The organism is Pirellulales bacterium (assembly GCA_019694435.1).
Classification (GTDB): Bacteria; Planctomycetota; Planctomycetia; order Pirellulales; family JAEUIK01; genus JAIBBZ01.
This window is the reverse complement of sequence record JAIBBZ010000003.1, coordinates 173,015-230,685: the sequence shown is the minus strand read 5'-3', so window position 1 is coordinate 230,685 and position 57,671 is coordinate 173,015. Positions and strand designations below refer to the sequence as shown.

Here is a 57,671-nt window from a genome sequence, read left to right as displayed (position 1 = left end):
AACGACGTGGCGTTGCCGGGGCAAACCGTGAAGATCGTCGTGGTTGGCGCCGGCGTGGCGGGCGCCGAGATCGCAATGGGGATGCCCGCCTACCTGCGGCGGCACTTCGCCGGCCGCGAATCGACGTTGACGGTGATCGACCGGCACGCGGCACCGGTTCGCGATCTTTCGCCGGGTGCCGCTGCCCGCCTCGCGCGCCGGCTGCAGCGCAGCGGGGCGCAAATAATCCTCGGTCGCCAGGTCGTAGCGATCGATCCCGACGCGCTGCGGCTCGACGACGGCACGCGCGTGCCGGCCGATGTGGTGCTCTGGGCCACGAGTGCGGCCGCTCCGCCATTGTTGAAGTGTTTGAGCCTGCCGACCGACGAACGCGGTTTCTTGCTGACACGGCCTACGTTGCAAACCGTGGCCGAAGCCCCCATCTTCGCCGTCGGCGATTGCGGCACGTTGGCCGCGGGGCCAGCGCCGAAGGCCGGGGTTTACGCCGTGCGGCAAGGTCCCGTGCTGTGGGAGAATCTGGGCCGTCTGTCCGGCGGCTTGCCCCTGGCGGCGTATCGCCCGCAGCGCGGGTTTCTGAAGCTGGTCTCGACCGGCGACGGCGAGGCGATTCTCGACTACCGCGGTTGGTCGGCCGAGGGCCGCTGGTGTTGGCGGCTCAAGGACCGGATCGATCGCCGCTTCATGTCGATGCATCAGGACTACCAGTCGCCCTCGATGCAAGACGAAGCCTTGGTCGCGCGCGGCGCGCAACCACGTTGCACCGGTTGCGGGGGCAAGGTTGCCGGTCGTGTACTGGCGCGCACGCTTGCGCGGCTCGAAGTACCGGTGCGTCCCGACGTCTTGGTGGGGCTGGACCGCCCCGACGATGCGGCCGTCTTGCAGGTCGAGCCGGGCCCGTTGCTCGTCACGGCGGATTTCTTTGCCGCGTTTGTCGACGATCCTTACCTGGTCGGCCGCGTGGCGGCACAACATGCGGCCAGCGACGTGTTCGCCTCGGGCGGACAGCCGCTGGCAGCATTGGCGCTGGCCACGATTCCGCCCGGCCCCGAAGCACGTCAGGAACAATTGCTCTACGAACTGCTGGCCGGAGGGCTGGCTGAGCTGCGCGGCATGGGGGCCACGCTTGTCGGCGGACACACCATCGAGGGTCCGCAGACCACGCTCGGCTTTACGGTGCTCGCTCGCGCCGCGTCCCATCCGCGGTTGAAAGGTCACCTGCGTGCCGGTGATCGGCTGGTGTTGACCAAACCGTTGGGGACCGGCGTCTTGCTCGCGGCGCACATGCAGGCCCGCTGCCGGGCCGCCTGGTATGCGGCGCTGGTCGAGATGCTGGTCGCCAGCAACCAACCCCCCAGCGGAATCTTCGAACGCTGCGATGTCGCCGGGATGACCGATGTAACGGGGTTCGGCCTCGCGGGGCACTTGCTCGAGATGCTGCGGTCCAGTCGGCTGGCGGCCGAGATCTACCTGGACGAAGTGCCCGTGCTTCCGGGCGCAGAAGAGCTCTCGGCCGCCGGAGTGGCCAGCACGCTGTTGCCTGCCAACCGTGCGGTCGAGGCCGAAATGCAGGTCTCCCCGGACCGGCTTGCCCTGCCGCGCTATGCCTTATTATTCGACCCACAAACCTCAGGTGGATTGCTGCTGGGGGTGCCCGAGACTCGGGTCGACGAGGTCGTCCGCGCGTTCACCGCGCAGACGGGCATGCGGGCCGCGGAGATCGGACGCGTCGTTTCCCGGGCCGGGGACGCCCCCTCGTCCACGCCGCTGCTGACCGTCCAGTAGAATCGAGGCATGGGCATCGATCTCATTCTTGGCACGGCCGGACACGTCGATCACGGCAAAACGGCGCTCATCCGGGCGTTGACCGGCGTCGACACCGATCGCCTGCCGGAAGAGAAGCGGCGCGGCATCACGATCGAACTCGGTTTCGCGCGGCTCGAGCTCGGCGAGTATTGTCTGGGAGTTGTCGATGTGCCGGGCCATGAGCGGTTCATCCGCAACATGCTCACCGGCGCGACGGGCATCGATCTGGCCCTGTTGGTCGTCGGCGCCGACGAATCGGTCAAGGCACAAACGCGCGAGCATGTCGACATCCTGCGCCTGCTCGACACGCGGGCCGGGGTGATCGCGCTGACTAAGTGCGATCTGGTTGAGCCCGCTTGGATCGAGCTGGTCGAAGCCGAGGTGCGCGCGTTGGTCGCCAATAGTTTCCTGCGCGCAGCTCCCATCGTCCGCGTTAGCAGCGCGACCGGCGCGGGCCTCGATGCTCTGCGCATCGCGCTGGCCGAGGCAGCCGCGTCGGCGGCGCGCAGCGTTGTGCCGGACGCGACCGCTCCCTTCCGGATGGCGATCGATCGCGCGTTTACCGTGGCCGGACACGGCACGGTGGTCACCGGGAGCGTAGCCAGCGGCGTCTGCCGTTTGGGCGACGAGCTGGTGATCGAACCGGGCGGCGTCGCCGTGCGCGTGCGCGGCTTGCAGAATCACGACCGGCCGGTGGCCGAAGTCCATCGCGGCCAGCGGGCCGCCGTCAACCTGGCTGGCGTTCATCACGATCAGATCCGGCGCGGGCAGGAGCTCGCCACACCGGGACACCTGGTGCCCAGCCGGCTGCTGAGCGTCGAGGCGCAAGTGTTGCGGCACGCCGCACGCGGGCTGCAACATCGCGAACGTTTGCGGGTGCACGTGGGAACCGCCGAGGTGTCGGCCACGGTGAGTTTGCCCCAGGTCAGTGTGTTGGCCCCAGGCGAGCGAGGGTTGATCCAACTGCTGCTTGCCGAACCGGTCGTGGCGACCTGGCGGCAGCCGCTGGTGCTGCGGCGCGAAAGCCCGGCCGAGACGCTCGGCGGTGGTCACGTGCTCGACCCCGGGGCCGAGCGAATTCCGCGTAATGTCCCCGCGGTTTGTGCGCAGCTCGCCGCGCTGGGCGACAGCGATCCCCTGAAACGCGCGGCGGCGGCGATTTATTTTCGCGGTTTGCGCTGCTGGGCCGACGCGGACCTGATCCGCCTGGTCGGGATTGCGCGGCCCGGCGAAATCGTCGCGCGCCTGATCGAGTCGGGCGAGGTGCTCATACTCGCCCTGTCGCCAACGCGCAATCTGCGCGTGCATCGCGAGGTGGTCGAGACGTATTTGCAGCGCATCGAGGGGGCGCTGATGCACCTGCATGCCGCCGAGCCGTTGGCCGTGGCGGTCGAGCGCAGCCGGCTGGTGGCGCGGTTTGCCGGCTTGGGCGATCGCGCGATCGTCGAGGCGCTGGTCGACCTGCTCGTCGCGCGACATCGTGTCCGTGTGCTTCCCAAGGGGATTGCGCTGGCCTCGCATGGTCCGCGGTTGACGAGCAACGAGCAGAAGCTGCTCGCCGAGTTGGTCGCAGCGATACGCCAGGCCGGACTGCAACCGCCGACGGTCGCCGAGCTGCAGGCTGGCGCCAAGCGCAATCGCGACGCCGTACCGCAACTGCTGCAATTGGCCGCAGGGCAGGGGCACCTGGTCGATCTGGGGGGAGAGCTGTTCGTGCATGCCGAACACGAGGCCCGGGCGCGCGAACTGCTCCTGCCGGATCTGGCCGGCGCCGGGTTGACGGTCAGCCAGATCAAGGATCGCTTGGGCATCAGCCGCAAGCATGCGGTACCCTTGTGTGAGTACTTCGACCGCGTGGGATTCACGCGGCGCGAGGGTGACCTGCGGCGGCTGGCCGCGACTCCCGCGGCCGTGTGATGCTGCCTCGAATCGGAACTGGCCATGCAGCGCGAGCATGAACTCGATCCGCGTCGTGCCGAAAAGTTGCGGGCGCTACCGAGCGTCGGCGAACTGCTGGCCAACGCTGCGCTGCAGCCGCTCGTTGCACGGCTCGGGCATCCGGCCGTGGTCGCCGCCGCGCGGGGCGTACTCGAGGAACTGCGCCGATCGATCCTTACGGCGCCCGGCGGCACCCTCGATCCGGCGGCCGTGCCGCAGCTCGTCGCCGCACGACTGGCGGACGCCGAGTTGCCCCGGTTGCGGCCGGTGATCAATGCGACCGGCATTTTGCTGCATACTGGCCTGGGACGCGCGCCCTTGGCTGAAGTTGCCGCGGAAGCGCTCGTGCAGGCGGCCCGCGACTACTCCAGCGTCGAGCTCGATCTGTTCAGCGGCGAGCGTTCGCAGCGCGTCGCGGCCGTCGCGGGGCTGCTGGCCGAGCTGACGGGGGCCGAAGCGGCGCTGGTCGTCAACAACAACGCCGCGGCCACGATGCTCGCACTGGCTGCCCTGGCCGCGGGGCGCGAGGTGATCGTCTCGCGCGGCGAGTTGATCGAGATCGGGGGCAGTTACCGGCTGCCCGACGTGATGGCCGCGAGCGGCGCGGTGCTGCGCGAGGTTGGCACCACCAACAAGACGCGACTGGCCGACTATCGCGACGCAATTGGCGAGTGCACTGCCGCGTTGTTGGCGGTGCATACGAGCAACTATTCGGTGGTGGGTTTCACCGAGAGCGTGCCGCTGCGCGAGCTGGCCGCGCTGGCGCGCGAGCGCCGGCTACCGCTGCTGCACGATCTCGGTTCCGGGGCCCTGATCGACTTTGCCCGATTTGGCCTGCACGACGAACCGCTTGTCACGCGCAGTCTGCGCGAAGGCGCCGATTTGGTGTTGTTCAGCGGCGACAAACTGCTCGGCGGGCCGCAAAGCGGCGTTCTCGCCGGACGCGGCGAACTGATCGCCCGTATCGCGCGGCATCCAATGGCGCGAGCGGTGCGCGTCGACAAGCTGACGCTGGCCGCGTTGGAAGCCACCCTGCGGCTGTACCGCAATCCGGCGCGGGCCCTGAGCGAGATCCCGCTGTTCCAGCTCCTCGGCGAGCCCCTGGATCAACTCCGCTGCCGCGCCGCCCAGATTGCCGACACGCTGCGCCGAGCTGACCTGGCCCGCGAAGTCACGACGGTGGACGAGGCGACCTACCTCGGCGGGGGTTCGATTCCGGGCCAGCAGGTCCCTACTTGTTGCGTGGCCGTGGTGCCGCGCGACGGGCACGTCGATGCGTTGGCCCAACGTCTGCGCACGGGCACTCCGGCCGTCGTGGGGCGCATCAACCAGGGCCGATTGCTGCTCGACCTTCGCACGGTCTTCCCGCCGCAAGACGAGGCCCTGGCCGCGGCGGTCGCCAGCGGCCTGGCTCCGGCGACGTCGAACGGCGCCGAACGCGACCGGCCCTAAGCGCGTGGTCGGTCGTGCCGCTCGAAGTCGATTGAGAGTTGCTCGAATTCCGGCTAGCATCGTCGCATTCCAATTCTCTCGTTGCAGGAATTCCCCATGCCGCGGATCAAACATGCCGTGTTCATGCGGCTCAAGTCGGATACGCCGCCGGCCAAGATCGAGCAGATGTTCGCCGTGTTGCGCGGGCTCCAGGCCCAGATTCCTGGCATCGAGGATTTTTCCGGCGGCGCCGGCTGCAGCGTCGAGGGCCTCGAGCGCGGCCACACGCATGCCTTCGTGATCACGTTTGCCGACCTCGCGGCGCGCGATCGCTATCTCCCGCACCCGGCGCATGAAGTGGCCAAAGCCGCCATCATCGAGCTGCTTGACGGCGGCATCGACGGCGTGACCGTGATGGACTGGGAAGACCGCGGTTGACGCCGGGCCGTGTCGCACGGCACTTGATGCAAAGCCGCTAACGCCCCTCGCAGACGGAGCTTAGGCCGCCTGCGTCGCGGTCATTTACAGCCTGCGCGCCAAGCCGGCATAATACGGGATTATCGCCACCCCGGCCGGAAAGCGAGGCTGCCACCATGGACGATCATCTCGGCGAAAAGTTTCTAGGCTCCGCGATCACGTTCGACGACGTGCTGTTGCAGCCGCGCTACAGCACGGTCGTCCCGGCCGAGGTCGACGTCGCCACACGGTTCACCCGGCGGATCACGCTCAACATTCCCTTGGTGAGCTCGCCAATGGACACCGTCACCGAGGCCGAGATGGCCATCGCCTTGGCCCAAGAGGGAGGTCTCGGCGTGATCCACAAGAACATGTCGATCGCCGAGCAGACGGGCGAGGTCGACAAGGTCAAACGCAGCGCCAACGGCATCATCTTCGATCCGGTCTCGCTGCCGCCCGACGCGACCGTTGGTAAGGCCCGCGAAGTGATGGACCAGAAGAACGTCTCGGGCATTCCCATCACTGCGGCCGACGGGCGGCTCGAAGGCATTCTCACGCGGCGCGACCTGAGGTTTCTCGAGACCAACGACCTGCGCGTCGGTGAAGTCATGACGCGCCAGCAGCTCGTGACAGCAACGGGGACTGTAACGCTTGAGGAAGCTGAAAAGATTCTGATGGCAAATAAGGTCGAGAAACTGCTACTGGTGGACGAAAAATACAGACTGATCGGACTGATCACGATCAAAGACATCGACAAGATGCGCCGCTACCCGCTGGCCTGCAAAGACCGGCAAGGACGGCTGCGCGTCGGAGCCGCCGTCGGTGTGCACGATTACGAACGCGTGGAGAGCCTGATCAGCAAGGATGTCGACGTGCTGGTGGTCGACAGTGCTCACGGGCACTCGGCCAACGTCATCGAGACCGTCCGCACCATCAAGCAACGCTGGGATATTGACGTCGTCGCGGGCAACGTGGCGACTTACGAAGGCTGCAAAGACCTGATCGAAGCCGGGGCCGATGCTGTCAAAGTAGGCATCGGGCCGGGGTCGATCTGTACGACCCGAGTCATTTCAGGAGTAGGCGTTCCGCAGATTACCGCGATCTTCCAGGCCGCGAAAGCCGCCGGGCCAACCGACACGCCGATCATCGCCGATGGCGGGATCCGCTACTCGGGCGACCTGACGAAGGCCATCGCCGCCGGGGCGCACGCGGTCATGATCGGAGGGTTGTTCGCCGGACTGGCCGAAAGCCCCGGCGAGATGATCCTCTACCAGGGACGAACGTTCAAACGCTATCGCGGCATGGGTTCGCTCGGCGCCATGGTCAAAGGCTCCAGCGAACGCTACCGACAGACGACGCAGGGGAACGGAAAGCTCGTGCCCGAAGGGGTCGAAGGCCGCGTGCCCTTCAAAGGACCGCTGGGACCGTTCGCCTATCAACTGGTGGGCGGGATGCGGGCCGGGATGGGCTATTGCGGCTGTCGCAACATCGAAGAGCTCCGGACCAAGACCCAGTTCATCCAGGTTTCACCGGCCAGCATGCGGGAGAGTCACCCTCATGACATTGCGATCACGCAGGAAGCGCCCAACTACACGATGGAGTTCGCCAGCGGCGACGGAGGCTAACGCCTCGGGTGGCCGCCCAGGGGCGCTCGTCGCGGTCGCTTGGACACTGATCTTCGCCCACACCTGCTGGTTCGCCGGCAGCTCGGCTCGGGCCGGAGAGGCCGGCTGGTCGGGCAATCGCCCGACGGCCGCCGCCGTGAAATCTTCCGGGCAGAATTCTGCCGGCCATGCGAAGAAGTCGTCCGGCAAATCGACACTGCGCTGGAAGCGGCCCAGCATCGCCAAGCAAGCCGCCGCGAAGCACGAGGCCGAGATTGTGCCCGTGGCCTTCGAAGAACCTGTCTCGGTCAAGAAGAAGTCGGTCTCGCGCGTGATCCGCGCCCAGGCCTTGCAAGACCCACAAGCCACGACCGCGGCACGCCAGCAGCCGACGTTGAACGACGAGCCGCCGGCCGAGTTGCCGGGCGAATCGACGCTCGATCTTCCGGAAGAGGAAGCGATGCCCGATCTGCCGCCGCTCGAAGAGACACCGACCGAAGAGCCGGCGATGCCCGAGGAGAACCCGACCGACGTGCCGGAGCCCGGCTTCACGCCGGTCGAACCTTCGCCGCTGGAGCCGGAGCTGCCCGAACCGAGCGGCCAGGACGAAGACCTCGACCGTGAATTGGCCCGCGCGCCGCAAGCCAACGACGGCGAATGCCCCAGCCCGCGCGATTTGAAGCCGATCTCGCAGATCACCAATAGCATCGCGGCTGAAGGCGACCGCTTTCCGCCGGAATGCACGTTGGGCAACGAGACGTTCATCCCCCGGTGCTGGTCGATGACGACCTATACGTGGAAGGCTTCGGGCCTGTGCCACAAGCCGCTGTACTTCGAGGAAGTCGCGCTGGAGCGCTATGGCCACAGTTGCCACCCGTGCTTGCAGCCGTTCATCTCGGGTGCGCACTTCTTCGGTACGCTGCCGATCCTGCCCTACAAGATGGGCATCGAGACGCCTTGCGAGTGCATCTACCCGTTGGGCTACTACCGCCCGGGCAGTTGTGCGCCGCACCTGCTCTATCCGTTCCCGCTCAGCCTGCGAGGAGCGCTGGTCGAGGGTGCCACGGCCACGGGCCTGGTGTTCTTGATCCCCTGATCGCCGCCGCCCCACCCCGGGCGACGAGCAACGAGCGTAACGATCCAAGCCCCGGAGGTGTTCTCACCCCGGGGCTTTTTTTAATGTGCCGGCGGTTGCTCCAACTCGCGAAGCAGTCGCCCGCGCAACGAAATCTGGCGCCCATGTGGCTTGCGCTTTGGCGACTGAACTTGGCTCGACCTCGATAGCAAACGACTTGCCAACCGCCATCGGCGCTCGTTGGGATTGAACTGGCCCGCAATCGCTGGTTTGCGCGGCGTTGCTGAGATCTCGCGCGCCGTAGGCCCAGTTGCACTAACGCGTGCCGTTACTGCGGAAGGGATCGAAAGCCCCGTGATCGCGGCGGCCGACCAGGCGATGTCAGCCAGGCTCCGGGCGGCGCGCGACCAAGGCTACATTCCGCCGCAGCCGCCGGTTCCACACCACGGCGCGCCGCAGCCGCCGGCCGGGCGCGGGGCGCCCGAGGTGCCGCAGACCGGCAACGAGGCGCTGCCCGTCACGGGCGCCGCGGTGACGCTCAACAGCTTTTCGAGCCGCTGGCTCTGGCAATTCGGGCAGAGAGGCCGTTCGGAGCCGCGCACCAGGAGTTCGCAGGCGTTGTGGCAGTCCTGACAGACGTATTCGTAGAGCGGCATCGCAACGTCCCTTGAGCCGAACGGCAGCGGCACTCGGCGGCGCTGCCAGGATGACGATGCGCTATTTTAGTTCGCTTTCTCGCGAGCGAAAAGTCGGCCCGCCGCCCGCCAAAATGCCTCGAAGCTCGACGGCGGCTGGGTTTGTTCGCTCGTTGGCGGCGCTTCGGGTGCCTGGGGCGGCATCGGCGCAACGGGCGTTTGTGGAGGCGCAGGCGGCGTGGGCGCCGCAGGCTCGGCAGGGGCCGTCGGACTGGCCGGCGGAGACGGTGCTGCGGGCGGCGCCGGTGTGATTGGCTGTATCGTATCGATCGAAGTCTCGAGGTGGCGCTCGATCTCTTCGACCCGGGCCTCGACCGCGTCGGCCGCGCGTTCGACTTGCTCGGCGACACGTTCGACGACCGCTTCGACCGTGTCTTCAACGCTCTGCACGTCCGGAACCGATGCGCCTTGGCCGGTCGCTGGTTTCGGCAAGGCATCGTCGATCGCGGGCTCGTCCAGCTCCTTGTCCGATTCGTCGAGCGTGATCGAGCCGTTGTGCGTGGTGATCGATAGCTCGCTGCCGCCGCCATGGACGCGACCCGTCAGCGATCGGTTCTTGCGCTTCTTGCCTTCGAGTTCGAGGTCGTCGTCGATGGCGCCGTTATGAGTCTGGCACTGTACGTCGCAAGCGGTCTGCGGCCCGAATCCGACTTCAACCGCCCCGTTGTGGGTGTTGATTTCTCCCTGCACGGGCCCTGGGGCCAAAAGGACCACATCGAGCGTGCCGTTTTGGCTTTCGATATGGACGTCGGGCGCCGCGGTAACGACGTTAATCTGGCCGTTTTGCGTCGAGGCGTCGAGTCGCTGGCGGACGCCGCGCACATTGATCTCGCCGTTCTGCGAAGACAGCTTGGCCGGGGCCAGCATGTCGTTCACTTCGAGCTGCCCGTTGACGGTTTGCAGATGCACGGCCACCAGTGCCGGCAGCTCGACGTGGTAATCGACCCACACGCTCACCGAGCGTTGATGGCCGTCGCGCCAGCGCCAATCAAGACGCAGCATGCGACCGTCGTCCGAGATGGGCGTAATCACCTCGACCGCGTCGAGGGCTTCCTGGACGGCCTCTTGCGAAGATGCTTGCGCATGGACCGTGGCCATCACACGGACGGCCGCATGGGGCGCCGTATCGCCCTCGATGCGAATCTCGCCGTGCAGGCTCTTGACCTCCAGGTTGGTCAGCCCGCTGGCCGAAAGCTCGATGGTATCGTAGCGCTCGTTATGGAAGGGCCGCAGGGCGCAGCCCTTGACGACCCACACGGCGAGTCCGACGAACAGGAGCAGGCGAAACAGGCCACCGCCGTGCCGGCGGCTTCGCGAACAGGCATGGTGCTTGGTACGGCACATCGATCGCTCCTTCGTTGGCCCGGCCTGGAGACTCGACTCAGCAGACCTATTCGTCTGCCAGCCCCGATTCTTGCCCCGCCGCCGGCGGCTCCTGCGCGGCCCCGCCCGGCGGTATTCTAGCAATCGTCGTTAAACGGTTCCGTAGCAAAGGAATATCGCCGTCATGCAAGTGCTCAATCGGCATTGGTCGGGCGAGATCGACCGCCGCGCGGTGGCCGAATTCGGCGTTTCCGGGCTCGTGCTCATGGAGAACGCCGGACGCGGCGTGGTCGACCGGCTCGAGCCGCGACTGCTCTCCCAGCCGGCGGAGCCCGTGGTGGTTTGTTGCGGCCGCGGCAACAACGGCGGCGACGGGCTGGTGATCGCCCGGCACCTCGATCTGCGAGGCTGGCCGGTCGAAGTGCTCTTGTTTGCCGAGCCAGCGCAGCTATCGCCCGACGCGGCGGCCAATTGGGCGATCGTCCAGCGTGCCGGCATCCAGGCGGCCGTGCTCGGGAAGGGGTTCGAAATGTCCGGGGTGGCCGAACGTCTGGCCCGGGCGAGCTGGATTGTCGATTCTTTGCTGGGCACCGGCGCGCGTGGCGAACCGCGTGCGCCGGCGGGGGAGGCCATTGCCGCGATAAATGCGGCTGGCCGGCCCGTCGTGGCGGTCGATCTGCCCAGTGGACTGGATTGCGACGCCGGCTTCGTCTCGCCGCGGACGATCCGCGCGCAACTGACGTGCACGTTCGTGGCGCTGAAGCCGGCGCTCGTTGCGCCCGGTGCCGCGGATTTCACCGGCGAGATTGCCGTGCTCGATATCGGCGCGCCCCGACGGTTGCTCGAAACAATCTTCGCCGAGGCCGAAGCAGCGGCGCAAGCGGGCGCACCGCAGCGCTAGCCGTGTTTACGGCAGCGCGGGACCGCCGCTGGGGTCGGTCTCCCGCTGCTGCGGCGAAAGTGAGCGCAGCATCTCTTCAATCCGCGCTAGCCGGGCTTCGAGCTCGGTCACCCGGCGTTGCAGCGCCGCCATATCAGCCGGAGCTTGTTCCGGCATCGATGGCTCGGGCAGGGTTTCTTGCATCGCTCCGGCCGGCGCGCTTGCTGCCGGGCGCTCGATCTCGACGAGCTGGATCTGCGAGCGCTGCATGGCGCCGTCGTAGTAATACTCGATCGTTTGGGGCTTGCTGAGATCGGCGGCTTGAACCAGCGCGCTCAGCGTGGCCGGGCCATCGACCACCTGGCCGCCCAGCGCGACGATCACCGAGTCGACGCGAATGCCCGCGCGCGCGGCGGGCGAATCGGCGACGACTTCGGTCACGTGCGCGCCGGCTTCGACAGGTGCCCGCAGAGCATCTCGGGCCTCGGGCGAAAGCGGTTTGGCGCGGATGCCCAGCCACGGCCGCCGCGCGGTACTGGGCGCGGTGCCCGCCTGCTCATCGGGGATCTGCCCGAACTGTTCGAAGCGGCGTTCGCCGGGCGGCGGGCGCTTGCCGAGCGTGAGCATCTTGATGAGTTTTTCGTTGCCGCGCACCAGCGCGACCTCGAGCTTCTGACCGGCGCTCGATGCGCCGATGATTTTTGCCAGGTCGGTCATGTCGCGAACGGTCTGGCCCCCCATCGCCGTGATCAAGTCTTTGACGGCGATGCCGGCCAGCGCAGCGGGCCCCGAGGGGACAATTTCGAGCACCCGGACGCCTTGGCCTTGTTCGTTCCGATCGTCGGCGATCAGGCCCAGGTAGCCGGGCTCGGCGTTGGCGGCGGGGGCCTGCGCCAGCAACGGGCCGGCTGGCGCGGTCAGGTAAACGACGAGGCAAAGACGACCGAGCAGACGCGGATGCATGGCGCGGTACTCCATCGGCACAGGGACAAGGCCGGCTCCATTATACGCGTGCTGGCACGCGGCATGTCGCGCGCAGACCCGGCATGGCATTTTGCAGTATGTTGACGCCTATCATGCTGCGATTCGACGACACGCTGGCGATCGACCGCGTTCCGCCCTCGAGGCAACTGGACGCCCTCGGCCGGCTGTTCGACGGGCTGAATTCGGCCGCACGTTCCGCGCAGGTCCAGGCCATCCTGGATTATGTCGCCGCCGGGCGGGGAAGCCTGGCTGGCTTGTTCGAGGCCCGGCAGGACGGCGCCACGCAAGGCGTTGTCTTGGCCATGTTGCAGCCCGGCAGGACGGCCGTGCTCTGGCCGCCGCGCGCCGAACCGGGCCTCGAAGCGCAGCTCGACACCCAGATCCGCGACGACCTGCTCCGTGTGGCGACGGCGTTCATGGCCCAGGGACGCTGCCGAATTGCACAGGCGCAGCTCGACGCCGAGCCCGGCGAGGACGATTTGTTTCTCCGCCGTGCGGGTTACCAGTGGCTGGCCGACTTGCTGTACATGATGGTTGGGGAGTCTGGGTTGCCCCTGTGGCCGCCTACCTCGACGCTCGTGTTCGAGCCCTATTCGGCCACGAATCATGCGCGGCTGGCACGGCTCATCGAGCGCACGTACGAAGACACACTCGACTGTCCACAGTTGAACGGCGTGCGCGATCTGAGCGATGTCTTGGCTGGCTACCGGGCCACGGGCCAGTTCACGCCAAAATGGTGGCTGCTCGTGCGCGAGGGCAGCCAGGACGTCGGTTGCCTGCTCTGTGCCGATCATCCCTCGCAACAGGCCCTGGAGCTGGTCTACATGGGATTGGTGCCCGAGGCCCGTGGCCGCGGCTGGGGGAAGCAGGTGGTGGAGCATTGCCTGTGGCTGGCCCGTGAGGCTTCGCGCCGACAGGTGCTCGTTGCCGTCGATACGGCCAATCTCCCGGCGACCAGGGTGTATGGCGAGGCTGGCTTCACGGTTTGGGATCGGCGCAGTACTTACTTGCGCATCTTTCCTGAATGAACCAGTCCGATTTTTGCCGCCGCTCGAAAATCTTTTGCCCGGGGCGGCGGTGCGACGCCGTTCCCGACGAATCGTCGCTAGTTGTTGTTCTCAATAGGTTTAGTTTCGGTCTTCCAACCGGGCTGCAGGTTCGTGCTGGATTTGGACGACACGTTTTCCACGCGGCGAGTCGGTGTCGAGGATCGCCGATTCCGAACACGATCCTCATCGTATCGCCCTGGAATTGCCTCGGTTCGGGCACGTCCAAGCGCGGCGTTGCTCGAGGGTGGTCAGACGTCTTTTGACAAGGTAGCTAGCAGGTCTACAATCGCCGCTCCGGGTGACAGTCAATCGCATCGCCGCTGGGGGCCATCGGGTCGCGGCTGTGGTGCCGGGTCTTTCTAGGATGGTCCGCCCCCGCGGCCTTGCGCTGTGGGCGGCTACGCGTTCGCCGTCGAATCAGTAGGGTTTTCGGGCGCTCGCGCTGCGCGCTGGAGCAGACAGGACGTGAGTTTCAACGATAAGGATATCGTCTCGGCGCTTGTGGCCGCATTGTCGGCTCATCTGGGCGCCCAGCGGTACACCGCCTGGTTCGGACGCAACGTCGAATTCCAATTTGACGGTAGCGCCCTCAAAGTGCTCACGCCGGACGCGTTCTACGTCGATTGGCTGCGGACCAACTATCGCGAATTGATCGCCGAGATTTGTCAGCAGATCGGGTTGGCAGACGTAGCGGTGCAGTTCGCGCTTTGCGAAGTTGTGAAGCCGCCGGCAGCCGAAGAGTGCGCCCAGCCGCTCACCGTCGTGACACCGCCGGCAGACGCCGACGAAAGCGCCTCGGGCACGGCCGTGCTCGAACCACCGAAGGCGCGCGCCGAAGCGAACTCGGGACGTCGCCGCTTTGCCCAGTTCGCCACGTTCGTCGTCGGCGAGTCGAACCGCGTGGGCTACACCGCGGCGCAGATCGTGGCCCGCGAACCCGGGCGTGTTACGCCCTTGGTGTTGTACGGCCCACCGGGCACCGGCAAGACACATCTGCTCGAGGCGCTCTGGTCGGAATTGCGGATCAGCCGCCCGCAGGCGCACTTGATCTACCAGCGGGCTGAGCAGTTCACCAGCCAGTTTGTCGAGGCCTTGCGCGGTTCGGGCATGCCGGCGTTTCGCCGCAAATATCGGCACGCCCAGTTGTTGATCCTCGACGACCTGCAGTTCTTCAGCAACAAGCGGGCCACGCTCGACGAGTTGCTCTACACGATCGACCAGCTTCAAGACAGCGGCGGACAAGTGGTGCTGGCGGCGGACCGCTCGCCGAGCGAGTTGACGTGCCTGGGACCCGAGCTGGCGAGCCGGCTGCAGGGCAGCATGGTCTGCCGGATCGATCCGGCGGACGAAGCCACGCGTCGAGCCATCATGCGGCGGGTGGCCGATCGGCAGGGGCTCGAGTTGGGCGACGAAGTCGAGGCCTTTATCGCAGCCCGGCTGCGCGGCGATGGCCGCGAGCTGATCGGCGCGATCCACCGGCTGCGGGTCGAAGTCGAGGCCACGGGCCGCGCGATCGACGTCGAGATGGCCCGTACGACGCTGGCCGAATTGTTCGTGGCCGCGCAGCGCCCGGTGCAACTCCCCGAGATCGAGCAGGCGATTTGCGAGGTGTGCGGCGTGCGTCCGGCCGACTTGCAGTCGAGCAGCCGCGCGAAAGAGGCCACTTATCCAAGAATGCTGGCCATGTACCTGGCTCGCAAGCTCACGACGGCCGCTTTCAGCGAGATTGGGGCCTATTTTGGCCAGCGCAAACACACCACCGTGATCTCGGCGACCAACAAGGTGGCGCTGTGGCGCGAGACCAACGAAATCGTACGGCTCGGCGGCGCCTCGCTGCCAGTCGATGAACTCGTGCGCAGGGTCGAAGCGCGGCTCCGGGCCGGCTAGAATGCGGTCGCCGCGCGCGGGACCGTCTGCGCATCGGCGTATTTCGATCGTCGATTGATTGCATCGAGCCGAGACACTCAGGAGCCATGCGATGGATACCAAGGCGGCGCTGCGCACCGCGATTGATCAGGGCGAATTCATTGTCCAGGGGTACTTGGGCGATTTGACCGATGCCGACCTCTTGGTCCGCGCCGCGCCGGGCACGAACCACATCGCCTGGCAGTTGGGCCATTTGATCGTCGCCGAAAACATGATGGTCGACGGGGCCTACCCGGGCTCGATGCCCAAGCTGCCCCCAGGGTTCGTCGAACAGCACAGCAAAGAGACGGCCGGCTCCGACGACGCGCAGAAATTCTGCAAGAAGAGCGAGTATCTGAGCCTGATGCAGGCCCAGCGGGCCGGCACACTCAAGGCGTTGGCTGCAACCAGCGATGCCGACTTCGACAAGCCGGCGCCCGAGGCGTTTCGCAGCTTCTTGTCGTCGATCGGGGCGCTGTTCGCGATGCAGGGCACGCACTGGGTGATGCACGCCGGCCAATGGGCCATCATCCGCCGCAAGTTGGGCAAGCCGCCCTTGTTCTAAAGGGCGGACCGGCGCGCACGTCGGCACCGAGTGCCCGCTGGCCAAATCCATCGCGGGGCAATCGATGGACGCACAATCGACAGTCACAACACCTGTACCGCAGTCGTCGCAGCGGCGGCGGCCACGGCGCTGGCTTGCCAGGCACGCGTGGTGGTTCGCCCCGCTCGTGTTGCTGGCCGCGATGGTGCTCGTCTTATGGATTCAATTGCTCCGCATCGATGCGCAATACCGGGCCGTCTTGGTACGGTTGCATGCCGCCGGCATGCCAACGAATGGCGCCGAGTTGAACGATTTCTATCGCCGGCCGCCCGCCGAGCAAGACGCAACACAGGCCTGGCTGGCGGCATTGGGGGCGGCGAAAACGGCCGACCGTAGCTTGAGTCCCGCTTTGCAGCGGTTGTTGGCGCAGACGGCGGATCCTGACTCCCCGCCGGACCCACCGCCGGCCGATGCTCTGGGCGAGCCGCCGGTGACCGAGGCCGACCTGCGCGCTATCCTGCAACCCGCGCTCGATGCGGCCTATGCGGCCCAAGACCACGGGACACAGGTCCGCTATCCGGTGGACTATCGGGAAGCGTTCAATTCAATGTCGCAACAGACACTCACGTTCATTTCTGCTCGAGACTTGGAGCGGATGTTGAACGCTGACGCGAATTTGCAGGCCGATGCCGGTGACCTGGACGGCGCGATTCGTGCCATTGCGTGTGGCTGGGCCCTTTCCCAGACTTTTCGACATGAGGCGACCGAGATCGGGCAACTTGTGCACGTTGGGATGGCTTCGATGGTGCAAGCGACCGCTTTGCGCTTGATCAATCATCACCCGCTGTCAACCGACGCGCTGAATCGGCTTGCTGATAAGTTTGGTGACGCCGCCTGGAACGAGAGTCTCGTTCATGGTTGGCAAGGCGAGGTCGCCTACATGCTTGATTCGATCGATGTGGCACCGTTCGCGGGTCAAGAGTTCGAGCTGGCGCGGCCTTTGGCTCCCATCTATCGGCTGTGCATGGCAACCTACCTGGAGCGGACCATTCATGTGGCCCAACGTCCTTGGCCCGAGCTGCTCGCTTGCGGCAAGGCGGTCGACGAAGAGTTCGAGCGTCGCCACGACCGGATGTTTCCGCCCGCCAGGATTGTTCACGAGCCCTGTGTGTCCGGGGTCTGGGTTTTTTCGAACCATGCCGCCCGAATGGCGCAGGGCTTTGCCCGAACCGAAGGTTTGCTTGCGGCAATCGCTGCACGGCAGTGGATCGACGAGCACGGCACGCCGCCGGAATCGCTCGAACAGTTGGTGCCGGCGTTCCTGGCCGAGGTGCCGGTCGATCCGTTCACCGGTACGCCGCTGCGGCTGAAGGTGACCGACGCGGAATGGATCGTCTATAGCATCAGCGCCGATGGCCGTGACGACGGAGGTCGTGCGGAGCGGTTGAACGGGGAATTGTTGCCGCGCGACATTCCGACTGTATTGAAGCTTGCGCCGGCGCCATAGACCCGGCGCAGCGGTCGTGCGGGCGGATATCATGGACGATGTGGGATGAAATGCATTGTCGGGGCTGGCCTGGACCCGTGGTGGCGGGCCGCCCATCGATTCGGCGGGCAAATCGATGGAAGCACAATCGACGGCCACAACACCTGTACCGCAGGCGCCGCAGAGGCGACCGCTGCGGCGTTGGCTTGCCCGGCACGCGTGGTGGTTCGCGCCGCTCGTGTTGATCGCGGGCCTGATGCTCGTTTTCTGGGTCCAACTGCGGAGGATCGACGCCCGGTACCAGGCGGCCTTGGCGCGGCTGCGCACGGCCGGTGTGCCGACTAATGGCGCGGAGCTCAACGCATTCGACGCTCAAAGGCCGGTCGATCCTGAGGCCACGGCGGCCTGGCTGGCGGCGATCGACGCCTGGCGAGCGGCCGGCTTTACACCCGCGCAGGAACAATTGCTCAGTGAGCTCGCCTTCCCGCAGGAGAAGCCAGCCGTCGAGGAGGCGAGCCCGACAGGCGATCCGCCGTTGAACATGGCCGATTTGCGATCTGCGATGCAGCCGGTGCTCAATGCCGTGCGTGCCGCGCAGGCGCAGGGGACCGCCGTGCGCTACCCGAGAGACTATCGGCAAGGCATCAGCACCACGTTGTCCTTCATTCAGTCCTTGCGGCGCCTGGCCCCCGTCTTGCTGGCGGAAGCGGGCCTGCAGGCAGATGCCGGAAACATCGACGGCGCGATTGCGGCGGTCCTGGCCACGTTGCAACTGTCGAGCACCCTGCAGCAGGAGAGGACCGTCGTGGCTCAGTTCGTTCGCCATGCGATCGTCGCGCAAGCGCGGCACTCGACGCTCGCGCTTCTGGCAAACCACTCGCTGTCATCACCCCAGCTACGGGAGCTTACCCGGGCGTATGCCGATATCGATTTCGACGACGCCCTGGCCTGCGCCATCCGGGGAGAAATGGGGCTAAGTCTCGATTCGAGTGTGCTGCGCAGTGTCGGCGGCCCGAGAGCGTACTTGTTCGAACGGCTGTCATTGCCCGGGAAACTTTGCCTCGCCGAGCATTTCGAGCAAGTCCTGCAAGCGGAGAAACATCCCTGGCCGCGGCGATTGCTGGCCGTCGAACAACTCGTCGAGGTATTCGACGTGCGGCACGACAAGATGCCGGCGATCACCAGGATGTCGCATATGCACTGCTATCTGGCGCCCCAGATGGCCATTTACACGACTGCCTTTGCTCGTGCGACGGCCGAACGCGACGGCTTGTTCGTCGTCCTGGCCGCTTGCGAGTGGATGAACGAGCACGGCGGCGCTATGCCCGAATCGCTCGAGGAACTCGCTCCGGAGTACCTGTCGGAGGTGCCGAGCGACCCGTACACCGGCGCGCCGCTACGGCTCAAGGCGACCGACGAAGAATGGACCGTTTATAGCGTCGGCGAAAACGGCCGCGACGATGGCGGTAGCGCGCAGGGAGACGCAAGCAACAGGATGCTCGACATTCCCACGACGCTACGGTTCGTTCCGGCCCAGCCGACGGACGCGCAACCGTAAGTTCCCGATCAGACAAACCGCGTCACGCCCGGCATAGCGACCGGGGCCACGGGCAGATCGCCCCACTCGTACTTGGCCGGCGACAGGTCTTCCTGTGAATTCATCGCTTGTTCCCAGGTGATCGTCTGGCCGGTGTAGGTGGCCATCCGGCCCAGGATAGCCAGCATCGTCGAGTAGCTCATGTAGTGGCCGTCGTTGCGCGGATTGCCCGAGCGGATCGAGGCGAACAGCTCGTCGTGCTCGACCTGGTACATGTTGGGCTTTTCGCCGCGGTAGCGCCACTTGGTCTCGCCGCGGATCTCGTGCTTCATCACGTCGCAGGTGCCCTTGGTGCCCATCAGGTAGTCGTTCACGTCGCTCGAGCAGCCGTTCTGCTGCCGGGTGAAGGCGAACAACTTGACGTCGTTTGGATATTCGTAGACCACGGCATGGTGGTCGAAGATGTGGCCGTATTCGCTGCCGGTGCGCACCTGGCGCCCGCCGAGGCCCGTCGCCCGCAGCGGCGGCTGGTCTTTCATGGTCCAGGCGGCCTTGTCGAGGCTGTGCACGTGCTGCTCGACGTTGTGATCGCCCGAGAGCCAGGTGAAGTAGAGCCAGTTGCGGATCTGCCACTCCATGTCGCTCCAGCCCTCTTTGCGCGGGTGCATCCACAACCCGCCCACGTTGTAGTTGACCTGCATTGCGACGATGTCGCCCAGGGCGCCGTCGTGCACGCGGGCAAACGTCTCGCGCATGCCCGAGTCATAGCGCCAGCACAGGCCCGAGACGAGCGAGAGATTCTTCTTCTTGGCTTCTTCGACTGTGGCCAACACGCTGCGCACGCCGGGCCCGTCGACGGCGACCGGTTTTTCGGCGAACACGTGCTTACCCGCGGCGACCGCGGCCGCGAGATGCTGCGGACGAAAATGCGGCGGCGTGGCCAGCACGACGACGTCGACGCCGGAGTCGATCACCTGTTGATAGGCGTCGAAACCCACGAAGCAGCGTTCGGGTGAGACATCGACCTTGGCGGCAGCCTCTTTGCGGATGTTGGCCAGGCTGCTTTCGAGCCGGTCGGAGAACGTGTCACCCATCGCCCAGAGCTTGACGTTTTGGTCGGCGGCCAGAGCGTTGGCCGCGGCACCGGTGCCGCGCCCGCCGCAGCCGATCAGCCCTATCTTGAGCACGTCGCTGCTCGCGGCATGCGCCCCGCCCGGAAACGCGACGCGGCTGGCCAGCGCGGTAGTCGCCGCGGTGACGGCCGTGTGCTTGAGGAACGTGCGGCGCGAGGGCAGGGGGCTGGCGTCGGATAGCGGGCGATCCATGGTGCTCTCCCAGAGGATCGAAAGGCGTGGCGGGGGGGGACGGAAACCGTCGGGCCCTTAGCATAGCAGAAGCCGCGCAAAACTGCCCCGCCGCGGCCGACCGCCCCCCGGGGAGAGCTCATTTCACCTTGCGCATCTGCCGCAGGAAATCGGCCTCGAGCGTGCTCAAATCGCCGAACGCCTCGACGAAATCGGCCACGCGAGTCTCCGGGGCGTCGCGGACCAGTTGAGCCTTGGCCGCCAGTTTGCGCAGGTAGCCCTGGTACGCCTCGCGGCGCTGGCGCATGAGAAAGTACGTCAGGGCCCAGGCCTCGGCATACGCATCGGCCGCCGTGCCCGTGTCGCGCAACCTCGTGTCGTCCTGGATGAGCGTGCGCAGGCTGTCGGCGGCGCGCTGCGGCAGGAACCGGCGGAACTGGTCGAGCCGGGGTCGATTCACCTCGCCCATCGTGCGCCAGCCCGAGCTGCTTTCCAGGTCGGGCGACTCGAAGTAAACGGCCAGCCCTTCGCTGGCCCACAGGGGCACGTCGGCATATCGGGTCTGCAGCCCCGTGTTGAAGGCGATCTGGTGCGTCGCTTCGTGGATCACGGTTGCCACGGTCCATTGAGCCTCACCGCGGCGCAATGCCGCGTTAATGGCGGACAGCCCCGCGCGGCGCGCCTGCGCCGGCGGCAGTCCGGCCACGCCGGTCAAGTCGCACATCGTCACACGGTTGGTCCGCAAGCTGTAGTAACCGATGATCTTGCCCGCCGCATCGCCCAGCTCAGGTTTTGCAAACTGCTCGTACGCCTGGCGGTCTCGGAACACGATCGCCACGAGCGGAAACTCGGGCTCGTTCAGCTTGAACCCTTGGCGCGACCAGTAGTTGGTGAAGGCCAGGTACAATCGCTCGAGCAGGCTTCCGCACCAGTTGGCATACGGCGCCGACGTGTCGTGGCAGACGACGTAATGAGCCGTGCGATGCACCTCGAAACCGGGAGGCAACTCGGCCAGGACGCGCTCGCCCTGGACCTCGGGCGTCAGCGGTTTGAACGCCTCTTCATCGCTGCGCTGGTCGATCAGGTCGTCCTTGGAAATGGCCCACAGTACACCGTCGGCGGTTTGTAGCAGTGTTTCGCCGTCGGCCGCGGTGGTCAGCACTCGGCCGACCAGATGCACCTCGTCGCCATGAAAGCGAAAGTGCACGTAGTCGAGCGCCGCGGCGCTTTGCGCAGCGAGCAGGAGCAACGAGGCGATGCAAAGCGCGCGCTTCATGTCCAGGGCGGCATCCTCGGCAGAACTCGATCGAACGGCGATCTTTCAACCGTAGCACGAGCCGCCGGAGAGAGCGATACGAATCAGGCCGCCTGGCGCAACCAGCGCGCCACGAGTCGCCCGATGAGCAGCGCCAACCCGGCGCAGCCGACGATGATGGCCAGGCAAATCCCGGCCACCTCGTCTTCGTTCCCCGCATGCAGCAGGCCGAAGATGCGCACTGGCAAGGTGGCGACGCCCGGCGGCGCGACGAGAATGGTCGCAGGCAATTCTCCGGCGGCCAGCGCAAACACGACCAGCCCGATCGCCGCGAACAGCCCACGGCGCTGGCCCACAGCCACGGTCCACAGCGTCCGCCAGTTGCTTGCACCGTCGGCCGCGGCGCTTTCCAACGGCGCGCGCGGCAAGCTCCCCAGCGCGTGCCAGCCGAGCGCCAGGGCCAGCGGCAACGTGCGGGCAAACTGCACCACGACCGGCGCCAGGACGGTGTGGTCGTAGCACCAGGTGATCCAGGGCAGCTCGGGCCGATTGCAGACATGCATCACGACCAGCCCCACGACGGGCCCCGGCAGCCCGATCAACAGCGCGATCAACAGCGCGGCGAACAGCCGTGCCCACGGGCGGCGCCGGGCCGCGTCGGCCAGCAGGATCGCGACGGGTAGAGTGCACAAGGTCGCAACCAGCGCGATGCGCAGCGTATCGCCGAGTTCGCGGCGATAGCGCCAGGGGCTCGTGGCGACGATCGCCAGGCACTTGGCGAGCGACCAATGGCGCTCGATGCCGGTGGCGCTGCGGTCGATCACCACGCCCGCCTTGATGCACAGGCTCAAGAGCGGCACGCCAATGACCAGGCCTGCGCCCGCGGCCACGAGCAAGGTCAACAGCCCGGGCGGTACGCCGAGCGGCAAGGCGGCGAGCCGCTGCTGCGGTGGCTGTAGCGCGGCCGCCGTGCTGCTCACCGCCCAGAGTGCCGCGACGAGAATGAAGCAGCCGACGATCAAGGCACCGTTGAGCGCGCGCAAGGGCACGGCGCTGGGCTCGACGTTCAATTCAACGTAGACGACCTCGGCGAAAGTGCGGATCTGGAAGAAATCGGTCACCGTCATCTCGGCCAGGACCTGCACCGCGACGGTCAAGCCGGCCAGCAAGGCCGCGGTCCAGGTGCGGCGCAGCGTCACGCGCCACAACGTCTGCCCCGCGGTGGCGTCGAGCAGTGCCTGTTCTTCCAACTCCGGCTCCGACAGCCGCAGCGCCGCCCCGACGATCAGGACGACCCAGGGGACCGCGGCCATCGCATGGACAAGCACTGCGCCGTGCCAACCGGCGAGCAACGGCGCCCGACCGCTGCCCAACGAATACCAACCCCAGGGGCCGAAACCCGACTGCCAGGCGGCCGCCTGCACCACCAGGGGCACGAGCACCGGCGCGACCAGGACGCCGGCCAACAGCGACCGACCGGGCAGCCGGGTTCGCGCCAGGAGTACGGCCAGGCTCGTGCCGATCGGCAACGCCACGAGGACGACCAGCGCCGCGAGCAAGAAAGACTGGGCCAGCAGGCCGGTGGCCTGCCGATCGAGCATCACGGCCAGCCCGGCACAGAGGCCGGCCAACAGCCAGGCGCCGACAAGTTTTGCAGGGGTACGCAACAGCATACAGGGCAGTTTACGTACCGCTACCAGCCTCGTGATAGCAGCCGCGGTCAGGCACTTGGCCGGATGCAACGAAAACGGCCTTTCGCAGCGGGGCCGCGACGGCTAACATCGGCCTCCTTTTCCCGGCGCCCCCTTCGCGCGCCAAGGATCGCCGTCTTCTCTCAGCGGGTCTCTGCATGACGACTACGGCATGCCGAACGTTGGTTTGCCTGGTACTGGTGATGAGCCTGGTGGGCTGTGCCAAGCTACGCGCGCCCTGGACCAAATCGGCCAAGCAAGACGTCAAGTCGCGGGCCGACGTCTACGCCAGTCGCCAAGAGGAGCTTGCGCAACTGGCAGACCAGGCTGGAAAGCTGACGTCGGCCGAGCAGGATCGGATCGCGGCCGAGCTGCAGCAAGAACTTTCGAACGAAGCAAACCCGGTGATGCGCGACGCGATCGTGCGGACCCTTGGCGCGATGAAATCGCCGGGCTCGCTCGCGGCGCTCAAGCACGCCATGGGCGACACCGACAAGTATGTCCGCGCCCGCGTGTGCGAATCGCTAGGCCGCCGCCGCGACGCTGAAGCCGCGGCGGCGCTCTCAGAGATTATCTCGACCGACAGCGAGAGCCACGTCCGGTTGGCCGCCGCACGGGCCCTCGGTCGCATCGACGATCCTCAGTCCGTACAAGGCCTGGGAGTGGCCCTGCAAGACGGCGATCCGGCGCTGCAGCATCGGGCGATGGAATCGCTGCGTGCGGTGACCCATCGCGATTTCGGCAACGACGTCGGAGCGTGGCGCGAGTTTGTCCAAGGGGGCAACCCGGCCGAGCCGCAACCCACCATCGCCGAGCGCCTGCGCTCGATCTTCTAGGCGTCCGCGTCCTTCTTGCGCCGGAAAACCCGGCCAGGCCGCAGGAATTGCCAATAGCCACCCCTTGGCAAGCCATTATTTCTGGCAAGCGGCGCTAATACTGCCGGGTAGCCAAACCGGCCGCGAGAAATACGGTTCGCGCGGCGATGAAGTCTTTGGATTTGACGCGCAGGGCTGACCGATATCAGTGCTACGACGTCAACGCGCGCCGGAGGCGTCGGTAGGCCAGCACACCCCCCCACCCAATCGGCGCACCCCTGACCTCCCCCCAAAGTTGCTCGAGGAGCCGCGTGGGCAATCGCGGCTCCTGGGGCCAAGCACTTTTGCGTTGTAGGTGCCTGGCATGCGTTGCACCAAGATCTTGGTGTTGAGTGCCCTGTTGTCATGTGCAATGTGCCCTTGCGCCGCACGCCGAGTGCGAGCGGGCGAAACGAGCGCGCTTGCGCTGCCGAAATTGACCTTTCATGCGCCGCAGATTGACCATCTGCCGCCGGTCGATCCCCTTGCCGTCGAGAAGTTGCCCGATTTCGAAGTGACGACTCGCGATAGCGACTGGGACGACGTGGTCGCCGACGAGTTCACGCCTGCCGAAGAGCCGCTGGTGCCGTTGCCGGCGATCGACGAGGACGGCTCGATCGAGGAACCGGCCCGAGACGCGGCCGACGAGACCGCGCCCGAGACGCCCGGCGCAGAGCAACAGCGGGTCGTCGATCCGCCGTCGCTGGCCGACGAGGTCGAGACTCCGAAGCCGACCGAGCCCTTGGCGCCGCTGCGCGACCGGCTGCGTCGCGTACTGAAGCACTATTACGGCAGGCCGCTCGATAGCCGGTTGCACAATCCCTGGGAAGTGATGCACGGCATCATCGCCTTCGGCTGCGACTCGCAATTGATCGCCCACGGCACCGACGGCCGAGTCAACGCCATCGCCTATGCCTGCTGGAACGGCGACTGCGCGGGCGACCGGCTGCTGTACATCAACAACGGGCGCGTCGATGCCCGGCAGGGGCCGCGCGTGCAGGGGCATTTCGGCCAGTTTCTGGCGATCTTGGCGCAGTCGCGCGTGCCGCTGAGCTATCCGCTGCAAGTCAACCAGCAGACCTTCCAGTTGAGCGACCTGCTCGAGACGGAAAAACTGGGCTGCCGAACGCACACCGAACTGACGTTCAAGCTGATCGCCATCTCGCACTACTGCGACACCGACACGACTTGGAAGAGCGATATCGGCGAAGACTGGTCGGTGCCCAAGCTGCTTCGCGAGGAGATTGCCGCGCCCATCCGCGGCGCGCCTTGCGGCGGCACGCACCGGCTGACCGGCATTACCTACGCCTATCAAAAACGCCAGCGCGAAGGCCGCCCGATCGACGGGCAATACGAGCGTGCCCGCCAATACATCAGCGACTACATCCGCTACGCCCGCAGCCTGCAAAATCCCGACGGCAGCTTCAGCACCGAATGGTTCGCGCGGCGCGGCGACCGGCCCGACGTCGAACGCAAGCTGCAGACGACGGGCCACATCTTCGAATGGTATGTCCTGGCGATCGACGAGGCCCAGATTCGCGAACCGCGGACGCTGCAGACCGTCGAGTTCTTGGTGAGGACTCTCGAGGAGCAGCCGACCAAGAGCTGGGCGATCGGACCGCTCGGCCACGCCTTGCATGCCTTGACGATGTTCGACCGCCGGGCGTTTGGTTCCTGGTCACCCATCGAAGGGCAGCCGGCCAGCGAGCTGGTGCGCACGGGCGGTCGTCCCGAGACTTCCGGTTCGGGCGGCGATTGAACGGCCGCCGATCGAATTCGCACCGCGGGAGGCGCCGAGGGTTTGCCCCACCCGATTTTCTAGGGCGCGGCGTCGGTGTGCTCTTCGCCGGGCGCGGCGTCCGATACCACGTCCTGTCCGAAGGTGTAGAACAGCCAATCCAAATCGCTGCCTCCGACAAGCCGATCGACGGCACCGTCGGCGAACACGGTTTCCGCCGGTAGCAGCGTGTCGTAGAGCAAGGCCGCGATTCGATCCTGGTAGTCGCTGCCATCGGACCAAACGCCCTGGGCGCCACCAAGGTAACCGAAGAGATCGTCGCCGAAATTGAATCGATCGGCGACTAGCAGGTCCTGCCCCGAGCCGCCGTCGAGGGTGTCGGCGCCGCGGTAGCCGAACAGCACGTCGGTTCCTTCTTCGCCAAACAGGCGGTCGCCCAGGTCGCTGCCCTGCGTGCCACCGACGATCAGGTCGTTGCCCAAGCCGCCGTAGAGCGAGTCGCCTCGGCTGCCGCCGTAAAGCGCGTCGTCGCCAGCTCCGCCATACAGCTCGACAGTGCGCGAGGTGACGAACTCGGCATCGAGCACGTCCAGACTGCCGTAGCCGTAGGCCTTGATGCGACCGTTCACGCCGGTCACGGTTTCAGTCGCGTAGTCGAGCACGGAGTTTTCAAACTGGGTAAACACCGTCACGCTCGTACCGGATCCGATGAAGTACACGCCGTCGAAGCCTGATGTGCCGCCCCACAGCAGATCGGTGTTCGACCCGTTGAACCGGGTGACGAATTTTTCGACCGTCACGCCGGTGCTGGCCACGGCGCCGGTGCTGCCGTCGTCATCGGTCGCACGGACCATAATTGTTCGGGGGCCGTCCGTCGGGTAGGAATGGGACACGGTCGTGCCGCTGGCGCCACTGACGGTCTGGTCCCACACGCCGTTGCTGTCCCAGTCGATTTCCCAGGTGAATCCGGCTGCCTGATCGGCCGGCGCAGGATCGCTGGCCGACAGCGTGTAGACGACGGTTTCGCCGCGGAATTGTGCCGCAATCGCCGCGGCGATCGCGGCCGTCGGCGCGACGCTCGTGGCATGGACCAGGGTTTGGGCCAAGGCTTCGCCGTCGGGACCGCTGGCCTTGGCTCGGATCAGGAAGTCGCCCTGATCGGTCGGCAGATAACTGACCGACGCGCCTGCCGCGTCGTCGTACTGGCCATCGTTGTCGAAGTCCCAGGTGACCGTATCGACCAATCCCCCCAGCGTCGCCACGAGCGTGACGGCAGTGCCTTCGGACGTCGTGTAGAGCGGGGGGACGGCGATCTCTGGCGGTTGCGGTTCGGTCACTTGCAGACGCTGGTTGCGCGCGACATGGGTCAACACCTGGACCAGTCCGCTGGGCCAGATGATCTCGACCTTGTCGATGGTGCCGGTACCCTCGCCAAGTCCGAAGTGCACCTGGTCGGGATTCTGCGAGGCGAAGTTGCTGCTGGCGCTCATCTCGCGGTAATAGGTGGGGCCGCCCAGCTGGGGCGTGACGGCGACGCGAGCGCCAATGCCTTGCCGGTTCGACGTCACGCCGTTCAATTCCAGGCTTAGCCAGCTCTTGGCGTTGCCGCCGTCGTTGCGATAGAGCACGGGTGCCGTAAACGAGTTGACAATGAACATGTCTTCGTCGCCGTCGTTGTCGTAGTCGAACGCGATCACGCCGCGCCCGGCGTCCGAGTCGACGATGCCGGCCCGGGTGCTGACGTCGAAATAGGTGTTGTGGTTGCGCTGGTACAATACCGTCTGGTCGCTCCCGAGATTGACCGCGGCTTGCGAACCGTTGGTCACCGCCACGTCGAGTTCGCCGTCGTTGTCGTAATCGAGGAACGTCGTCCCCCAGGCCCAGCCCGCGTCGGCCAGGTGCTGCGAGGCGGTCACGTCGAGGAATTGGCGTTTACCGAGGTTTTCGAACAGGCGATTGCCCGTGACGAGAATGGCGACGTTTCCGGTGCGGGGGTATACGCCGGAGACAAACAGGTCGAAGCGGCCATCGTTGTTGTAGTCGCCGATCGCCAGGCCCATGTCCGAATCGCCCCGGCCGGTCCCGCTCGCGTCGGTGCCGTCGGTGAAGGTGCCGTCGCCGTTGTTCCAGAACAACCGGCTGAGCCCCGTGTCGATGGTGACGAACAAGTCCGGATAGCGGTCGCCGTCGAGGTCGGCAAATCGCGCCGTGTACGGCAGGAAGGGATGGTCGGGATCCCAGAAGGGCAAATCGGGCGACCGGGTGTCGATGTCGATCCCGGACGCCACGGTCACGTCTTCGAAATAGCCTGGTTGGGCTGCCCCGCGATTGTGCAACAGGCGCGTGTACAGCGGGCCGGCGGCCACCTGCAGGCTGACGACGAAGATGTCGAGGTAGCCGTCGAGGTCGTAATCGCCGACGGCGACGCTGATGCCGAAGCGCGCGAGCGGCCCCGGCACGTTGACTCCGCGCGGCACGCCTTCTTCGGCGAAATGGCCCGTGCCGTCGTTGATGTAGAGTTTGAACTGCAGGGAGAAGAACGTGAGGATCACAAGGTCGAGGTCGCCATCGTTGTCGACGTCGAGCCAACTGGCCGAAGAGTCTTGCGTGGCCGAGGTCGTGGGAAACGCCTGGTCCGTCACATCGGCAAAGGTTCCATCGCCCAGGTTGCGGTACAGCTTGTCGCCGTAGTACGGGCGCGTGACGAACAAATCGACCCAACCATCGCCGTCGTAGTCGCCCGCTGCTCCCGAGGCAGACATGTTGATGATCGACGAAAACGCATCATAGGGCGGCGGAAGCTGCGCGAGGTTCAAGCCCGCGGCTTGCGTGACGTTCGTAAAGGTCGGCCCCAGATATTCCTGGACCTTCAAGGTCGTATTGCGGGCCACGTTGGTCAGCGTTTGGACTGCGCCGCTGGGCCAGGCGACCGTGACCGACGCGAGCGGCGCCGTGCCGGGCCCGAGTCCGAGCAGCAACGAAGGCTCGCTGGTCGACAGATAGTTGCTACCGCCGGACAACACCGTGACAAAGCTGGGGCCGCCGGCCACCGGGGTCACGGTGACCCGGGCCCCCAGGCCCAGCGTGTCCGAGGCCGTGGCTTGCAAGTTGAGCCGCAGCCAACTGCCCACGCGGTTGCCGCCGTCGTTGCGCACGAGTGTCGGCAGCCCTCCGTAATTGACGAACACCAGGTCACGGTCGCCGTCGCGGTCGAAGTCCAGCGTGGCCAGGCCTTTGGACAGCGTTCCGGTCGGTAGCCCCAGCGCCGCGGAAACTTCGGTGAACGATGCGCCCCCGTTGTTGCGGAAGAGGCGGACGGCATCACCGGCGAACGCTCCCGCGCCCTCGGCGTGATCGCCGGCGGTGATGATCAAATCGGGATCGCCGTCGTTGTCGTAGTCCCAAGCGTCTGCGGCCCAGGCGCGGCCCGCGTTGCGGACGCCCGCCGCGCTGGTCGCGTCGGTAAACAGCCGATTGCCGGCGTTGAGCAGCAGGCGGTTGCCGTCCCAACCGTCGGCCGGCGAATACGCGGCTGTGATGAACACGTCCAGCCAGCCGTCGCCATTGAAATCGGCGATCGCCGAGCCGGCGGCGCGGGCCACGCTGCTCAGCCCGGCCGCGACAGTACCGTCGGCGAAGGTGCCGTCGTGATTGTTCCAGAACAGCTTCGACTCGCCGTAGTCGCCGATCACCAACAGGTCCTGCCAGCCATCGTGATCGAGATCGCTGAAGCGCGCGCTACGCGCGAACTCACCCGGTTCGGCCGTACCGGTCACGCCGTCCAGGGCGACTCCCGCGGCCGAGGTGACGTCGACAAAGTGGCCGGGCTGCATGACGCCCAGATTGCGCAGCAGTCGCGAGCGCGTCGGCACCTGGCCCGGATTCTGCACGGCATCGTCGATGCGCCACTCGGTAACGTAGAGGTCGAGGTAGCCGTCGCGGTCGTAATCGCCCCAGGCCGCGCTTTGCCCGTAAACGGTCGCGCCGTCGAGGGCCGCGCCGCGCGTCAGGGCCTCTTCGGTGAACGTGCCATGGTTCTGGACGAACAGGTGGAACCGAGCGTTGCCGATCCCGGTCACATACAGGTCGAGGTCGCCGTCGTTGTCGATATCGCCAAACGCAGCGCCATTGGACGATGCCGGCAACAGCGCCGCCAGGCCGGTTGCCGAGGTGACGTCGGCAAAGGTGCTATTGCCCAGGTTTCGATACAGCACGGCCGGACCGTCGGCGCGCGTCAGCAGGAGGTCCGGCAGACCGTCGCCATCGTAATCGCCCGTCGCGACGCCACCGGTGTGCGCCGCTTGCAGGTACGGTGCCGTAACCGTGGCCGGCTCGCTGCGCTGCGGCGTATCGAGGCCGCTGCCCGCGCTGATGTTGGTGAACAGTTGAGGCGACACGACGACGACGTCGCCGGTCAGATGTAGTTCGAGATCGGCGCCGCCGGCCAGCCCGGCCAACACGATCGTCGTGTCGACAGGGACGGTCACGACCCACTGGCCATTGATCAGGCGCAGCGACGCATCGCCAGCCGAGGCATTCGACACGGGTGGCAGGGCCGCCAGATCGATCGAGCCGGCCTGGCCGTCAAGGTCGTAGTCGAGCACGCTGCCGGCGGCAAACTGCAGATCGAAGCCGGCCGCCGAGGCGTTGCCTTCGGCGTCGAGCGCGACGTTACCGAGCAGTTGAAACTGCAGGCCCCGCGCGGCCGCGGTGAAACTGACCGGCAACCCCACGGGCAGTTGCCAGGCATAGTTCGCGGGCGTGCCGAGCGGGCTGAAGGCCCCGGCCTGTCCAGCGACGCTGATGCTGCCGGCCAGGAGTTCGACGGAGCTGTTCGACAGGTCGGCCACGACCGAGCCGGACAATGCGGTCTGGCCAGACGCGCCGCCTTGCGCTTCGAGCGGCGTGCTGGTGCCTTGGGTCAAGGTCGCGGCAACCACCAAGGAGCTGGCCGCCGATTGCACCGCCAGCGTTGTGCCGTCGACCTCGGGAAATGCGACCGGCGCGGCGGCGTGCGCGCCGCTGAAATACTGCGTGGCCAGCGCATAGACCGAATTGCCGACCTGCGACCCGATGATGCGGCCCGTGAAATCGTCGGCCGGGATATGGATGCCACCGTAGATGCGCGAGATGCCCGCTTCGTCCGAGGCATCGTAGTACGACGCCCACTGCAACGTCACCGGTTGCGAAGGGCCCGTCTCGAATGACAAGAAGTCCGTGTTCATGTGATACTCGAACAGCCCGCCCGGGAAATACGGGCTGCCGGTAAAGTCGGTCATGATTTCGGCGCCGCTGCGACTGTACGTGCTGTGGCCCGACACGTAGCCTGCAAACGGCGGCGTCACGAAAGTTGGCCGCTGATAGGGGAGCCAATCGGCGGCGAGGATCCAGCCGACGCCGGCCGGAGGGGCATCGGGGTCGTCGGGCGGACCTTGATAGGTGTGGATTGCGATCTCGCCTTCGTGTCCCGCGAGCTGGGCATGCCGTTCACCGGGCTGCGTCGTGTCCGAGGTGATCACCTCGACCAGTCCCGGTTCCAGGGGGATGCCGTCGGGGTTGTACGAGGGCTGCTGCGGATCGCTCGACTGGCCCAGCCCGGCCAGGTAGCGAATCATCGTGATCGGTCGGGTACTGTCGTAGACGCGCTTGAGCCCCCAGGCGCTGACTGCGGCATCGTGCATCCCGGCGTTGAGGCTGAAATACAGCTTCACGTCCCATTCGAGATCGTCGACCGGGGCGCCGACGCCGCCGATCCGCTTGTCGGCCGGAGCGAGCGTGTCGGTAACGTCGTTGGCGATGACGTTCCAATGCCCGGGTGGAGTCTCCGACTGGGGGCCGTCGGCCCAAAATTCGGCCAGGACGCGCCCGTAGTCGCCCAGCTTGACCACGTTCGGCGCATACGGCTGACCCGTGACCGGGTTGAGCCCGTAGCCCGTACCGTCGTTGGTGCCCAGGGTGTTGTTGTGAAAGACGCCGGGGGAGATATCGATCGTCGTCGAGAACGACGGATCGAGAATGCTTGCGGCGCGGATGACGTCGAGGGCCTCGGCCTTGTATTGCGCCGCGGACGGCGTGTTCAACTGAGGCGGCGGGCCCGGATCGATGAACTGTCCGCGCTCGAATGAGAAAGGAATCACGTCCTTCCATTGCGAGCCGACGAACTTCTGCGTCGAGGCTCCGACGACGATGCCGTTTTGCAGAACCAGCTCCTCGAACGCCAGCGGCTGCCAGCGATTCGGGTCGACGACCTCCGTGCCCGACACCAGCACGCCGAGCGCCGGGTTGACGGGCGTGTACGTCGGATCGGCATAGTTGTTCGCCTGCAGCGAACCGTCGTTCATGCCGAATTCGATGATCGTTTGCGCAATGCGGTTTCCGAGCGCGGCCGGCGACGTGCCCAGCGTCGAGGTGTAGGCCGGGTCGTAGCCGAGTTCGACCATTTTCGCGTCGAACGAGGCGACGGACGTGGCGCCGCCATTGGCGTTGGTATACCGGTTTTTCAAGACGCGGTAGGCCGCGTAGCTAATGGCTTCTTCCCGAGCGCCTGCGACGTCCGGCGAAGTGTATTTCTCGAAATTCAGGTAGCCCGTCGCGTTTGCGTCGTACGCCGCCCAGGCGTCGTACATAGCGGCCGAAGTGTGAAACAAGTTGCGGGCATGCACCGGCGGCCGCGGCGTGTCGCGGCGAATCGCCGCGAGCAGCAGCTCGTCCCACTGCCGAGCCACCGATTCGCCATTCAGCAGGACGCGATCTTCCAGTGGCTGGACGCCGAGACTTCCCCAGCGGCGACGCAGCAGGCCCTTGCGACGCACGGCCCCTCGCGCGTAGGTCCCCATCAGGATGTCCTAACTTGAATTGGACCCGAACCGGCCCGGGGAATGCGCGGCAACAAACCAAAGCGCGGCACATGCCCGGGCAAGGGCACTCCGCGATCCAGTTGGCGGCCACGCGAAGTCCGCATTCCTTAGCGTGACTTCCGGTCGATCCCCCCACTAGGATCGAACCGAAACTAACTGCTATTCGCGCCGCATCGAACGCGCAAGCGGCGGGCCCTTGCCCATCACGGCCGAGACCCTGTGCCGGTCAACGCCTCGCTGCAAGGCGGCTACTGACACTCACGCAACGACGAAGCTGGTTCGAAACAGCTCTGATTCGCCGCCGAACTTTGCTTCCGCCCGACGCCAAGGCATAGACTATACGACGCCCATCGAGTGGCAAGTTTATTCCAGAACCGCGGTCCTGTTTTTTGCCGGCGCCGAAGACTGCCCCTGCGAGCCGCCGCCGCGCGACGTTTGCCCCCCAAGAGGCTCGGTCACGATCGGGTCGCAGACCAATCGGGGGGCCCGCTTCAGAACTGGAAATAGATAAACGTCAGCTTGCCGCGCAAATAGACCAGGCACAGCGCGAACAACAGGCCGGTCACGGCTCCCCCGGTGGCCGAGAGCCAGCCCTGGCGACGCTGTGAAACCTTGGCGCCGATCTCGGCGCCGAGCTGTTTCAGGGCAGGTACCAGGTAGGGTGCCATCCACACCAAGGCCATGAGCGTGGCGACGTGCAGATAGAACGTGCCGGACAGCGACCGGACCGAGTGTTGCCAGGGCATGAACATGATGGCCAACAATTGCAGGGCATGCCGGAAATCGTCCGCACGGAACATCGCCCAGGCAGGCCAGAGCGCGACGTTCAGCGCGACGACCGATAGGCCCGCCACGATCCGTCCGGCCCAGGTGTCGTCCTCGGCCAAGGGCTGGTACTTCCGCGTGACATAGCGGAACACGTGATAAGCGGCGATCAGGCAGCCGTGGTACAGCCCGTAGACGGCAAACTTCCAGCCCGCGCCGTGCCAGACGCCGCAGATGGTCATGGCAAGGATCGTGGCGCGGCACATGTTGCCCAGCGTCACGCGGCCACCGACGAGCGGATAGTAGACATAGTCGCGAATCCACCGCGACAGCGACATGTGCCAGCGGTTCCAGAAGTCGGGCGGCGACGTTGCGCTCAACGGGAAGTTGAAGTTTTCGACCAGGCGGATCCCGCACATCTGCGCTGCCCCCAGGGCGATCCGCGAGTAGGCGGAGAAATCGAGATAGCACTGCACGGCGAAGGCCATCGACATGACCATCACGTCGGTCGAGCCCAGCGCGACGGCCTCGCGCGCGAAGGCGTCGTCGACCTGTGGTCCGATCGAGTCGGCCAGGACGGCCTTGGTGAACAGCCCCGTGGCGATCAGCGTCAGCCCTTCTTGCAGATCGCGAGCCGTGGGCCGCAACTCACCCTCGAACTGGGGCATCAACTCCTTGGCCCGCATGATCGGCCCGGCGATCAGCTTGGGGAAGAAGGCAATGAACAGTTGCACGTCCCAGAAGCCGTGCGGCGATTCGCGCTTCTTGACGACGTCGAAGATGTAGCTGCTCGACTCGAAGAGATAAAACGAGATGCCCAGGGGCAAGACCAGCTCGGCATACGGAATCTCGAACGAGAGGCCCAGCAGCCGGTTGACGATGCGCAACTGCAGGATGGTCCAGTCGAGGTACTTGTACAGCACCAACACTGCGACGTTGATCAAGATGATGGTCCAGCCGCGCCGAGCGCGCAGGGGGCCCTCGACTTGGGCAATCCAATTGCCGCCCCACCAGGTGAGCACCGCACAGCCGCAGAGCAGCGCCAGGTAGGGCCAATGCCACGAGGCATAGAACAGATAACTGGTGACCAGCAGCCACCATTTGCGCCAGGACCGGGGCAAGAGGCCCAGAACGATCACGACGGACAGCAGGAAGATCCAAAAAACCGGCGAAACGAAGCGCATGAATCACGCAGCGATGGAAGGAGTCGAGGCGGGTTATTCTGCGGTCTGCTGCAACTCGCCGGCAAACGCTTGCGCGTCGTCGACAGACACGCCCGTCTTCAAGTGATCCCAGAGCCCGCATTGTTTGCCGGTTTGGAACAGGAACTCGGCCAGCAGCTCGTGCCCCGTCTCGGTGAAGTGGCCGCGATCGGGGTAATTGCCGGCCCAACCCCAGTACTCGTTGGGTACGACTTCACGCGCGTCGACAAAGTCGAACCCGTAGCCTCGGGCGACCGAGACCAGGCGACTGAGCACTTCGTAGTGCCGCGACGTCTCGACGAACGACGCCATATCGCCGCGGACCGGCTCCTCATAAATCAGCACCTTGGCCCGGTACTGGCTCATCAGGGCAAGCAAGGCACTGAGGCAGTGCTGGTTGAATTCCAGGTCGGCTTCGATCACGCCGCGCTGATAGCCCTCGACGTTTTGCACCACGCGCTCCTGGAAGCCGTTCACGACCGAACGGTAGATGCGGCTGCGAATCTCCGAGCTTTGGCCGACGAGCGTCGTGTGTTCAGCCAGCCAGTCGACCGCCTCGTGATCGAGCTTGTCGGCATCCGACATGGCGTCCTGCTTTTCGATCTCGATACGGGCCTTGCGGATCTCGGCCTGGACCGCAGCCAGGACGTGTTTGGAGCCCGGCGTATCGAGATTCTCGAGGTGGCCGACGAGCCAGCTGATGTATTCGGGGCGTTTGTAGTACAGGTGGATGCTGTGCCGCAGATCGCGCTCGCGGGCAATGTTCGGCCAGTTCCAGGCCATGACGACGACGTTCGGCCGGTACCCGCGCGAGAGCAGATCGCAGTAGGTCGTCAGATATTCGAACGGCAACTGGTTGGGATAAGCCAGCCGGTAGTAGGTCACCAGGTGACTTCCCAGGTAGCCGTCGACGCGCTGGACGAATTGGTCGAACAGCGTGCTGGTCGTTTCGTTCCGCAGCGGCTCGCCGCGATGCCGCCCGGCCAGGCTGTACATCTGCGAATTGCCCAGCAACAGCACCGTTGGGCGATCCGAGATAGCCGGCGGAATCGTCTTCGCATCGCGGCCGACGTCGACCATGTAGGCGGGTCGCTCGAGCTTCGCGTCGCCGCGCACGCCCAACCAGGCCGAAGTCACGGTCTCCATGCCGAGCACCACGACCGCAAACGCCCCGACGAACAAGGCGACGTGCAGCGGGCGAATTTCCGTCTTACCGGCAGGGGTCATGATCGGTGGGCACGTACGCGGTGTTGTGTGGTTTGCCCGGCAGGAGCTCGTCGCGGCTGGCAACGGGCCAAGGGCAACTCGGCGAGAGAACCGGCCAGCGGCCAGGGGCGGACCGCTGTGGCGTTAGACCGTCGCGCTGCCCGCGGTTGCATAGCCCGATACGATCCGGCAAAAACCTCCGACGGTGGTGAACGCCTCGATGTCGACCTCGCTGACGTCGACCTGGATACCGAACTTGTCTTGGACCGCCATCACGATTTCCAGCAGGCCGAACGAATCGACCAGGCCGCTCTCGGTCAGGCTCAGGTTGTCGGCCGGATCGTCAATTCCGGCCTTGGCGAGCTTGCGCCGCAGGTGCTGGCAGAGAAACTGCTTGATGTCCGCAGGAGTGGTCATGCGTTCTCCAGGTGCTGTTTGAGTGACTTCTTATCGATCTTGCCATTGGCATTGAGCGGCATTTCCGGCAGGAAGATCAATTCCTGCGGGACCATGTAGTTGGGCAGACGCTCGCGCGCCACGGCCAGGATCGACTCGGGATCGACCGTCGAACCGGACAGGAAAGCCGTGGTGCCCAACGGGCCCAACTCGTTGCGCGGATAGGCGAGCACGGCCACGAACTCGGTGCCGGCGGCACTCTTGAGGACGTGCTCGATTTCCATGAGCTCGACGCGGAAACCGCGAATCTTCACCTGTTCGTCGGCGCGTCCGCGGTAGAGGATGTCGCCTTGTTCATTCACGCACGCCAGGTCGCCCGTGCGGTACCAGCGATTGTCCGGACCGGCATGCCAGGACATGGCCACGAATTTATCGGCCGTTTTTTCGGGATCTTGCCAGTAGCCGGCCGCGACTTGGGCCCCAGCGATGCACAGCTCGCCGATCTCCCCGGCGGGAACCAGTTGCAAGTGCTCGTCGACGATCGCGGCGCTGAGCCCTGGCAGCGCCCGGCCGATCGGCACCGTGCCGTCGCGCGCGTCGTCCGCCGGATCGAATCGATGCACCGTGCAGGTGATCGTGGCTTCCGTCGGGCCGTAGAGGTTCTCGACGTGCGAGTCGGGCGCCGCGATCTTCCACGCCGCGGCAATGCTGGCCGGCAGCGGTTCGCCGGCAAACAAGCTCCACCGCACGCTCGGAAACGCCTCGGGCTTCAACAGGTTCATCCGCTTCATCAGGATGCCCACCGAGGGCACCGAGAACCAGACGGTCACCTGCTGCTCGCGGATGAACTTGGCCGGCGCGAGCATGTCATTGGCCGTGGGCACGCACAGGCACGCCCCGTTGGGCCAACAGACGAACATATCGGAGACCGAAACGTCGAACGTCAGGTCGAATGTTTGCGAAAATCGGTCGGTCGGACCGATGCAATAGCGCCGCGACATGCACTCGACATAATGCATTACGTTGCGATGCGTGACCATCACGCCTTTGGGCGCCCCGGTGCTGCCCGAGGTGAACAAGATATATGCCAAGGCGTCGTCACAGACCGCGGGTGCCTCTTTGAGCGGGCTCGCGGCCTCCAGGTCGGAAGCGCCGAAGAACTCGTGACGCGGAAAGCGGCGGCGGTATTCACCGGCGTCGGCAACCTCGGGCAGTACGACGCACAGCGGGCGCTCGACCTCGCTCAGGATCTCGTCCTGCTGCTCGACGAAATGGTGGTCGGCGACCAGCGTCGTCGCGCCCGAGGTTTCGAGCATGAAGCGATTACGGGCCGCGGGAAACCGCGGATTCAGCGGTACGTAACCGGCGCCTGCGACGAGCGTGCCTAGGAGCCCCTCGTAGACGGCCGCGGTACGCGAACCGAAGACGGCGCCGAGCCGCGGCACCGGAAAGTTTTGCCGGGAGAGGACACGCGCGACCCGGCCCACTCGGTCACGGAGTTGCGCATAGGTCTGGCATTTACCCTGCACATGCAGTGCAGGTCGGTCCGGATACACGGCGGCAGCCTGCAAAAACATCGCTGCCAGACCACGTCCGGGCGTCGTGTGCAGCGACACCTTGTGCGCAGGCGCGCAAGCCGCTGCAGCAGCAGTCGTAACTACATCAGTCGAAGCCACGTCGGTTCCCACACCTTCGCTTCGAGTTGTTCAATTCTCGATTCTGTCTTAGCGCCCCGAAAGCACAACGGCTCGCAAGGTTAATTGTCGACAAGTGCGTGCGCGGCTGGGCTCCATGAATCATCCGCAGGCATCGTCTCGAGGCAGCTATCCAACAACTGCCCGATCCCTGCTGCTCACCGAGCCGCGGCTTCGATACAAGAGGGTCTGTCCGTGCGACGAAGATGTCGCGCGCGATCAGCGCGCAACAGGCCCGCGTGCACGACGACGATTTGCCCTGACCAACGCACCGATTGTCGCCGAGTCGTGGCCGGCAACCGATGGACTGACCCCACACGATGCATCAGAAACCCACGGCCCGAGTTTAGCCCTGACTGCAACGCCGACAACGCAGTCGCATCCCTCTTAAGGGGAATTAACCGAGCCTGGAGGAATTGTCTGGGTTAGATGGCATAGCCTTAACAAATCTTAGGAAATCGTTCGCAGCGACCTCGACGAGGCCCCCATCAGGGCGCGCTCGCCGTGTGGCGCTCGATACGCGGCAGTTCCAGGCACACGGCTTCATGATCGTTGCGCAAGAACAACTGGTTGTCGGCCAAGGCCGGGTGGTTCCAGGTTTTGCCCTCCAACACCGCCACGTCGGCCAGCTCGTTGTGTTTTTCCGGCGTGGCTTCGACCAGCACCAGGTGGCCGTTTTCGGCCTGCACCAGCAGCAGGTCGTCGACCAGCAGGATCTGTCCGTGGCCGTAGCGACCCTTCTTCCATTGACGTTTGCCGTCTGCGAGCGAGATGCAAGCCAGGATGCCGTTGTCGAGACCATACGCGAAGCCATCGCGGACCACGGCCGTGCAGAATTTGCACTGCAGATCGCGCGATTTCCAAACGACGCCGACCTGCCAGGGTAGCACGCCCGGGGTGAGTTCGTAGAGCGTCGCTCCTTTCCCATAGCCCGTGGCCAGGAAGAGTCGCCGGTCGCCCAAGGGCGACACCTGCGAGCAATTCATGGCCTCGATGTCTTTCCACCACGGCGTGCTCCAGATGAGCTCGCCGGTCGCCGGATTGCGCGATTCGAGCGTGGCCTTGTTGAGGGCGACGACCTGTTCAGTGTTACCCAGGCGGATGAGTGCCGGCGAGGCATAGGCCGCTTCGTCCTGGCCGGCACGCCACGCCCGCTGGCCCGACTCGACGTGGTACGCGACGAGCGACGCATCGTGCACGCCTCCCGCGCAGGCGATGACCAGGTCGCCCACGACCAAGGGCGAACCGCACATGCCGTAACGGAGCAGGGGGGCATCGTTGTCCGCCAACAGATCGACCGACCAGTGCCGCTCACCCGTCTGCCGATTCAGACAATTGAGCACGCCCGTGCCGCCCAAGGTCAGCACGCGCTGACCGGCAATCGTGGGCGTGGCGCGGGGGCCGTCTCCCGTGGCGTGCTCGACATAGTGCACCGGGTCCTTGTGTATCCACAGCTCTTGCCCGGAGTCGCGCTGGTAACAGACGACACATTCCTCTTCGCCGCGCTGCTCTTGCGTCACGGCATGATCGCCGGCCACGGCAAAGGCGCTCCAGCCGAGGCCAACCGCACGGCGCCAGCGCTCGACCGGCGGATGCTGGGTCCAATCGCGGTCCAGGTTCGCGCCGTTCACGGTGCCTTGGCCATCGGCACCGCGAAATCGTGGATAATCCGACGGCGCATCGGCTCGTGCGGGGGTGCTGGTTGTTGCCGAACCTTGTGCAGCGGGGGCGTCCGTCGGTTGCAACGCAGTTCGCGCCGCACCGCGCTGCGCAGGTCGAAATCGCCAGGTGAAATTCGCCTGCGAGGCGCCGTCGATGCCGTCGAACCGCACGCCGGCGGCAAACAGGACGACCAGTCCGATCAGTCCGGCCAAAACGGACCACCGAGCCCGAACGCTCCACCCCGACAAACGGGCCAGCCAGGGCCAGATGACCCACGTGCTGGCAGCGGCGAATCCGGCCGCGAGCGTCGGCTCTTGCGAGATGGCAGACGCCTTGTACAGCCACAGCGCCATGGCCGCCGCCAGCCAGACGAACAGCCCCAGCCACAACCAGCGATCGGGTTTCGCAGTCCGATTCCGCGCCAGCCAGCGCACGAGCAACGATCCGACGGTCGCCGCCAGCGCGGCCACGGCCGTGGCCTTCCAAAACGTGTTGTGCTCTTTATAGAACAGCCACCGGAAGAACGACCGGCGCCCGGTTTCCAGGTAGATGTTCAGCAGCTCGTGCCAATAGCCGAGGAGCACCGCGGCGCAGCCGAGCAGCACGCCAGCAGCCGCCAGCCGCGCAAGACGCTGGCGCAAGGCCGGCGCCGCGATCGACTCGGTAGACATATCGCGCCTGGGGAAAATGACAATGTCCCAATGTCGCACCAAGCCCAGGGCCGTTCTAGATACAACATCGGGCACGGCCTGTAAATGACGTGTAGCGAGCACGTGGCCATGCGTCAGCCGATCACTGCGAATCGCCCGGCGGCGCGCCAACACGCCGCGGCTGAAGTCGCGCTTGCGACGCGCACCGCTCGTCAACCACCTTGCTTGAGCCAAGGTGGGATCGAGGGAGGCACCCGGCAGCGACGGCCGAGCGACGTTTGACCCATCAGGAACGACGCCAACTCATTGGCCGTCAGCCAATGGCCGTAGGGCGTCAGGTGGCAGTCGTTCGGAAAACGCACCGGGTACTCCTGTCTGGCGGATGCTTGCCAAAGTCGAGGCGAGAGGTCCAAGAACCGGATCATCAGGTTTTGTGACAATTGATCGGCGACTTGGCGCATCTCCGGGTCGAGCCGGTGAATGAAGCCGTGCCGATCGGCGAACTCGTGCAGCAACGGAAAGTACACGACGACCAGCTCGGCGCCGTGCTCGCGGCAATACGCGTCGACGTCGAAAAAGTACTGCCGCCATGTCGCGACGCGTGTTTCGGGCGAAAGCTTTGCCAACTGCTCGGCATCGCGCTGTTCGGCGCTGGCGCGATTGCAGATCTTCGAGGCACGGTTGAGCAACGCCAGAAAATAGCTGCGTTGCGACGCCGGATACCACGCGGTGTAGCGCGGCGGCTCAAAGTAGATCTGTCCGTCGGCCAGCACCGGATAGCACTTCGGACGTAAGACGTCGTGATTGTTGGAAAAAAAGAACTCTCTGTCGTCGTTGTAGAACAGGCACAACACGACGACATCGGGTTGGTACCGGATGCCCTCGGTCTTCAAGGCCAGGAACTCTTGATCGGGGCTGTACCCGATGACGCCCATGTTGATCACTTCGACGCCGGGCCAGTTGCTTTCCAGAACCTCGGTAAACAGCTCCGGCTGCTCGACGCCCCCGGCACCAAACACGAACGAATCCCCCAAGACCACCACCCGCAACGCATCGGCGGGTTTCTCATAGGCATAATCCCGGTCGCGGAGCCCGCGCGCATTGGTCGCGATGTGATAAGGATTGACGTTGGTGTCAAAATAGCGGGCCTGCGGCAAGCATTTCCAGCCGAGCACGGGATCGTCGGTGAAGACCTGCTCGCGCTCGAGTAGATGCGCCGCGATGCGCAGCGCGATTTCGGACAGCGCCATCGCGCCGCACAGGGCTAGGCAGAGGCAGCCAAGCTTCCACCCAATCGAAAATCGGCGCGGCAGGGGGCGAGTTGTGAGTGGCCCCGCCGCCGACGCATCGCGTGAATCCCGCGGACTTTCGGCACGGCTTCGAGGGGGCGTGGTCAAATGAAAGCTCCGGATCTTCCGTCGAGCGACGCACCGCCCAAAGCGTCGGAAGGCCTCAGCAGGCTGTTGCAATCGCCTGCGACAGTTCGCGGTCAACGTTGCATGCCTACCATACGATACTCCCTCTTCGTACCGGTTTGCGATACCCAGGGCCTTGACGAAGTGCTCCATCGGAAGTGCTTCCGACGCGCAGCTCCGTGGCCCAGCGCTCCGGCAGATCGACGTGAGTCCACCACGGTACAGCCGCCACGCAAGAGATCGCCGATTCCCGCGCCCACGTGCAGCTCGGTCAACAGCTTGAGACGGCTAATCGCGCGCTGCGAGAGCTTGATACTTTCAAACGGCGGAAGACCAAGGAGATCGGACAAGATCGTCCGTTCTGCGCCGCAAGGGCTTGCCCACAGCCGGGGCACGCTGCGGAAAGAATGCGCCGTCTGCTGGATGCTCGAAAAAAACGAACGTCCGAACAGGACAGCGACAAAGCTCAGTCAAACCACTGGCCGAGGCGGGAATCGAACCCGCACGGGGGTTACCCCCCAAGGGATTTTAAGTCCCTTGCGTCTGCCTATTCCGCCACTCGGCCGAAACGGCTAATTCTAGAGGCTCAGCAGCGTGCCGGGAACCGCGAGCCGCGCGGAGACAGCAATTTGCCCCGTGGCAACAGGCGGCTGTCTTCGAGCAGTGCACGGTCGCCTGCGCGTGAGTGTTGGTCGGAGCCAGCTCATCGACGGCTGCGTCGTTTCTGCTTGCCACTCGCGCGCCGGAGTAGCCGTCGCGTTGGCCACCGGATTGCCGGGCAGTCGGCGTGCGAGCATCGAAGCAAGGGGCCCTTCCGCCGCCGATTTCAGACACTTGAGCAGTGGAAGTTTGCTGCGCCACCGCCCGTGCGGCGGCGCACTCAAACCGGCATTCGCCGCTTTACAGGTTATGGCTACAATCTTGGGCACGCCCGAGGAATCGATTGGGCGGCGACGCGCCCCAGCGCGCGAACCTACTCGCGACCCACACGAGCTCGTTCAGGCATGCACGAAGTATTTGCCATGGCGGTCGGCACCGAGGGCGCAGTTGCTGCACCCCCCGCCAAGTTTTCGGGAATCGACGGTTTCCTGGGAACGCGCGGCTCCTTGATGTTGGATCTGGTGGTGATCGCGATGCTGCTCGTGCTGCCGGTCATGCTGATCAGCATTGCGCTGGTCAAATATCGCCGACAGTACGCGATCCACAAGGTGTTGCAGTTGACCTTGGCCGTCGCGCTGCTGGCGGCGGTCGCGATGTTCGAGGTCGACATCCGCGTGCATGGCTGGCGAGACCGGGCCGAGGCGTCGCCGTATTCCAGCGCCAGCGGCACGTCTCCACTGGACCTGGCGCTGTGGGTGCATCTTTGCTTCGCTGTGAGTGCGGCCGTGCTCTGGGTTGCCGTGACGGTCCGGGCATTGCGACAATTCCCCAGTCCCATCGCACCGTCGGCGCATAGTGCGAGTCACATGTTCTGGGCGCGGCTGGCCGCGTTTGCCATGTTCATGACGGCCGTCACCGGCTGGGTGTTCTACTGGATGGCCTTCGTGGCGACGCGCTAAGCCGGATTGCTCAACCGGCGAGCGATCGACGCACGCGACCAAAGCGCTTCATGGTGCCGCTGGTCGATGCCAGGGTACATCGGCGACGCCGGCCTGGGCGTTCACGGCCCGGGCCAGGACGAACAGCAAGTCGCTCAGCCGGTTGAGGTAGATACCGGCATCGATCGAGACGTGCTCTCCGGGCGACCGGGCCAGAGTGACCACGCGCCGCTCGGCGCGACGGCTCACCGTCCGCGCCAGATGCAGCCAGGCCGCGGCCGGACTGCCGCCCGGCAGAATGAAATTCTTGAGGGGTGGCAAAGTTGCCTCGTAACGGTCGATCTCCGCCTCGATCGCCGCCACTTTGTCCGGACCGATGAGCGACAGGTTGTGCTTGGCCGGGTCGGGCGTGGCCAGTTGCGCGCCAAGCTCGAAAAGCTCGTGCTGCACGCGCCGGAGAATCTCGCCGATCGCCGGTGGCAACGGGGCCGTCAACACCAGGCCCAGCACCGCGTTCAACTCGTCGACGGTGCCATAGGCCTCGATGCGCGGCGCGTCTTTGCTGACGCGGGGACCGCCGAACAAGCCCGTTTCGCCCTGGTCACCGGTGCGGGTATAGATTTTCATCAAGCGCCCAGGGACTAGCGTGGCAGGGCAGGCGTGAACCTATAATGCGGCATGTTGGCCCACCCCGGGACCAGCCGCCAAGGACAATCGCAGAACATTGTAGCGGAGTTTTCGATGCAGTTGAGCGGCACGCGACTGAATGGGGGCGGCGCACGGTGCAGACAATTTGCGGCGGCGGTCTTGCTGGCCTGTGCGGCGTCTGGTCGCGTGGCAGCCGACGAGCCGGCAAACGAGTCGGCACTCGAGGCGCAGTTCTTGAAGAACGTGCGGCAGGTAACCCACGGCTTCGTCAAAGCAGGCGAAGGTTATTTTTCGCCTGACGGCACGCAGATCATCTACCAGGCCGTGCAGGGAGATTATCCCTTCTACCAGATTTTCACGCAGCCGCTGGCCGCCGAGCACCCGCGACCGACGATGTTGAGCACCGGCCGTGGGCGGACGACGTGCAGCTACTTTTCACCCGATGGCCGGCGCGTGTTGTTTGCTTCGAGCCATTTGGATCCGCAGCTTGACGCCACCGAGGACGCCGAGCGCAAGCAATTGGCCGAAGACGCCCGGACCGGCAAACGCCGCCGCTACCAGTGGGATTTCGACCCCTACATGGACCTGTTCGAGCTCGATCTCGAACGTCCGGGCCAGCTCAAGCAGTTGACGAACACGGCCGGCTACGACGCCGAGGGGGCCTATTCGCGCGACGGGCAGAAAATCGCGTTTTGCAGCGATCGCGACGGCGACCCCGACATCTACATCATGAATGCCGACGGCACGGGCCTGAAGCAATTGACCAACGCGCCGCGCTACGACGGCGGTCCGTTTATCTCGCCCGACGGCCGCTGGGTCATCTTCCGTAGCGATCGCAAGCAGGAAGGCTTCTTGCAGATCTACGCGATCGGCGTCGACGGCCAGCACGAGGTGGCCCTGACCGACAATGTGGGCGTCAATTGGGCCCCGTACTGGCACCCGAGCAAGCCGTATATCATCTGGACGGGGGCCGACCACAGCGATCCGCAGGCCCGGCCGAACTACGACCTGTGGTTGATGCGCTACGCCGAGCGCGACGGTCAACTGGACCCCGGCCCCATCACCCGGGTCACGGACAATCCGGCGGCCGACGTGCTGCCGGTCTTTTCGCCCGACGGCGCGAAGCTGATGTGGACCAGCAGCCGGACGGACGACCATTCGAGCCAATTGTTCATCGGCGACTTCACGCTGCCCGAATGAACAGGACGGGCCCAACAGGCGGGCGGGTTCGGCGAGGCACGAGGCCGCCCGCGTGGCGTCAATGGGCCTCGACGACTTCGATCGATAGCCGGCCCAGCACCTGCGCTACCGGCAACACGCTCAAGAAGGCCGAATCGCCCGCCAAGCTCGAATAGCCGAGCTGCAGATGGCCGGCACCGATGCCGGCGCGGGCCAGCGTTGCGTCAAGCGCATACCAGTGATCGTCGATCCACACTTCGTCCCACATGTGGTAGCCAAAGCCTTGCTCGGATTCGATGTAGACCAGGCCGATCGCCACGCGTGCCGGTAATCCGCAGGCGCGGGCCAAGGCCGCCAGCAGCACGGCGTGTTCGGTGCAATCGCCTTGCCGGGTTTCTGCGACCTCGGCGGCCGTGGCAAAGGCCTGCGAGTAGTTCTGGCGCGTGATGGCGCGATGGACGTATTGTTCGCAGGCCACGGCGACTTCCCACGCATCGGTCCGTTCGCCGGCGGCTTCCTTGGCCATGGCGACGATGCGTGGATCGTCGCATTGGATGAAGTGGTTGGCGCGGCGATCATCGACGGACGGCGCCGCGCAAGCGTCTTCGCCCGGAGCCAAGGCGGGCGGGCCCTGGGATTGGGGGCGCGCGGGGTGCCGGGCGGTAACGATCACCTCGGCCGCATGATCGCCAAGCGAACGGACCTGTTGCGCGTCGGTGACGAGAAAGACCTTGGTCGGATCGCCGTCGCGCAACTGGATGCGGTACCGGGCCTGGCTGCTCGAGTGTCCGCCGGGCAGCGCCGAGCTGAGCTTGATCGTCGTATCGAGTCCCAGGTCGAAGTCGGCGGCCGTCGAGGGGGCCAGCGCAATGTCCGACGTGGTGCGTACCGATTCCTGGTCGAGCGAGTCGAGCCGGCTCTTGATGATTCGGCCCCGATGGTCGGCCCAGAGGATCGTTTCGATCGACTGTTGTGGGTCGAGCTGCGCGCGCGCCTCGACGCGGAGCAGACGGTATTCGCCTCCGGGCAGACGCGTCGGTTCGTAACGCACGGCCGCCAGGTGCACCGGCACGAGTCGATTCACCAGCGGCATCATCTCCTGGACCTGGCGCGAGTCGCCGACTTCGAGCGGTTGATCGGCCAGGCTGCGGGCCACGGCCCGAAATCCGCCGCCGCCGGCGGGCCAAGGTTGCCGCGCCGCGGTCTGCTTGCCGGCCGTGGTGGTCTCGACGATCAATTCGCTTCCCGCCACGCGGCCGCGCGATTCCAGTGGAGTCGAACCCAATTCAGCGCGGCACTCGAACCGTACGAGTTCGCCGAGCGTGGTTTCGAAGCTGACTAGCAGGATCCGGCTTTCGTGGGTCTGACCGAACCGGCTGAGCGAGAGCAAATCGGTGTGCTCGATGCGCGACAGCAGCCGACCTTCTTCTTCGACCGGGCGCACCACGGTGTGCGAATAGCCGACCTTGGCGCCTTTGAGGTAGATCGCCTCCCAGTATTCCTCGTTGAGCGTCGAGGTGGTTTGCGCCGGCGAAGATGCCGGGGGCTCTTGGGCCCGCGCGATCGCCTGCACTTGCAGCACTGGCATCACGGCCAGCACGATTAGAACAACAGTCCGCATCCATGAGCAGGGCCCGCCTTGGCCCGAGCGACCGGCAATCCGTAGCGCCATATCCATCGCGGCTTGAACCCTCGCGTGCGGGTTTACGTAGTGACCAGTAAGTATAGCGAACCCTCTCGGGACGGCGCGAAAAGCCGGCCGGTGCCGTGCTGGCATCGCGGGTCGACAGACCTCTCGCCGTCAGCGCGGCAGACCCGAGGGGGCCGTTCGCACCGCCGACAGCAGTGCGGCACAAGGCAGCGGATACGGGAAGTCCGACGTTTTTCCAGGCCGTCGGGCCTGGGAGGCGGGTGACTTCCCTTTTTGTTGCGCGGGCGGCGGCGAGGCGCCCGCCAAGAGAGCGGCCAGGGTACCGGAATTTGACGCGGGGCGGAGCGAAGCCCGGGGTGGACCCAGAACCCCGGGCTATCTCCGGCTCAACGCGAATAGCTTCACAACGGCGGAGAGAAATCTGGCCTGGCCACGCGGTCTGCAAGCCGCGCATCGGCCGGGACAGTGCTAGATTATTCGTAGGTCTGGCAGCCGTGCGGCGCCTCGGGCAAGCGACCGGTCAGCGGTCGGTTCGGGGCGGGCAGGCCGCATGGCGAACAGGACACGGATGACGGTCGTAGCGATCGCTCCGACCGCGAGTTGGGTTCGGCGTTACCGCGCCGCCCGCCCGGCTCGGCGTTGCCAAGGGAGTGACCTAGGTTTGTTCGGGCTGCGTTCCTGAACGCGGCTTGCAGCGAAGTGCCTGAAGTCTCGACCGAGGTGCGTGCATCGATGGGTTTCCTGAAGAAGTTTTTCCGCAGCGTGTTCCGCGACGGCGCTCCCCAAGTGCAGGCGAGCAGCTTTGAGCGGCTTTCCGAGGAAGAACTCGAAGCCCATCTGGGCGTCGTGCGCTACGGCGATTTCTTCCTGACAGACGCCGTGCGCCCGTCCTACGACCTGCAGGTCGTGCCGCAGGCAGGCTATCGTCACGACGTCTACCACGACGACGAGAATCACTCGTCGGTGCCGGTGCTCATGGCGGCCGCCTCGCGCGAACAGCTCTTCGAGCTGTTTATCGATCTGCTCGAGCCGCTGGGCTGCGAGGTCGACGTCGTGCTCGAAACGAGCCACAACCGCGAGCAGCGCGGACACGTCGATCTCTACCGCGAGCACATCGACATGCCGGTGCTCAAGAGCATTCTCTACGATTACGAGGAGCTGCTGCTCAACGACGGCTGTACAGGCATCGCGGTATTAAACCCGCACCTGCCGCTGGAAATTCAGTTCGACGAGCACAAGCTGTTGATCATGTACGGGCAGGACCTGACGGCCTTCGAAGACGTGCTCGAGCGTCACGGCATTCCTTGCTGCGATCAGATCAAGTTCATCACCGAGGCCGAGCACGTCCACTCGTCGAGCGATCAATTCCAGGAAGAGTTCGAGGAATTCAAGACCCGGCTCGGCATGGACGCTCCCCAATATCGCTCGCATTCGGCCGGCGACAGCGAGTCGTTCTCGGCGTGGTGATGGTCCTCGGGCGCAAACCCAAGCCGGGATTGCGCCCGGCACGGGGTGGCGACTTTACGCCGTTCGCAGGGCCAGGTACTCGGCCAGGCCTGCACGCCAATCGGGCAATTCGGGCCCGCCCAACGCGGAGTATTTCGAGGTGTCGAGCACGCTATAGGCCGGCCGTGGCGCAGGCGCGCCGTATTCGGCCGTCGTGATGGCCTCGAGCTCGATCGAGATACCCGCCTGCCGGAAGATCTCGGCGGCAAAATCATACCAGCGGACCGCGCCGGCGTTCGTCACGTGATACAGGCCGTAGGCCTCGGTCGCGGCGAGAAATTCGATGGCCCGTGCCACGTGCGGCACATAGCTCGGCGTGCATTGTTGATCGGCCACGATCCGCAAGCGGTCCCGTTCGCGTCCCAGGCGGAGCATCGTGTTGACGAAATTACCGGTCTTGGCGCCCGGGCGCAATTGACCGTACAGACCGCAGGTCCGGACGACGAAATGGCGCGGGCAGGTCGCCGCCAACGCTTCGCCGGCCAGCTTGCTCGAGGCGTATTGCCCGACCGGCCGCGGCGGATCGGTCTCGCGCCAGGGCTTGCCGTGGCTTGTATAGCCGGCGAACACGTAATCGGTGCTGATCTGGACGAGCGTGGCGTCGATTCTGCGGCAGGCTTCGGCCAGATGACCCACGGCCGCCGCGTTGATCGTCCAGCAAGGTCCCAGCTCCTGCTCCGCCTTGTCGACGAGCGTGTATGCGGCCGTATTGATCACGACCCGGGGACGCAGCTCGTCGATCCTCGCCAGGACTGCGGCGTGATCCGCCAGGTCCAGCTCTTCGCGCGGCAAGCCGATCGCGGCTGTGCCCAATTGGCGACAAAGTTCGCTGCCGAGTTGTCCGCCCGCGCCGGTAATCAGATAAGGGGCTGTCACGTCCGTTGATCCAGGGGGAACCGCGGCCAGCAAAAGGTCACCCGCCGAAGGCAGGGCCAGTGCGGCGATTACGCGGGCGGATAGTCGCCCTGCGCCTGCATGCCATCATCGGCCCCGCGGGGGCCGCGGTGAAGGATTTCCCGCAGCCACAACACATCCTCTTGGGTCTCGGCCAGTGTGTCGCGCAGCCCGGCAAAGTCGCGGCGGAATCGCCGCGATGCCTGGGTGAGAATCGTCAGCCCGGCGGCCAGCAGCACGATCGACAAGATCGGCAAGACCGAGCCAGCGGGGAGCGCCAGCTGTTGTTCGAGCCAGGGCGCCGCGGCGACGAGAGCCCCGGCCAGACCAACGATGGCCAACACGCCGCCGACGGTCGATGCGACTGCCGCGCGGCGAAGCACGGCCGCTGCCGCCTGCAGTTCCAGGCGCAACAGCTTGCCACGGGCCGTGAGCAAGGCCAGCAGATCGGCGCGCAGACCCTCGCCCGCGGCGGCGAGGCCGCTCCCAAGCGGCGGGTCAGAGCGATCGTTGCCGGGCGACATGCGGTTCTTTGCCGATTGCCTAATTGGAACGCGAACGAAGTGCGGTTTGCAGGAACGTGGCCAATTCACCGAAGGCGCGCTCGCGGGCCAAGCCGGCGGCCAGCTTGCCGGCCTCGCGGGTGAAGGTGCGCAGCCAGGGTGAGCGATTCCAGCCGCCGGCCAGCAGCCAACCCAGGCCCAGACCCAGTCCAACCGTCCAGGCCGGATGCCGGCGAACCTGCGATTGCCACGACACCAGGCCGCGCAGCTCGCCACGGGTCGTTTGCAGCCGGCGATCGACGCGCCGCCGCAGACGGCCAATCTCGGCGCGAAGCTCGCGCTTGGCCGTTTCGCATTCGGCGATCGTGAGTGGCGGCGATTTCATGGCGCGCACCGAGACTAGCGGCGCAAGATGCGTCCGAGGAGAAAACCGATCAAGACGGAGCCGATGACCCCCTGTCCGGGATGCCGGCGGACGTACTGCAGAGTCGATTCGACGACGTCGCCAACGTTGCCCGAACGAACGGAGCGCATTTGCGCCGCAGCATCGGCACGGATCTGGGCGTAATGCGCTTGGGCCTTGGTCAACTCGGCGCGAGCCTCTTCCAACAGCCGTTGCGCCGATTGTACCTGGGGCATGGCGTCGAGCTTGCGCCCCAGATCCTCGAAGGTGTGCGGCGGGGCCGCGGCTTCGTCGGGCTCGGCGGACTTGTAGGGCAGCGTTTCGGGGTCGTCGCTCATGGCAGATTGCCCTCGTGCAGCGAGTAGCGGGCCTGCTTCCATCGTAATTTGTCGCCGGGGCTTGTCAGCAACCGGGCGGCCGCCCCCGGCCATGCGTCCTGGGAATAATCGTCACAGGCGGCCTGCGAAACGCGGCTGTTGCCGGCAGGACGGAACTTCCAAACCTGGTGCGGCGAGCGCTGGCGGATATCAAGCAAACTGCCCGCGGCGGAATGGCAACCGCCGCGGGCAGGATTGCAATCGGGACGGCATGCGGACCGTCGCGCGGTTAGCCGCGCGGGCGGCGCCGTTTGCGAACGACGAGACCCAGCCCTGCCGCGCCGCAACCGGCCAGCAGCAGGCTCGACGGCTCGGGCACGAGGCAGGTGTGCGTAAAATCGCCGATGAACGTGATCGAACCGGGACCTTGCGTCGACAGGTGCAGGCTGACTTCAGGCGGGCAGAACGGAATCGTCCAGCTGAGGTCGATGCTCTGTGGCTGATTCAGCACGATGAAGGGGCTGAACACATCGGAAAAGTGTTGGCCGCCCATTTCATCGAACCAGTCGAACTGCACAAACAGCGTGCTACCGGGCTCGGGGTTGGAGACGCGGGCGATGCCTTGAAGATGCAACAGCTTGGGATGTTTGAGGTCAAAGACATTGGGGTAGACCGCATCGAACGGATTCGTGGGTCCGACCGTGACGTCGATCGACTCGGTAGCCGAAACCGGCGGAGGATCTTCGTCGTCAATGGCCCAAGCCGCATTCGGCAGGCCCACCAGCAAGAACAGCGACAGCGCAAGACACGTATGGCCCTTCGACATGATGTTGACTCCTAGCGAACAAAATGACTGTGACTTTGTCATGCCCCATCCTGAGCACGAGCCGCCGACAGGCCTGAAGAACGCACAGCTGTCGCGCAAGTCATCGCCACGGAGTGCGACACAGAGACTGGTCTGCGGAACCGGGGTGAACGCGGCTCCAAGAGCCGCACCGGTAGCAGAAGAGGTGACCAAGCCAGCGCGAAATTCGCTGCACGGACCAAGCCGTCAGCTCACCATCAGCACTAGCTTTACCTCGACGGTTGAGAGAAGAACCCGTGGCGCCGACCGTCAATCCCGGCCCGCTCGTGCGGCTGCCCTGCGCCACGGCACGTGATCGTCTCGCAACAAACCCCGGCAGTCAATCAAATTCTGCAAATCAGGCAATAATTTGCAGCAGATAGCTATGTTTTTGCCGCGGCGGTGCTTGGCCGGGGGTGTCTTTCCCGAAAAATGCCACAAGGCTCGCCAGGACCCTGAGGAGGTCCCGACGAGCCTTGCTCCGCTCGATCGGTGCGGCCGCGACCACGGCTTGCCCTGGCCTAGGGCGCGGTCGGCGGTTCGATCAAGTAGACCTGCCCCGCCAGGTTGAGCACGACCGGCTCGTCGAACACCAGGTATTGCGACAGGGTGCGGCCGTGGCTGGCCGCGAGTGCGAAATACTCGTCGCTGAATTGCACGACGCGTTGCGCCTGCTGTTGTTGGGTTTCGCTGGCCGTCGAATCGATCCAGCGGCCGCCGCGCTGGAAGAAGGACTTGGCGCCGATATTGCGCACCGCTTGGACCGCGACGGCCTCGTCGCGCTCGGCGGCAAAAAAGCGTGCCTCGCCGCTGGCGGGCGCCGCGGCTGCATTCTGCAGACCAAGCTTCGCCGCGCGCTGCGAGAAACCACCTTCGCCAGCTGCTTCCTCTAGGCTCCGCAGGTGATAACGCGCCGTCGACGCGTTCGCCGACACGTCCTCCAGCGCGGTGCTTTCGTCGGCCAGGAAGGACGTGTACGGCGTGAGGATGCCGTGGCGCGTCGACAGCTCCACGAGTTCCTTGATCAGTTCTTCGTTCTTGCCCTGCAAGTCGAGCTGATCGATGATCTCGCCGATCCGCCGTGCTGCCCAAATCTTCTCCACAAACGCTTGCGATTCGTCGCCGCTCTGTTCGACCAGCGTGGCGGGGAACTCGAACCGCTGTTGCGCACCGTGGATGGTGCCGGACAGCACGACCTTGACGGCACCCGCCTTGCGATACCGCCCGGCGACTACCAATTGCTCGCCAGCGAACAGGTCGAACACCTGGCTCGGGTAGACCCGATTGACCGGTTGCCCTTCGGCTGCCGTGAGGCCATCGTGTTCGAACGCGATCTGCACGTCGGTCAGCACGGGCGAGCCGATGCGTTGGTACAGCCGCGCCACGTGTGTCTCGATATCCTCCTGCGGCCGGACGTATTCGCTGGTGCCGAAATTCGCACGGACCAGCTTGTCCAACAGCCGGCTATTGACGTCGTAGCCGACGCCAAAGCTGAATACGCGAGCCCGCACCTGGTTGGCCGATTTGGCATTGGCGACGATCTGTGCTTCACCCGTTTCACCGGCCGTGGGCAGGCCGTCGGTGAGGAAGATGACGAAATTCGGACGGCTCGAATCTTGGAGCTGGCCGAGCGCCGCGCGCAGCGCCCCGTCGATATTCGTGCTGCCGCCGGCGTAGAGACCTTCGACGAAGCCCAGCGCCGCGGCGCGCGACGCATCGTCGAACCGCTGCAGCTCGGGGCGAAAACTCACGACTTCGCTGTCGTAGGCCACGACGTTGAACAGGTCGCCCTCGCGCAGATTGTTCAGCACGAAGCGCAAGGCCGACTTGGCTTGCTCGATCTTTTCGCCGCTCATGCTCCCCGAGCGGTCGACGACGAATACCACGGTCTTGGCTGCCGGCGCCGCGTCGGCGGTCGGCAGTTGCGGGCTCGCCAGCAACAGCAGATAGCCGTCGTCCTTGGCGTCGGGCCGGTAGCTGAGAACGCTCGTCCCCACCGCGCCCGAACCCAGGTCGTACATCAGGCGGAAATCGCTCTGCGGGACGATGTTTTCGGCCGACCAGCGCACCGTGGCGTGGTGCTCGTCACTCCGCTTGATTTCGACCGTGTGCGAAGGGCTGTAGATGTTCTTCAGCGGCTGCGAACTTTCCAAGGCCAGCTCGACCAGTACCTTCGACACGGGTGCGGCGGTGTACTTGGCCGTCGAGAGTGGAAACAGGAAATCGGTCAGGCCGCGGTCCGATCGGCAGACCTGCGCGTAGCGCAGCGACACGGCGCGCGACTGCCCCGGCGGGACCGGAAACACGCTCGTCTGGAACATGCCCGTGCCGAGCCATTCGAGCAGGGCCGGGTCACGGTTCTTGCGGACGATGGCTTCGTAGGCCGCGCGAGCCTCGGTCGCGGAGAGCAATTTGCCGGCCAGCTCGTGTCCATCAACCAGGAACGTCAGCCGGTCGACTGCCGCGTCGGCGGGCAACGGAAAGACGAAGGCGACTTCCAGCGGACTGCTGCCCGTATTGACAAACGTCTGGCTGACTTCGACCTGGGCCACGTTATCCGTCAACCGGGCGTGGGCGGCGATTTCCTTGATGGCATAGGTCGCCGGCGGGGGCGACGGCTGGGGGGGCAAGATGGGCCGCGGCAGGCGAACATGCTGCGCCGGGTCGATGACGACGAGCAATCCTTGGGCCCGGGCCAGGTGGGGCATGAATGGCAAGCAGAGCAACACCGCCAGGCGTAGACTCGCCGGCGCCAAACGCAAAAGGCGTCGCATGTGATATCCCTCGGAGACAGGGGGGGAGACGAGGCCGCAGTACTTCCCGAGGTAAGAGACGATCGGGGACCGGCGTTAGTTCCCCGCATTGCAGATTATTTTTTGCGGCCTCGACCACGCACGAAATCAGCCGCGTCGCGGTTCGCGAGATTGCCCTCCTTACCACGGCAACCGTCGGGCCAAAGACGCTATGTTAAGGTTGTTGAAGCGATCTGCGGTCGCGCTCACCGCGGCCCTGTGACTCGAAGTGCAAGAGATCATCTCGACATGGACGAAGATGCCAGCATGGCCTCGGGGGCAGATCCCTCTGGCGGTTCCGAAGTGCCTCTCGACGTGATGCCGGCGGGCCCTCGCGGCTGGACGCTGCTCGCCTGGCTGGTGATTGCCGCCGTGACCGCGCTGGAAATCGGTTGGAGCCAGCGCTCGCGCGACGAACCCGAGGTGCCGGTCGTGCGTGCCGGGCTGCAACATTTGCAGTCGCGCATCGGCGATGTGTTGGCCCAGTACCTGGTCGCCGCGGCGCAGATGCCGGGCGTGAACCGCGAGGATTTTTACCGCCAACTTCAATCGGCCCAGCTCCCCGGACCGCTGGGCGCTCTGCGCAGAGCGGTTCTCGCCGGCGAACTGCTGGGGCCAGAGCGCGCGGCCCAGGAACTGGCCGAGGTCAAACTGCCCGATGGGCGGACGTCCGATGAGCTGCACACTGCCTATCGAGTGCTTACCGACCTGTATGCCGCCTACCTGGCGGACGATTGGGCCGCTACGAGCGTTTCCGCCGCCGATCGGGCCGTTTTGTGCGAGGTGCTCGGCTGGTCCGGTCAGCTTGCAGTCACGCCAGAGAAAGGGCCCGACCAGGCGGCGCGCCAGCGGTTATTGCATTCGGCCGCGCGGATGCTCGGAGTTGTCTTCGGCGGGCTCTTCCTTGTGACCATCGTACTAATCGCCGGCTGTGCAGCCCTGTTTCTGCTGGCCGTCTTGTGGCTCGCCGGCAAGCTGCGATCGCGCGTTGTGACCGGATTGCCCCACGGCGGGGTGTATGCCGAAACGTTTGCCGTGTGGGTCGTGACGTTTCTTTTAGCCAGCCTCGCCGCGGACTTGCTCGTGGCCGAGGAACACCAGTTCGCGGCGCTGCTGGTGCTCTTTCCGGCGACGTTGGGAGCGCTCGCCTGGCCGGTGTGTCGGGGTGTGCCGTGGCGCCAGGTGCGCGAAGACATCGGCTGGACCCGGGGCGCGGGATTGCTCGTCGAGGCGCCCCTGGGACTCGTGACCTATATCGCCGTCTGGCCGCTGCTGGCGGTGGCCATGTTCGTGACCATCGCCTTGATGAGTGCGCTGTCCGGCGCCGCGGGGCCCGACGGGTCGGACGTACCCGGCCACCCTGTGGTCGACTGGCTCGTGCAGTCGGGCTGGGGCGCGCGGGTCCAGTTGATGATTCTGGCCTGTGTCATGGCGCCGCTGGTCGAGGAGACGTTCTATCGCGGCGTGTTGTTTCGCCATCTGCGCGAGTTGACCGGGCGCTGGCAAGTGACGATGAGCGTGGTCGCGGCCACGTTGATCAATGCGGTGATGTTCGCCGCGGTCCATCCCCAGGGCCTGCTGGGAATTCCGCTGCTGAGCACCTTGGCCGTCGGGTTTTCGTTGGTTCGGCAGTGGCGCGGAACGCTGATTCCCTGCATGGTGGCCCATGCTGTTACCAACGGCCTGACGACCTCGCTGGTGCTGCTCTTGATCTGACGCAAGGGGGGGCCGTGCGCGTCGCTGCGGGGGCAACGGCTGCCTACGCGTTTGGATCAGGCGGTGCCGGCGCCGGGTTGCCGAGCGCCGCCTGCACCTGCTGCATCAACTCGTTGGCCGCCGGACAACGCTTGTCGACTTCCAGGGCTGCCTTGCACATGGCCTCGGCCTCGACAGGTTCGCCGTCTTCGAGATAGATCTTCGCCAGCGCTAGAAAGCTGTCGATGTGCTTGGGATCGCGGCGCACGGCGTTGCGGAACGCGCCGATGGCCTCTTTGCGCATCTCGGCTTGCAGAAACGCGAGCCCGACCTTGTAGGTGGGCGTGCCCTGCGTCGGCGAAAGCTCCGAGGCGATCTTATATTCGCGCAAGGCTCCGTCGACATCGCCGCGCGACAGCAGCATATCGCCCAGCGTCAGGCGGCTGTTGGCGTCCATCGGGTTGAGCCGTTGCGACTTGAGCACCTGGTCGAAGGCCTCTTGTTCGCGCCCGGCCTTTTGCAATTGGCTCGCCAGGCGGTAATGGGCCATCTGCAATTGCGGGTTGTAGTGCACAGCCCTGCGGTAAGCGGCAATGGCCAGCTTGACCCGGTCGAGCGCAGCCAGCGCGTTGCCGAGCATCAGATAGGCTTGAGCGTTCTTTTCGTCGATCTGTACGGCCCGCCGCGCGGCTTCGAGGGCCTCTTCTTTGAGGCCGAGCTCGGTGCGCACATAACTCAGGGCCATCCAGGCCCCGTCCAGCTCTTCGTCGAGCCGGACAGCGTTTTCCAGGGCCGTGGTGGCGGCGCTGAAGTCGGCCAGGCGTGCCAGGACGAGCCCGCGCAGATAGTGGGCGGCCCCCAGCTCGGGATTCTCGCGCAGCACCTTGTCGAGCTCGGCCAGGGCCTGCCCGTGGCGACCGCATTGGAACAGCCCCCGCGCAAGCGCCAGGTGTGCTGCCGAATCGCCGCCGAGCGGCCGGAGTCGAGGAATCAGGTCGGCCATCGAACCAACGGGGAAAACCAGAGCCAAAAGGACGGCAGTTCTTGGCTCATTATAGTTGCCCGGCCGCGGACGAGCGTCTTATCGGCCGCCCCCCACCGGTCCGTCGGTGGTGAAATGCTGGAAGAATTCCCACATCAGGGTGTTGGCCTTAACGCTTGCAATGAGCTTGCCGGTATTGAAGCGGGCGGTGATGTCGACGCCGCCGGGCCAGGTGTGACCACCCTCGGGCAGCTTGTAGAGCCAGATTGGCGCGCCGCCCTGGCCGGGAGCGGGCTCATATCGCTCGAGGATATAGTCCTGTTCCCGGTGCACGTCGGTCGGCTGAGGGCTCAGGCCGTAGGCCTTGATGAAGAAGCCCAAGGTCTCGGCGTTCGAGCGGTGCGGGGTCTTCTGCAATTGGTTGGGGCCCAACCCGCCCTGGAACAGGACGTTGGGGTCCTTCAGGCCGTGGAAATGGCAGATCGGCACCGGCCGCTTGGGCTGCGGGCCGTTGACGTGCAGCGCGCAGGCCACGGGAGCGATCGCGGCGATGCGGTCGGACAACTCGCAGGCGAGCCGATAGCACAACATGCCGCCGTTGCTCATGCCCGTCGCGTACACCCCCTTGGGGTCGATCTTGTACTGCTGTTGCAGTTGATCGATCAGCGCGGCGGTGAATCCGACGTCGTCAATCTGGTGCTCGATGGCATAGCCGCAGCAGGTGCCGGCGTTCCAGGTGAGAAACCCGGCTCGGCCCGTGCCGTCGGGATAGGCGACGATAAAACCTTGCTGATCCGACGTATCGTTCATCAGGCTCTGGCGCACCTGGCTGTCGGCCCGGCCGGCGCCGCCATGAAACGCCAGCACCAGCGGCAGATTTGCCTGGGTCTCGCGACCCTGGGGCAAGTGGACCAGGTAGCGGCGCTTCAGGCCGTTGTGATTCAGGTAGAAAATTTCCACGCCCGTTGCCTCTTTGCCGCCAAAGCCGCGCTGCGCGAGCAGACGCGGTTGGTCCGGCCGGGGAAACTGCGCTTGCGCACACGCCGGCCAAACACCCACGGCCGCCAGGACCACAAGGCCTAGCCGCGTCCGGATCCCAAATCGTGTCAGGGATCGCTCCATCGTACCGCCTCCCGGGTATCAGGCGTGCTCCGCTGCCCCCGGGGAGATTGTAGCGACTTCGCCGAGAAACGCGCGCACGATGGCGGCGAATCGCAGCGGTTCGGCAGCCGGGTGAAAGTGTCCGCCGTCGGCGACCGTTTCGCACCGCACGTGCCGTCCCCAATGGGCCAGCGCCTGCATGCTGGCGCGATGCGGCGA

The 57,671-nt window shown here is 65.6% G+C and carries 42 protein-coding genes and 1 tRNA gene (2 of these 43 running past the window's edge); 18 read left to right on the top strand and 25 right to left on the bottom strand.

The annotated features are described in order from the left end of the window. The 6 genes from selD to K1X74_04660 all read left to right on the top strand — a co-directional run. A protein-coding gene (gene selD / locus K1X74_04685) for a selenide, water dikinase SelD (protein MBX7165624.1) crosses the window boundary here: on the top strand, positions 1–1,782 show its 3' portion. It extends 435 nt beyond the left edge of the window; only the last 1,782 of its 2,217 coding nucleotides appear in the window; the start codon falls outside the window, past its left edge; it ends in the stop codon at positions 1,780–1,782. 9 nt (positions 1,783–1,791) lie between these two features. Further along, positions 1,792–3,720 (top strand): selenocysteine-specific translation elongation factor, encoded by a 1,929-nt coding sequence (gene selB, locus K1X74_04680; GenBank protein ID MBX7165623.1) that lies wholly within the window; start codon positions 1,792–1,794, stop codon positions 3,718–3,720. Between the two features lie 24 nt (positions 3,721–3,744). Then, positions 3,745–5,193, top strand: coding sequence for an L-seryl-tRNA(Sec) selenium transferase (selA, locus tag K1X74_04675; GenBank protein ID MBX7165622.1), 1,449 nt, complete (start codon positions 3,745–3,747; stop codon positions 5,191–5,193). Positions 5,194–5,289: 96 nt separating this feature from the next. Then, a complete protein-coding gene (locus K1X74_04670) occupies positions 5,290–5,610 on the top strand; it encodes a Dabb family protein (protein ID MBX7165621.1) in 321 nt (106 codons plus the stop codon). A gap of 155 nt (positions 5,611–5,765) precedes the next feature. Further along, positions 5,766–7,253 (top strand): IMP dehydrogenase, encoded by a 1,488-nt coding sequence (gene guaB / locus K1X74_04665; GenBank protein MBX7165620.1) that lies wholly within the window; start codon positions 5,766–5,768, stop codon positions 7,251–7,253. A gap of 136 nt (positions 7,254–7,389) precedes the next feature. Next, positions 7,390–8,328 carry a hypothetical protein gene (locus K1X74_04660; protein ID MBX7165619.1) on the top strand — a complete coding sequence of 313 codons (939 nt, stop codon included), beginning with the start codon at positions 7,390–7,392 and terminating at the stop codon, positions 8,326–8,328. Positions 8,329–8,720: 392 nt separating this feature from the next. Here the strand turns inward: K1X74_04660 and K1X74_04655 are convergent, their stop codons facing one another. Together K1X74_04655 and K1X74_04650 are read right to left on the bottom strand one after the other, a co-directional pair. After that, a complete protein-coding gene (locus K1X74_04655) occupies positions 8,721–8,963 on the bottom strand; it encodes a zinc ribbon domain-containing protein (GenBank protein ID MBX7165618.1) in 243 nt (80 codons plus the stop codon). 66 nt (positions 8,964–9,029) lie between these two features. Beyond that, positions 9,030–10,346, bottom strand: coding sequence for a DUF4097 domain-containing protein (locus K1X74_04650; GenBank protein MBX7165617.1), 1,317 nt, complete (start codon positions 10,344–10,346; stop codon positions 9,030–9,032). 163 nt (positions 10,347–10,509) lie between these two features. Between K1X74_04650 and K1X74_04645 the strand changes: the two genes are divergently transcribed. Continuing rightward, positions 10,510–11,226 carry an NAD(P)H-hydrate epimerase gene (locus tag K1X74_04645; GenBank protein ID MBX7165616.1) on the top strand — a complete coding sequence of 239 codons (717 nt, stop codon included), beginning with the start codon at positions 10,510–10,512 and terminating at the stop codon, positions 11,224–11,226. A 6-nt stretch (positions 11,227–11,232) separates the two neighbouring features. On the opposite strand, the gene K1X74_04640 is transcribed toward K1X74_04645, so the two are convergent. After that, positions 11,233–12,168 carry a PDZ domain-containing protein gene (locus K1X74_04640; protein MBX7165615.1) on the bottom strand — a complete coding sequence of 312 codons (936 nt, stop codon included), beginning with the start codon at positions 12,166–12,168 and terminating at the stop codon, positions 11,233–11,235. 98 nt (positions 12,169–12,266) lie between these two features. Between K1X74_04640 and K1X74_04635 the strand changes: the two genes are divergently transcribed. From K1X74_04635 to K1X74_04615, 5 genes are all read left to right on the top strand, one after another. Continuing rightward, positions 12,267–13,217: a GNAT family N-acetyltransferase gene (locus K1X74_04635; GenBank protein MBX7165614.1), complete on the top strand. Its 951-nt coding sequence runs from the start codon at positions 12,267–12,269 to the stop codon at positions 13,215–13,217. Between the two features lie 486 nt (positions 13,218–13,703). Further along, on the top strand, positions 13,704–15,125 hold the full coding sequence (gene dnaA / locus K1X74_04630) for a chromosomal replication initiator protein DnaA (protein MBX7165613.1): 1,422 nt from the start codon (positions 13,704–13,706) through the stop codon (positions 15,123–15,125). Positions 15,126–15,216: 91 nt separating this feature from the next. Next, on the top strand, positions 15,217–15,708 hold the full coding sequence (locus K1X74_04625) for a DinB family protein (GenBank protein MBX7165612.1): 492 nt from the start codon (positions 15,217–15,219) through the stop codon (positions 15,706–15,708). Positions 15,709–15,772: 64 nt separating this feature from the next. Beyond that, positions 15,773–17,194, top strand: a complete 1,422-nt coding sequence (locus tag K1X74_04620) for a hypothetical protein (protein ID MBX7165611.1) — start codon at positions 15,773–15,775, stop codon at positions 17,192–17,194. Between the two features lie 115 nt (positions 17,195–17,309). Continuing rightward, positions 17,310–18,731 (top strand): hypothetical protein, encoded by a 1,422-nt coding sequence (locus K1X74_04615; protein MBX7165610.1) that lies wholly within the window; start codon positions 17,310–17,312, stop codon positions 18,729–18,731. Between the two features lie 8 nt (positions 18,732–18,739). Here the strand turns inward: K1X74_04615 and K1X74_04610 are convergent, their stop codons facing one another. From K1X74_04610 to K1X74_04600, 3 genes are all read right to left on the bottom strand, one after another. After that, complete coding sequence (locus K1X74_04610; protein ID MBX7165609.1) at positions 18,740–20,035, bottom strand: Gfo/Idh/MocA family oxidoreductase; 1,296 nt, start codon at positions 20,033–20,035, stop codon at positions 18,740–18,742. Between the two features lie 118 nt (positions 20,036–20,153). Beyond that, positions 20,154–21,290: a DUF1570 domain-containing protein gene (locus K1X74_04605; GenBank protein MBX7165608.1), complete on the bottom strand. Its 1,137-nt coding sequence runs from the start codon at positions 21,288–21,290 to the stop codon at positions 20,154–20,156. Between the two features lie 83 nt (positions 21,291–21,373). Next, positions 21,374–22,942 (bottom strand): ABC transporter permease subunit, encoded by a 1,569-nt coding sequence (locus K1X74_04600; GenBank protein ID MBX7165607.1) that lies wholly within the window; start codon positions 22,940–22,942, stop codon positions 21,374–21,376. 176 nt (positions 22,943–23,118) lie between these two features. On the opposite strand from K1X74_04600, the gene K1X74_04595 reads away from it, so the two are divergent. Next, a complete protein-coding gene (locus K1X74_04595) occupies positions 23,119–23,796 on the top strand; it encodes a HEAT repeat domain-containing protein (protein MBX7165606.1) in 678 nt (225 codons plus the stop codon). 343 nt (positions 23,797–24,139) lie between these two features. Continuing rightward, a complete protein-coding gene (locus K1X74_04590; GenBank protein MBX7165605.1) occupies positions 24,140–25,573 on the top strand; it encodes a hypothetical protein in 1,434 nt (477 codons plus the stop codon). Between the two features lie 59 nt (positions 25,574–25,632). On the opposite strand, the gene K1X74_04585 is transcribed toward K1X74_04590, so the two are convergent. From K1X74_04585 to K1X74_04550, 8 genes are all read right to left on the bottom strand, one after another. Next, entirely contained in the window at positions 25,633–32,388 is a 6,756-nt protein-coding gene (locus K1X74_04585) for an FG-GAP-like repeat-containing protein (protein ID MBX7165604.1), read from the bottom strand. 512 nt (positions 32,389–32,900) lie between these two features. Next, a complete protein-coding gene (locus K1X74_04580) occupies positions 32,901–34,358 on the bottom strand; it encodes a hypothetical protein (protein ID MBX7165603.1) in 1,458 nt (485 codons plus the stop codon). Between the two features lie 33 nt (positions 34,359–34,391). After that, entirely contained in the window at positions 34,392–35,603 is a 1,212-nt protein-coding gene (locus K1X74_04575; GenBank protein ID MBX7165602.1) for a hypothetical protein, read from the bottom strand. A 123-nt stretch (positions 35,604–35,726) separates the two neighbouring features. Next, a complete protein-coding gene (locus K1X74_04570; protein MBX7165601.1) occupies positions 35,727–35,999 on the bottom strand; it encodes an acyl carrier protein in 273 nt (90 codons plus the stop codon). Continuing rightward, complete coding sequence (locus K1X74_04565; GenBank protein ID MBX7165600.1) at positions 35,996–37,555, bottom strand: amino acid adenylation domain-containing protein; 1,560 nt, start codon at positions 37,553–37,555, stop codon at positions 35,996–35,998. Before K1X74_04565 ends, K1X74_04570 begins: the two co-directional genes overlap by 4 nt. A gap of 605 nt (positions 37,556–38,160) precedes the next feature. Beyond that, positions 38,161–40,005: a PQQ-binding-like beta-propeller repeat protein gene (locus tag K1X74_04560; protein ID MBX7165599.1), complete on the bottom strand. Its 1,845-nt coding sequence runs from the start codon at positions 40,003–40,005 to the stop codon at positions 38,161–38,163. Positions 40,006–40,196: 191 nt separating this feature from the next. Next, on the bottom strand, positions 40,197–41,234 hold the full coding sequence (locus K1X74_04555; protein ID MBX7165598.1) for a hypothetical protein: 1,038 nt from the start codon (positions 41,232–41,234) through the stop codon (positions 40,197–40,199). Between the two features lie 644 nt (positions 41,235–41,878). Further along, positions 41,879–41,964: transfer RNA gene (locus K1X74_04550), tRNA-Leu, on the bottom strand. Between the two features lie 457 nt (positions 41,965–42,421). Here K1X74_04550 and K1X74_04545 point away from each other — a divergent pair. Next, positions 42,422–42,958, top strand: a complete 537-nt coding sequence (locus tag K1X74_04545; GenBank protein ID MBX7165597.1) for a DUF420 domain-containing protein — start codon at positions 42,422–42,424, stop codon at positions 42,956–42,958. Between the two features lie 48 nt (positions 42,959–43,006). On the opposite strand, the gene K1X74_04540 is transcribed toward K1X74_04545, so the two are convergent. Continuing rightward, a complete protein-coding gene (locus K1X74_04540) occupies positions 43,007–43,564 on the bottom strand; it encodes a cob(I)yrinic acid a,c-diamide adenosyltransferase (GenBank protein ID MBX7165596.1) in 558 nt (185 codons plus the stop codon). Positions 43,565–43,699: 135 nt separating this feature from the next. Here K1X74_04540 and K1X74_04535 point away from each other — a divergent pair, with 135 nt between their 5' ends. After that, on the top strand, positions 43,700–44,785 hold the full coding sequence (locus K1X74_04535) for a biopolymer transporter Tol (GenBank protein ID MBX7165595.1): 1,086 nt from the start codon (positions 43,700–43,702) through the stop codon (positions 44,783–44,785). 58 nt (positions 44,786–44,843) lie between these two features. On the opposite strand, the gene K1X74_04530 is transcribed toward K1X74_04535, so the two are convergent. Then, positions 44,844–46,385, bottom strand: a complete 1,542-nt coding sequence (locus K1X74_04530; GenBank protein MBX7165594.1) for a lasso peptide biosynthesis protein — start codon at positions 46,383–46,385, stop codon at positions 44,844–44,846. Between the two features lie 762 nt (positions 46,386–47,147). Between K1X74_04530 and K1X74_04525 the strand changes: the two genes are divergently transcribed. Then, positions 47,148–47,882 carry a hypothetical protein gene (locus tag K1X74_04525; GenBank protein MBX7165593.1) on the top strand — a complete coding sequence of 245 codons (735 nt, stop codon included), beginning with the start codon at positions 47,148–47,150 and terminating at the stop codon, positions 47,880–47,882. Positions 47,883–47,936: 54 nt separating this feature from the next. On the opposite strand, the gene rfbD is transcribed toward K1X74_04525, so the two are convergent. The 6 genes from rfbD to K1X74_04495 all read right to left on the bottom strand — a co-directional run bounded on the left by rfbD (position 47,937) and on the right by K1X74_04495 (position 53,656). After that, entirely contained in the window at positions 47,937–48,797 is an 861-nt protein-coding gene (gene rfbD / locus K1X74_04520; GenBank protein ID MBX7165592.1) for a dTDP-4-dehydrorhamnose reductase, read from the bottom strand. Between the two features lie 68 nt (positions 48,798–48,865). Then, positions 48,866–49,339, bottom strand: a complete 474-nt coding sequence (locus K1X74_04515) for a phage holin family protein (GenBank protein ID MBX7165591.1) — start codon at positions 49,337–49,339, stop codon at positions 48,866–48,868. Between the two features lie 19 nt (positions 49,340–49,358). Next, positions 49,359–49,703 carry a hypothetical protein gene (locus tag K1X74_04510; GenBank protein ID MBX7165590.1) on the bottom strand — a complete coding sequence of 115 codons (345 nt, stop codon included), beginning with the start codon at positions 49,701–49,703 and terminating at the stop codon, positions 49,359–49,361. 14 nt (positions 49,704–49,717) lie between these two features. Further along, positions 49,718–50,059, bottom strand: a complete 342-nt coding sequence (locus K1X74_04505; protein MBX7165589.1) for a hypothetical protein — start codon at positions 50,057–50,059, stop codon at positions 49,718–49,720. Between the two features lie 268 nt (positions 50,060–50,327). Further along, positions 50,328–50,864: a PEP-CTERM sorting domain-containing protein gene (locus tag K1X74_04500; GenBank protein ID MBX7165588.1), complete on the bottom strand. Its 537-nt coding sequence runs from the start codon at positions 50,862–50,864 to the stop codon at positions 50,328–50,330. Between the two features lie 539 nt (positions 50,865–51,403). Beyond that, positions 51,404–53,656 (bottom strand): VIT and VWA domain-containing protein, encoded by a 2,253-nt coding sequence (locus K1X74_04495; GenBank protein MBX7165587.1) that lies wholly within the window; start codon positions 53,654–53,656, stop codon positions 51,404–51,406. 267 nt (positions 53,657–53,923) lie between these two features. On the opposite strand from K1X74_04495, the gene K1X74_04490 reads away from it, so the two are divergent. Next, positions 53,924–55,390 carry a CPBP family intramembrane metalloprotease gene (locus tag K1X74_04490; protein ID MBX7165586.1) on the top strand — a complete coding sequence of 489 codons (1,467 nt, stop codon included), beginning with the start codon at positions 53,924–53,926 and terminating at the stop codon, positions 55,388–55,390. Between the two features lie 43 nt (positions 55,391–55,433). Here K1X74_04490 and K1X74_04485 read toward each other — a convergent pair whose 3' ends face one another. From K1X74_04485 to K1X74_04475, 3 genes are all read right to left on the bottom strand, one after another. Next, positions 55,434–56,372 carry a tetratricopeptide repeat protein gene (locus K1X74_04485; protein ID MBX7165585.1) on the bottom strand — a complete coding sequence of 313 codons (939 nt, stop codon included), beginning with the start codon at positions 56,370–56,372 and terminating at the stop codon, positions 55,434–55,436. A gap of 78 nt (positions 56,373–56,450) precedes the next feature. Then, a complete protein-coding gene (locus tag K1X74_04480) occupies positions 56,451–57,311 on the bottom strand; it encodes a hypothetical protein (protein ID MBX7165584.1) in 861 nt (286 codons plus the stop codon). Between the two features lie 180 nt (positions 57,312–57,491). Then, positions 57,492–57,671 carry the 3' end of an alpha/beta hydrolase gene (locus K1X74_04475; protein ID MBX7165583.1) on the bottom strand. The gene runs 708 nt beyond the window's last position, so the window shows 180 of its 888 coding nt (coding positions 709–888); the start codon falls outside the window, past its right edge — the gene reads right to left on this strand; the stop codon is at positions 57,492–57,494.

Excerpts from the sequence above, each read along its gene's own strand:
- selB (MBX7165623.1), top strand. The coding sequence starts at position 1,792 with ATGGGCATCGATCTCATTCTTGGCACGGCCGGACACGTCGATCACGGC.
- selA (MBX7165622.1), top strand. The coding sequence starts at position 3,745 with ATGCAGCGCGAGCATGAACTCGATCCGCGTCGTGCCGAAAAGTTGCGG.
- K1X74_04670 (MBX7165621.1), top strand. The coding sequence starts at position 5,290 with ATGCCGCGGATCAAACATGCCGTGTTCATGCGGCTCAAGTCGGATACG.
- guaB (MBX7165620.1), top strand. The coding sequence starts at position 5,766 with ATGGACGATCATCTCGGCGAAAAGTTTCTAGGCTCCGCGATCACGTTC.
- K1X74_04655 (MBX7165618.1), bottom strand. The coding sequence starts at position 8,963 with ATGCCGCTCTACGAATACGTCTGTCAGGACTGCCACAACGCCTGCGAA.
- K1X74_04650 (MBX7165617.1), bottom strand. The coding sequence starts at position 10,346 with ATGTGCCGTACCAAGCACCATGCCTGTTCGCGAAGCCGCCGGCACGGC.
- K1X74_04645 (MBX7165616.1), top strand. The coding sequence starts at position 10,510 with ATGCAAGTGCTCAATCGGCATTGGTCGGGCGAGATCGACCGCCGCGCG.
- K1X74_04640 (MBX7165615.1), bottom strand. The coding sequence starts at position 12,168 with ATGCATCCGCGTCTGCTCGGTCGTCTTTGCCTCGTCGTTTACCTGACC.
- K1X74_04635 (MBX7165614.1), top strand. The coding sequence starts at position 12,267 with ATGTTGACGCCTATCATGCTGCGATTCGACGACACGCTGGCGATCGAC.
- K1X74_04625 (MBX7165612.1), top strand. The coding sequence starts at position 15,217 with ATGGATACCAAGGCGGCGCTGCGCACCGCGATTGATCAGGGCGAATTC.
- K1X74_04620 (MBX7165611.1), top strand. The coding sequence starts at position 15,773 with ATGGACGCACAATCGACAGTCACAACACCTGTACCGCAGTCGTCGCAG.
- K1X74_04615 (MBX7165610.1), top strand. The coding sequence starts at position 17,310 with ATGGAAGCACAATCGACGGCCACAACACCTGTACCGCAGGCGCCGCAG.
- K1X74_04610 (MBX7165609.1), bottom strand. The coding sequence starts at position 20,035 with ATGGATCGCCCGCTATCCGACGCCAGCCCCCTGCCCTCGCGCCGCACG.
- K1X74_04605 (MBX7165608.1), bottom strand. The coding sequence starts at position 21,290 with ATGAAGCGCGCGCTTTGCATCGCCTCGTTGCTCCTGCTCGCTGCGCAA.
- K1X74_04600 (MBX7165607.1), bottom strand. The coding sequence starts at position 22,942 with ATGCTGTTGCGTACCCCTGCAAAACTTGTCGGCGCCTGGCTGTTGGCC.
- K1X74_04595 (MBX7165606.1), top strand. The coding sequence starts at position 23,119 with ATGACGACTACGGCATGCCGAACGTTGGTTTGCCTGGTACTGGTGATG.
- K1X74_04590 (MBX7165605.1), top strand. The coding sequence starts at position 24,140 with ATGCGTTGCACCAAGATCTTGGTGTTGAGTGCCCTGTTGTCATGTGCA.
- K1X74_04585 (MBX7165604.1), bottom strand. The coding sequence starts at position 32,388 with ATGGGGACCTACGCGCGAGGGGCCGTGCGTCGCAAGGGCCTGCTGCGT.
- K1X74_04580 (MBX7165603.1), bottom strand. The coding sequence starts at position 34,358 with ATGCGCTTCGTTTCGCCGGTTTTTTGGATCTTCCTGCTGTCCGTCGTG.
- K1X74_04575 (MBX7165602.1), bottom strand. The coding sequence starts at position 35,603 with ATGACCCCTGCCGGTAAGACGGAAATTCGCCCGCTGCACGTCGCCTTG.
- K1X74_04570 (MBX7165601.1), bottom strand. The coding sequence starts at position 35,999 with ATGACCACTCCTGCGGACATCAAGCAGTTTCTCTGCCAGCACCTGCGG.
- K1X74_04565 (MBX7165600.1), bottom strand. The coding sequence starts at position 37,555 with ATGTTTTTGCAGGCTGCCGCCGTGTATCCGGACCGACCTGCACTGCAT.
- K1X74_04560 (MBX7165599.1), bottom strand. The coding sequence starts at position 40,005 with ATGTCTACCGAGTCGATCGCGGCGCCGGCCTTGCGCCAGCGTCTTGCG.
- K1X74_04555 (MBX7165598.1), bottom strand. The coding sequence starts at position 41,234 with ATGGCGCTGTCCGAAATCGCGCTGCGCATCGCGGCGCATCTACTCGAG.
- K1X74_04545 (MBX7165597.1), top strand. The coding sequence starts at position 42,422 with ATGGCGGTCGGCACCGAGGGCGCAGTTGCTGCACCCCCCGCCAAGTTT.
- K1X74_04540 (MBX7165596.1), bottom strand. The coding sequence starts at position 43,564 with ATGAAAATCTATACCCGCACCGGTGACCAGGGCGAAACGGGCTTGTTC.
- K1X74_04530 (MBX7165594.1), bottom strand. The coding sequence starts at position 46,385 with ATGCGGACTGTTGTTCTAATCGTGCTGGCCGTGATGCCAGTGCTGCAA.
- K1X74_04525 (MBX7165593.1), top strand. The coding sequence starts at position 47,148 with ATGGGTTTCCTGAAGAAGTTTTTCCGCAGCGTGTTCCGCGACGGCGCT.
- K1X74_04515 (MBX7165591.1), bottom strand. The coding sequence starts at position 49,339 with ATGTCGCCCGGCAACGATCGCTCTGACCCGCCGCTTGGGAGCGGCCTC.
- K1X74_04510 (MBX7165590.1), bottom strand. The coding sequence starts at position 49,703 with ATGAAATCGCCGCCACTCACGATCGCCGAATGCGAAACGGCCAAGCGC.
- K1X74_04505 (MBX7165589.1), bottom strand. The coding sequence starts at position 50,059 with ATGAGCGACGACCCCGAAACGCTGCCCTACAAGTCCGCCGAGCCCGAC.
- K1X74_04500 (MBX7165588.1), bottom strand. The coding sequence starts at position 50,864 with ATGTCGAAGGGCCATACGTGTCTTGCGCTGTCGCTGTTCTTGCTGGTG.
- K1X74_04495 (MBX7165587.1), bottom strand. The coding sequence starts at position 53,656 with ATGCGACGCCTTTTGCGTTTGGCGCCGGCGAGTCTACGCCTGGCGGTG.
- K1X74_04490 (MBX7165586.1), top strand. The coding sequence starts at position 53,924 with ATGGACGAAGATGCCAGCATGGCCTCGGGGGCAGATCCCTCTGGCGGT.
- K1X74_04485 (MBX7165585.1), bottom strand. The coding sequence starts at position 56,372 with ATGGCCGACCTGATTCCTCGACTCCGGCCGCTCGGCGGCGATTCGGCA.